The organism is Shinella agrisoli (genome assembly GCF_046557955.1).
Taxonomy (GTDB): domain Bacteria; phylum Pseudomonadota; class Alphaproteobacteria; order Rhizobiales; family Rhizobiaceae; genus Shinella.
In genome coordinates this window covers 112,085-156,973 of sequence record NZ_JBJIEP010000016.1, presented here as the reverse complement: position 1 = coordinate 156,973, position 44,889 = coordinate 112,085, and the positions used below count along the sequence as shown (strand labels likewise).

Below are 44,889 nucleotides of genomic sequence, written 5' to 3'. Positions count from 1 at the left end.
GCTCTCCATGAATCAGACAAATCCCCTCAGAGGAATCCTCGCCTCTCTTCATGCGGCAATCCGTCCACACCGCCTAGAGTTTCGAGATCTGCTCGACGGAGAACTGTATTTGATCGATCAGCAACCGATCTGCAGCAAACGACGCCTCCGGGATGAAAGACAACCCCTTCCCACGTGAACGAATACCCTACTTATTCGGCCGTCGTGCATACAGCGCGCCGCCTCGTCGATCAGTTCATTTCCGATCTGGACTGCAAGAAAGCGATGATTTCTGGCGACGTGGGCGCCAAGGCCCTCGATACCGCGCAGCAGTTCGGCAAGATCATGAACCATCCTGCCAGGCTGAACATGGCGACTGCTTCACCTACGCCTGTGCGCGGGCCTATCGGACCCGGATTGCCTTTAAGGGCGACGACTTCACCTACACTGACCTCGGCTGGCAGGCATATTAAGGCTCGGCATAGATGCAGGCCGGTGGAGAAGGTCGGGCGCAGCACCTCGAACTGGCCATCGCCGGCCCGCAGCAGGAACCTGATGACGTTGCTTGGTCGGCCAGCCAGCGATCACGCGGCTTGCAGCTCGATGGCCGCGCTGCCAAAACCACCTCGAACCTACCTTCGGCCAGGCGCGGCGACGAGGCGCAGTAGAGCGCCATTGGCCGGCTTCCGTCGCTGACTTCGGAGAGTGAGCCTGGCCGCCAGATCGAGCCGGACGTGATCGGAGACCTTTCGTATGATCGCGGAGAACTTCCCCGCCGGCATATGGCTCTTGTTGCCTTCGTCGATTCCCAGACTGCCAACGCCCTTGCAGGTCCGTGGGAAGGGGACGACGCTGAGTGAAGAGCGGTCTTCGCTTCCGCGGCCGCGGTACGACGGTCGGCACGCTGCACCGTGCGGTTTTGCAGGCGAACGGCGAAAAAGGAAAGACCGTTGCGCAAAGGAGCGCAAATCGAAAATATTTATTCTATGTAATTTATGGATTATTGGCTTTAATCCTCCATCGAATTGAAGAGCCCCGCCTTCGGCCGGTGCGCAATCCCGGAGGACGATCCATGACATTCAACCCGACACGCCGGCAGGTGCTCATCGGCGGCGCTTCGATCGCCATGGCCGCCGCGCTCGGCGGCGTTCACCCCGCCTTTGCCAATGCTGATCGCACCAGGATCGTCGTCCGCGTCGAAAAGGATCTTTCCAACCTGGATCCGGCCAATCGTTCCGGCCCGGTCGACCTCAACGTCATCTGGTCGGTGCAACAGGGCCTGATTTCCTTCAAGCCCGGCTCGACCGAATGGGAGCTCGATGCCGCCGAACAGCTGGAGCAGGTGAGCGACACGGAAATCCGCTTCAAGCTGCGCAGCGGCCTCGCCTTCACCGGCGGCTACGGCGAGTTGACGGCTGAGGACGTCAAGTTCTCCTTCGAGCGCTTCATCAATCCGGCTACCGAAGGCAAGGCCGTCACCTACGCGAAGGACTGGGCGGCGCTGGATCGCGTTGAGGTGACCGGCCCGCTCGAAGGCCGCATCATCCTGAAGAACCCGGCGCCGGCGCTCTACTCCATTGCGCTTGCCGACGGGTCGGGCCGCATCGTCTCGAAGAAGGCTTTCGAAGCGCTCGGCAAGGACGTCGCCACGAAGCTGATCGGCAGCGGCCCCTATGTGCTGAAGGAATGGACGCCGCGCGAGCAGTTCGTTCTGGAGATAAATCCCGATTACAAGGGCCCGATCAAGCCGCACTTCCGTGAGATCGTCGGCAAGCCGATCGGCGAGCAGAAGACCGCCGAGATCGCCTTCCAGTCCGGCGAGATCGATTTCACCGCCATCGATCCGGAGAACGGCAACTCACTGGCTGCACTGCCGGATGCAAGCGTAACGGAAATCCCCGCGATCGATTACGTCTGGTTCGGGCCGAACGTCGAAAAGGCTCCCTTCGACGACATCCGCGTGCGCCAGGCGCTCCGCTATGCCGTCGACATCGACGCGGTCCTGCAGGGCGCCTATTCCGGCATCTATCCGCGTGCCAATTCGCTGCTGGCGCCGGGCCTGCTCGGCTACTGGAAGGACGCGCCGGTTTATGCCCGCGATCTGGAGAAGGCACAGGCCCTGCTTGCGGAGGCCGGCCATTCCGGCGGCTTCAAGACCAGGCTTACCATCGAGGCCAATGCCCGCAACGAGGCGATCGCGCAGATCATCCAGGCCAACCTCGCTGAAATCGGCATCGAGGTCGAGATCGAGGCCTTGGAATCGGCCGCCTATTGGGCGCTCGGCGACAACGACGCCAGCAAGGACCTCGAGTTGTCGCTGATCAAGTACAACGGCAAGTTCGACCCGAGCTTCCAGACCCAGTGGTTCATCTCCGCCCAGGTCGGCCATTGGAACTGGCAGCGCTGGAAGAACGCCGATTTCGACGCCTTGCACGAAAAGGGCAGCGTCACCGTGGATCCGGCCGAACGCGAGAAAATCTATATCGAGGCGCAGAGGCTTCTCGATGAATCCGCCGCCTTCATCTGGATCACGCACAATCTGAACGCCTTCGCCTCGCGCAAATGGCTGAAGCCCGGTGTCCTGCCGAACGGCAACAACTGGCTCTATGCGGCGTTCACGGAAGCAACGGCCTGATCCGTGGCCGTGCAAGCGACAGCGGACAAGGATGCCCGGCCATGAGGAGCGCATCCCTTCAGATCCACCTCGCCTTCAAGCTGGCGACGGCGTTGCTCGCGGTCGCCGGTTCCGTCGTGCTTCTGATGGCGCTGACGCGCCTCATTCCCGGCGACCCCGCCACTGTGATCCTCGGCTCGCGCGCGACGCCGGAGGCCGTCGCCGCTCTCAACGCGCGCATTGGCCTCGACCAGCCGCTGATCGGGCAGGTGCTCGCTTTCTTCGGCAGGTTGGCTTCCGGCGATCTCGGCGAGGACGTCTTCAACGGTCGGCCGGTCCTGACGCTCGTCATCGGCGCCCTGCCGAACACGGTGGCCCTTGCGATTTCCGCCATGCTCTGCGCCATCGCCGTCGGGGTGCCGCTAGCGCTGCTTTCCGCCCACCGGCCTGGCGGGAAGGCCGACCGGGTAATCGCCTTCCTCAGCGTCGGTTTCATCTCGACGCCGAGCTTTGTCGTCTCGGTTTTCCTGCTGATGGTGTTCTCCGTGACCTTGCGCTGGTTTCCGGTGCTCGGCGCGGGCGAAAGCGGCGATCTTGCCGACCAGCTCTGGCATCTCGTGCTTCCGACCATGGCGCTCGCCACGGGCTGGATCGGCTATATAGCCCGCCTGCTGCGCTCCTCGCTGCTGGAAGTGCTGAGCGAAAACCATATTCGCACGCTGCGGGCCTATGGCGTCGGCGAGACGAAGATCCTGATGAAATACGCGCTGAAGCCGGCGATCCTGCCGACGGTTGCGGTGCTCGGCATGGGCTTCGGTGAGCTTCTGGGCGGCGCCGTCTTCGCCGAAGTGATCTTCAACCGTCCGGGCCTCGGCTCGCTTATCTATGACGCCATCCGCACGCGCAACTATCCGGTCGTCCAGGGCGCCGTCTTCGTCATCGTGCTGCTTTACGTGCTGACGAACCTCGCCGCCGACCTTTCCCAGAGCCTGATCGACCCGCGCGAGCGTGCCCGCCTCGCCTCCGGACGGGGGCGATAGCATGACATCGCTTGCCGATCTTTCCCGCCGGCCCGGCGGTCTGTTCGCGCTCGTCACGGTGACGCTCCTGTGCGTGGTTGCCGTCGCGGCACCGCTGATTTCTCCCTATGGGCCGAACGCCATCGCACCCGGCAACCGGCTGATGGATCCCTCATTGCAGCACCTGCTCGGCACCGACCACCTCGGCCGCGACATCCTGAGCCGGCTGATCCACGGCACCCGCGTCGCGCTCGGCGTCTCGCTCTCGGTGATCGCCGTTTCCCTGACCGCCGGCGTCGCTCTCGGCGTGGCGGCCGCCCTCTCGCCGCGCGCCATCGATCTCTTCATCGTCGGCGTCTTCGACATTGTTACCTCCTTTCCGAGCGTCATCCTGGCGCTGGCGCTGGTCGCCGTGTTCGGTCCCGGTCTGGGCAATGTCGTGCTGCTCGTGTCCGTCGTCTTCGTGCCCCATTTCGGCCGCATCGCCCGCGCCCAGACGATCGCCATCCGCAACAGCCCCTTCATCGAAGCCGAAAAGGTGCTCGGCGCTCAAACCTGGCGGGTGATCCTGCACCATGTCACGCCCAACATCATCGGGCCGATCTTCGTTCTCGCCTGCATGGACATTCCCGTGGTCATTACCATCGAGGCGGGCCTGAGCTTTCTCGGTCTCGGCGTGCGTCCGCCGCTCGCCAGCTGGGGCAACCTGCTCAACGACGGCTATATCTACCTCGACCAGTCGGTCTGGCTCGCCACCTTCTCCGGCCTCGCGCTGATCCTCGCCACGCTCGGGTTTGCGCTCCTGGGCGAGGCCCTGCGCGATATGCTCGATCCGAGGCTGAGGAGGGCGACATGACCGACGCTCTCCTCGTCATCGAAAAGCTGAGCGTGTCCTATCGCGGTGGCGGACGTGCAGCGCACGTTCTCGACGGCATCGATATCACGATCGGTCGCGGGCAGTCGGTCGGCCTTGTCGGCGAGAGCGGCAGCGGCAAATCGACCGTGGCCTTCGCCATGCTCGGCCTTCTTGCCGGCAACGCGGAGGTTTCGGCCCGCCGCGCGGTCTTCGACGGGCGTGAGACGAACTTCGCCACTGGCGAAGCGACGGCGTTGCGCGGCACCGATATCGCGATGATCTTCCAGGATCCGATGACGGCGCTCAACCCGATGTTCACGATCGGCAGCCAGCTCGTCGACATCCAGCGACGGCGGTTTCCGAAGGAAAGCCGGCGCAAGCTCTGGGCCCGCGCCGAAGCGGTGCTTGCCGACGTCGGCGTGCCGGATGCCGCAGGGCGCATGCACTGTTATCGCCACGAGTTCTCCGGCGGCATGCGCCAGCGGGTGGTGATCGCGATGGCCCTTCTTGTCGAGCCGAAGCTCCTTATCGCCGACGAGCCGACGACGGCGCTCGATGCGACGATCGAGGCGCAGGTGGTCGAGGTGCTGCGCCGGCTGCGGCAGCGGACCGCCGCTTCGATGCTGGTCGTCAGCCACAGCATGGGACTGATCGCCGAACTCTGCGACAGCGTCGTCGTGATGTATGCGGGAACGGTCGTGGAAAGCGGCCCCGTGCGCGCGGTACTGCATCGCCCGCGCCATCCCTATACCCGCGCGCTTCTCGCCTGCGAGATAGACCCCTACGCCGCCTTCGATCCTGCACAGGATCTCGCGACGATCCCGGGCAGTGTCCCCGATCTCGTGCGTCGTCCGGCCGGCTGCATCTTCGCTGCCCGCTGTCCTGCCCGCCAGGACCACTGCACCTGCAAACCGCCGCACCGGCAGGCAAGCAGCGGCCAGGCTTACGCCTGCTGGCTGGAGGCTGCATGATGGCGACGCCGGCCTTGTCCCTGAAGGATGCAGTCGTCCGCTACGATCGGCTGTCCGCCGTCGACGGCGTCTCGCTGGAGTTGCGTCGCGGAGAAACGCTCGGCCTCGTTGGCGAAAGCGGTTGCGGAAAATCGTCTCTCGCGCGGGCGATCGTCGGCCTTCAGCCGCTGTCGGCTGGCACGCTGTCGATCGAGGGCGAGATGCTACAGGACGTCGCCGCCCCGCGTCGCGTCGCGCTGCAGCGCAAGATCCAACTGCTGTTCCAGGACCCCGCCGCCTCACTCTCGCCGCGGATGACGGTGCGCTCGCTTCTGGCCGAGCCTTTGAAGATCCGCAAGGCGTATACATCCGGAAGCTGGGCGCGCATCCTCGCGCTGGCCGAAGGCATCGGCCTCGGCGCGCAGCTTCTCCAACGCTATCCGCATCAGCTGAGCGGCGGGCAGGCGCGGCGCGTGGCGCTCGTGCGAGCGCTCGCGGCAGGGCCTTCCATCGTCCTCGCCGACGAGCCGACGGCCGGCCTTGACATTTCCGTGCAGGGCGAGCTGCTCAACCTGCTGCGTGCGCTCAGGGACAGTCTCGGCCTCGGCTATTTGCTCATCTCCCACAATCTCAATGTGGTCGGCCGTGTCACGGACCGGGTCATGGTGATGTATCTCGGCCAGATCGTCGAAAGCGGCCCGACGGCCACGCTGTTCCGCACGCCCGCGCATCCCTATACGCAGGCGCTCCTCTCGGCCAACCTCACGCTCGATCCGCGCCGCCGGCGCGAGCGCATCGTGCTTTCCGGCGAATTGCCGAGCCCGGGCGATCCGCCGGCCGGATGCCGCTTCCACAAGCGTTGCCCGCTCGCGCAGCCGAGATGCGCGAATGAAGCACCTGTGCTTCAGGAAGGAGCCGGCGGCCGCAGCGTCGCATGCCACTTTCCGCTTGCGGCGGCGGAGCCGGCCGTCGTGCTTCAGGCGATCGCGGGGTAGCCATGGCGCGCGGCATCCCGATCAAGCTCCGCCAGCATCTCGTAGTCGGCATCGTCGAGAAGGCTGACGCCGCGCAGCGAGAGCGTATCGCAGATATCAGCGAGCGCGGGGTCCGCTATGGCATCCGCCAGGACTCGGCGCAGGATCACCAGGTCTTCGGCCGGCGTCGCGGCGGCGGTGATGAAGGGCAGCCCCGGGCCCTTCGCCGTCTCGGCGAGGATGCGCACACCGGCAACCCGGTCCGGATCGAAGCGCAGAGTGTTGCCGAAAGTCACGCAATCGATCGCCGCGACATCGGCCGCCCCGCTCGAGACCGCGTCGATGCTCGCCCGATGCCCACCGGTTTCCACCACGGACGAAAAGAACCGGCCATCGACAGCATGCGGCGAGACGAAGGCACGAAACAGGTTGTAGCCGGAATTGCTGCCCGGCTCGTTGATCGCAGCGCGCGCGCCTCTCAACTCCTCGATCGACGTCACCGGCGACCGCGCATTGACGATGATGAAGCTGCATTTGAGCGGCCCGTCGCAGCCCGACAATCCGTAGATCGGCGTCGCCACCAGCTGCACCTTGCCGCGCAGATGCCGGACGTAGGGATATCCGCAGGTCTGGCCGAACAGGAGATCCGGCCGAAGCCATGCCTCGTCATAGGGGACGTCGTCGTCGAGCGCCGCCGGCGCCTCGAGGCCCATCGCGCGCATGCGAGCGCCAAGCGCCTCCCAGAACAGTCGCGTCGCCTGCCTGATTTGCGGCGGGCTGACATACATGGCGAGGCTGGCGAGAGACATGCGGCGGGTTCCGAAAAAGCAATCGGAAAAATCTACGCAATACGTGGATTCAACCGCAATCGGAAATTTTTGCCGAAAGGATGCCGGCCATGAGCCCCACCTCGAAAACAGCCTCGCCTCCAACGGATATCCGGTGCGACGTGCTCGTCATCGGCGGCGGCCCGGCCGGATGCTGGGCGGCCCTTGAAGCCGCGGCTGCGAAGGCCAGGGTCTTACTGGTCGACAAAGGCTATTGCGGCAGCTCTGGCGCCACCGCCTCGGCCGGCACCCAGATCTGGTACGTCCCGCCGGATCCGGCCGAGCGGGAAGCGGCCATGGCGAGCCGCGAGGCGATGGGCGGCTATCTTTCCGATCGCGCCTGGATGGCGCCCGTGCTCGACAGGACCTTCGAGAGCGTCAATCGTCTGGCGGATTGGGGTTATCCTTTCCCCCGCGACGAGAAGGGCGAACAGCAGCGCATTTCCGTCCAGGGCCCGGAATATATGCGGCTGATGCGGCGTCGGGTGAAGAATGCCGGCGTCACGATCCTTGACCACCATCCCGCAACCCGATTGCTGATGGACGGCAAGACCGTGGCCGGCGCAACGGGTCTGTGCCGCCAGGAGGGCGGACATTGGACGGTCCTTGCCGGCGCAGTGGTGCTGGCAGCCGGCGGTTGCGCCTTCATGAGCAAGGCGCTCGGCTGCGATGTGCTGACCGGCGACGGCTACCTGATGGGCGCGGAGGCCGGGGCGGAACTCTCGGGCATGGAGTTTTCCTCGGCCTACGCGATCTCGCCGGCCTTCGCCTCGATCACCAAGACGGCGCTCTATCGCTTCGCACAATTCTACCGCAAGGACGGCAGCCTGATCGAGGGCGCCGGCTCGGCCCGCGGGCGCTCGGTCATCGCCCGCATGCTGCTTTCCGAGCCCGTCTATGCCCGGCTCGATCTCGCCGACACCGACGAGCTCAAAGCGATCCTGCGGCGCGCGCAGCCGAATTTCTTCGTGCCCTTCGACCGGCGCGGCATCGACCCCTTCACCGAGCTCTTCGAAGTGAAGCTCAGGCTCGAAGGCACCGTGCGCGGAACCGGCGGGCTGCGGCTGACCGGCCTTGACTGCGCGACGACTGTCCCCGGCCTCTACGCCGCCGGCGACAATGCCACCCGCGAGCCGATCTGCGGCGGATTTACCGGCGGCGGCAGCCACAATGCCGCCTGGGCGATCGCCACCGGCACCTTCGCCGGCGCCGCCGCCGCGGCCTTCGCGCGCGACAGGGCAGACGCGCCGGATGCCCGGCATTCCCGCCCCCTCTCTCCGCGGCATGAAGATGCCGCCACCGTCGATCCGCAAGCCGTCATCAAGGCCGTTCAGGCCGAAGTCTTTCCCCTCGATGTCAACTACTTCCGCACCCATGCCGCCCTTTCGGCGTCGCTGGAACGGCTCGATCGCCTCTGGGAGAACGTTGCAGCCGCCACGGCTGCGGACGAGAGCCTGACCCTGCCGCTGCGCCAGGCGCAGGCGATGGTGGCCACGGCGCGCTTCATGTATCGCGCCGCGCTTGCGCGCACGGAAACACGCGGCATGCATCGGCGCGACGATTTCCCCAGGCAGGATCCCGCCCAGCATCACCGGCTGGTCGTCAGCGGCCTTAACGCAATCGCCATCCGGCCGGAACCGGTAGATCCCGCCGCTTACAGGGAGGCTGCGGAATAATGATCGAAGTCCTGGATACCGACACCTGTACGGACTGCAATCTCTGCGTCCAGGTCTGCCCGACCAATGTCTTCGAAGCCGTGCCGGATGGACCTCCCCTCATCCTTCGCCAGGATGCCTGCCAGACATGCTTCATGTGCGAAGCCTACTGCCCGGTGGACGCCCTCTACGTCGATCCGGACGCCGACGCCGTGCACGGACTGACGGTCGGGGACGTGCGGGAAAGAGACCTCTTCGGGAGCTACCGCAAGGCGATTGGCTGGCACAAGGAAACCCGCCACCGCCGACATATCGACGATCATTTCCGCTTGCCGCAATAGCCTCCCAAATCCGCGAGTGCCTCGCGTGGCGAATATGCTCGCCGTTGGCGCAATGCCGCTCAGCTGACGAGGATGACATGGCAACGGGTACGGTCAAGTTTTTCAATCAGAACAAGGGCTTCGGGTTCATCACGCCCGACGATGGCGGGTAGGGTGTGTTTGTCCATGTCTCGGCGGTGCTGTCGGGCGGCCGCTGCGGGCCGGCTCGAAGGTCAGCTACCACATCGGCCAAGACCGCAAGACCGGGAAGTCGAAAGCGGAAAGCGTTCGCGCGATCTGATCGGCGCGGGTCAAGGACGGCGGCTAGTCGATGCCGCCGCCGAGCAGTTCAAGGGTGCGCCGATCCGGTTCGCCGGCGAAAAAGTGCTGAAGGGCGAGCTGGAACTTTTCCTCCGCCTCGCCTGCCGCCTCGTTGAACAAGGTCATGGACGAGCGGAATTTCAGATCATCGGGCGAACCGAAGATCTCGTGGGCCGAACGGCCGGATACCCCGAGCACCGCATCGACCGCGCGCGCCAATCGGTCCGCAAGCACGGGGTGCCGGAGATAGGCCCGAGCCTCGTCGATAGAGCCGATACCGTAGAAGTTCGCGGTCGAAGATCTGCCGAGCGCACGCAGTTGCGGAAAGACGAACCACATCCAATGGGTTTCCTTGCGCCCCGCTCTCAGTTCGGCAAGGACCGTGTCGAACACGGGATCCTGCGCCGCGACGAAGCGGGAAAGATCATACGGATCGTCCTCTGCCATTAATCGCCGCTTTCGATGTCGATATCAGATCGGCGCGGCCGCCAGCAGGACCGCGACAGGCACCGTTATCGCCGACGCGCTGATCGCCAACGCCGTCGCAAGCCTGACGATGCGGGCGCGCCGCGCGCGCCGAGGATCCCATTCATACGCCATACCAAGTCCCTCCGACGGAAAAGAAAGCATGGGCAAAGCGCGAAGTCCATCCTCACCCGCAGGCTGAGCGCACATAGCGAACGCTCGCCATTGCAAAGCGGCCCGCCGCTCCCATCTTTTCGCGTGGGTGTCAGCGGAGAAATGCAATGCAACGAGTTTTCGAAGATATCGCGTCGGACGATGGGATCGAAATCATCATCCCAGAGCAAAGGACGGCCGGCTCCCAATGCTTGGCCGTCTGCCTCTGCTGCGAGCGGACCGATCAGCCTATGGACGATGATGGCTGCGGCATTTGCGATGCGTGCCTGGGCTTGCCCGCTCGTGCGAGCGACAATCCGGATGGTCTTGAACTTCCAAGCGCCCTGCCCCATCTGTCGGTCACTGCCCGTAATCGATGACTGCCTGCAGCGATGGTGCTCTGTCGCGCGTTCGTAGTCGTCCGGGTCAGAAGGGCGCTCCCCGAAAGGGTCGAGCGCCCTTCGTCTTTTCGGCAAGGCGTCGCGCCTTGCCGGACGATGATTGACTTCCTGTCGTCGCGCTCCACTTCAGCACCGTCCGTCTCAAGCGGGCGGACCGGGGAGGTCCGGCAGCTCCCGCTGCGGCGGATTTCCCATCAAACAAACATGCATGCAGGAAACGAAATGCCTCTCAGCAGGAAGAATGGCGCACCGGCGCCAAGGGAGCTCGGACTGTTCTGGCCAATGCAGACATCCGAGGGAAAGACCATCGACGTCTATATCTATGCCAGCACGCTGCAATCGTTCGATGCCGATCCGGTTGGACCGGTCGGATTGCTCAAGCGGCATAGAGCTTTGCTCGAGGCCATCGCCAGCGAAAAATACGACCGGGACGGCGCTGGAGATGCCGGCCCTTTGCGCATAACCGAGGAGGATCTCCACCTCGCGAGTGGTAACCTGTCAAACGACACTGAGATCGGTTGAGAAACCCGGAGGGTCGCCGACGGTCCCATCCTCTCGGAGCTCTTCGCCGCCGGGGCGGTCTCGATCTGCCTGATCACCGTAATGGCTTCGAGCAGAATAGCCTTCATCTCGTCGTCGTAGAGATGCAACGCCTGCCGCCTGCCTTGATGAGATCCGTAGCCTCGGCGGATTGCTGGAGGCGCCCAGGCGTGATTGGCCGCCTTCGTCAATTCGGCAACTAGGTCTGCAATACGCTTCACACGTCGCCCCAGGGTCGATCACGGCAATTGCCGTTTGAGTCACGCATTCAGAGCTAACGTTCACGGTCAGCAAACGAAGATTGCGGCATGTATACGCTACCGTGTGACCAGCCAGCTCGCGTTTTTCCCTTAGGCTAGATACAAAATGAGCGGCCTTGGTGAACGCTGCATCTCATTATTTTGAGGCTCACTCAGCGCCGGTAGCACAGACGCTCCTACTCGATCTCGGCGGACTGTAGGGGTCGAGCGTGTCATCAAAACGCGTCCAGCCATCCTCGGCATAGGTGGCCCGGCGCTCGGCTGGGTCAATCCGTTCGACTGGCGCAGGATCGCGGCCTCCGCATAAAGGCTTTCGTCGACCCTCGCGGTTGCGAGCGTGCCGCCACGACGGACACCTTCGGCACAGACACGGGCATGTACCCGGGAACACCCGATCCCGTCATCGCGCCGATATCCTGCGCGCGTGATTTCGCTCGCCGCCGGCTTTGCACATCTCATTCGACGAATTCGACGGTGACGCCCGGCCTGACCATGCCGGCCAGTTCCTCGACATCCCAGTTCGTCAGCCGGACGCATCCATGCGAGCCGACCTTGCCGATCAGCAAGGGCTCGGGGGTGCCGTGGATGCCGTAGGTCGGCTCGGTCAGGTCGATCCACACGGTGCCCGCCGGACCGTTCGGGCCGCTTGGCAATTCGAGGATCTTCCTGTTCCTGCCCTGCTGGAAATTGATCTTCGGATTGTAGGTATAGGTCGGCATCCGCGAGACGCCCTTCACCTTGTGCGTCCCGGTCGGAGAGGGCGAATCCTCGCTGCCGATCGTGGCCGGATAGACCGTCAGCAGCGATCCGTCCTCCGCGAAGGCGAAGACCTGCGCCGAGTTCCGCCGGATCTCGATCCTGGCGACCGACCCGGTCTTGCGACCGGCGGGGATCGCCACGGCGATCGTCTCGCCCGGCTTGAAACTGGCCGTCGGGTTGAGCGCCTTCAGAAGACCGATGTCCATATGGAAGCGTTCGGCCAGCTTCTCGGCGATACTCGTATAGCCGAGATGGTCCAGCTTGGCTTGTTCGGCATAGTCTTTCGGAATGCTCCGCACGAGGTCCTTGCCGTCATCCTGCGTGATGGCATAGGCCTGGATGGCTGGAGCGTCGTCGGCCAGCCGCCCAAGCACGTGCGGATCCGGCTCGCCGTCAACCGGAAGGCCCTGGAGAGCCTCGAACCCCGCGATCGCCTTGTTGAGGTTCTCGCCGAAATACCCGTCGATCACGCCGGGAGAGGCGCCGGCACGGTCGAGCAGAACCTGGAGATGCACGATGGCCGGATGGGGATCTGCCGGCTTTTCCGCGGGAGCCTCCATCGGCACGGAGGCGATCGACGCGCCATTGACGGCCTGCGCGTCGATCGCGGCCGCCATCGCCGGACAGCACATCGCGACGATTGCGGAAAAGGCGAGGGTTCGAGACGTGTTGAGCATGGCTGAACCATCTGCAAATGCCGTCCTGTGAAAGAACGGCGCTGGTTCGACGAGACATGCAGGCGACGGACCGTCCGTCGCGAGCAATCTTCTCGTGGCTTGGTCGGGGGTGCAAGAAGGCCACCGTGTCTGGTGGCCTGTCTCGTTCAGATCGTGCGGCGCGTCGTCGTTTCGGCGAGCAGCAGAGCCTTCTTCGTGCCGAACGTGCCGCCGAACCAGCCGGCGACGGCGCCGAGCAGGAGAGTGAAGAAACCGAGGATCGCGCCGGTCGACACGGCCGCAGTCGCCGCCTGGGCAGCATCGATCGCCTGCTGCTTGGCCGCAGCGACATTGTCGCGATAGGTCTTCTCGTATTGCTCCACCTGAGCGCGGGCCTGTTCGACCGGGATGTTCTGGGCCCTGGCGATGGCGTCGGCGGCGCGGTTGCGGGCGTCGGCCGCGGACGCCTCGTCGCCCGTAACGGCGGCCTGGACGGCCGAGACTGCTGCATCACGAAGCGCTGCCGGATCGTTGCCGCCGGATGCATTGCGGATCTGCTGTTCGATTCCGGCCATCGGATTGGTCGAGGTGGCGAGCGCGGGGGCGACCGCCGTCGCGGCCGTTGCCGCCGTCTGCCCGACGCCGCCGACGATGCTGGAAAGCCCGCTGAAAGCGCCGCCGACCAGGGCGCCGACCGAGGTCGTCAGCAGGTAGAGGATGACGAGGGTCGTCACGGCCCAGGTCGTCACGCCCTGATAGCCGCCGGTCGAATGGCTCGGGCGGCCGGAAAGGCGGCTGGCGGCATAGCCGCCGACGAAGGCGGCGATGATGCCCGCCACGACGAACCAGAGTCCGCCGGCGATGGAGAAGGTGCTCGCTTCGGGATTGTCGGAGCTCACCGGATCGATGACCGCGGCGCCGATGCCCACGCCCAGAAGGTTGAGCAGGAACTGCACGGCGAGCGCCAGCACGACACCGGCGAAAATCGCGCCCCAGGACACCTTGTGCAGCGATGCCGTGAGGGAGGGATCGACATAGGCCGCTTCACGCGACACGTTGACAGAGACAGGTTCAGTCATGGTGGCATCCTTTTCATCACAGAAGCGTGAGTGCCACACTAACGCCGCAATCGGCGATGGGTTCCGGCGCTACCGTACGAAAGGCCGGCGAGGGGACGCCGGCCTTCGATATCGCTTGATCAGCCCTCGCGGCTGCTAGATCCGGTCTTTCGGAGGTGTACCGGAACGGTCGTCTTCCACCTCCACTTCGGTGCGCCGGACGCTGTCGTTGATCGTTTCCTCGCGCTGCTCGGCCGTCTTGCGGAGGGCGATTTCTTCGACGACGCGGGCATCCTTCGAAACGACGGCCTCTTCATGATGCTCCTCGGCTTCGATCGTGCGGTCGACAAAGGCATCTTCCGTACCGGTCACGGGACGATCGACGGAGCGGCGTTCGATGCTGACGTTCTCGTCGCGCAGCGACACCTGCTCGTTCACCGGGGTCTCCACCACGTAGGAGCGAACCCGCACGCGGCCGTGATTGAGGTCGCGCTTGCCCACCCGCAATTCTTCCTGGACCACAGGGATAACCTCTTCGCGGCCGCTGTCGGCAGTGGATGTGCCGGAGCCGGCGCTGCGGCCCGCGGCGGTGCCATACGAACCGGCGATCTCTTGCTGGTTCCAGCCCTCCGAGCGCCAGCTCTCGGCACGCTGCTCGAGATCGATGCTTCCTTCGTCGTCGAGGATATCGAGGACCTTGTCATAGTCGGCAGCGCTGACATCGCTGACGGTCACCAGATAGCCACCGCGGCGGAGACCTTCCGAATAGACCGCCCGGTCGTCGTCGGGAAAAAGAAGTCTTCCAGCTTTTCCCAGAAACTCCTGTGGTCGGAGGCAGCATCCGCCGGGGCGCCGGACTCCTCGCCGGCCACGAGGCGGATGCCGCTGCGGGAAATGCCGGCTTCGGCCAGGCGATCGACCGCCCTATCCGCGTCGCCGCGGTTTTCGAAGAACGCCGTAACCGTGTTCGACGACGAACTGCCATAGGTCGATGTGGTTTCACTGTACGTCATGAAGTGTCTCCTCTTCGTGAATTGATGACTGGCCTATTCTTCGGTTCGCTCGATCGTCGCGCGTTGCTTGCGAAGCTCGACCGGTATGGAAACGTCCTCGATCGTGGCGATGCGGCGGATACGGATCTCTTCGGCGAGCACCAGGCGCTTCTCGACGACGAGGATCTCTTCCATCACGGGCACGATGGTCACATCGCCTTCCGTCCGGATTCCCGGCGCTTCCGCTACCTCGCGGCCCACGGCAACCCTCGTCACCTCGACATCTTCCCCGCCGAGGCGGGCTTCAGCCAATTCGGTGACGGACGTCGTCGTGGTGCTGACACGCAGGCGGCCGTCGCTGACGGGTCGTTTGTCGACGACAAGCCGCTCTTCGATGAGCGAGAGTTTTTCAGGGGGTTCAGTCATCCGCGTTCCAGATCGTTGCGACATGCAATGAACGGGCGGAGTCAGAGGTTGTTCCTGAGAATGAAACATGTTCGGCATGTCAACGGGCAGACCCGGCGGATGCCTGTGCTCTCAAACGTCGAAGTTCGGCCGGACCTCTTGTTGCCTTCTGAACGCCGAACTATCGATCTCCCCTCACAGGCTGTATATTTTTCTGCGATTCCTTTGACAGGAGACTTTATGCCGTCCGAGCCACGTTCACCCCGCCTTGCCGTTCTCATCGATGCTGACAATGCCTCCGCGAAGATTGCGGATGGCCTGTTCGAGGAAATCGCCAAGATCGGCGAGGCCAGCGTCCGCCGCATCTACGGCGACTTTTCCAGCGTCCGTTCGAAGGCCTGGGCCGAGATCCTGTCCAAGCACGCCATCATTCCACAGCAGCAGTTCGCCTACACGACGGGCAAGAACGCTTCCGACATCACCTTGGTGATCGATGCGATGGATCTGCTGCACAGCGGTCGTTTCGACGGGTTCTGCCTCGTGTCGTCCGACAGCGATTTCACACGGCTTGCCGCGCGCATTCGTGAACAGGGCGTCGACGTGTTCGGATTCGGCGAGCAGAAGACGCCGGAAAGCTTCCGCCAGGCCTGCCGGCGGTTCGTCTACACGGAGAACCTGCTGCCCTCGGCGCCGGCGAACGAAGTCGAAGCTACCCCGAGCGCAAAGCCCCTTCAGCAGCCATCCGCCGCCGTGCCGATCATCCGGAAGGTCATTGCGCAGATGGAGAGCGAGGATGGCTGGGTGCCCCTCGGTGCGGTCGGCACGCATCTCGCCAACCTCGCGTCCGATTTCGATCCGCGCACCTACGGATTCCGGAAGCTCAGCGATCTTGTCCGAAAGACGAATGCCTTCGAGATCGATCATCCGCAAGGCGGCGCGCTGCGAATCCGCATCAAGCCGCAGACCAGGAAAAAGCCCGCGGCGAAGTCCTCGTAGAAGGAACCTGATTGCTGCTGTTCAGAATTTGATCACGTCGTAATTCGACCTAGTCCGCAACGACTCGGTGCATTCAATGATTTTCTCGCTGAATGGTCAATTGATTAGCAGATTCGAAAAAATATCGATCCTTTCCTTTGGCTTTTGCTTCATAGAGCAACTTATCCGCCGCAGATACCAAGCTGTCTAAGTCTGCAGTTACGCTGCGCCACACCCCCCGGCACTGGCCCGAACTTCCACGCAGCCTTGATCCAATACAACCGGCGCGCGCATCGTCGCTACCACACGATCGGCGACCGCTTTCCCGGCCCATTCTGTTCCTGCAATGACGAGGACGAATTTGTCTCCGCCGGTACGACAGACAAGATCCGCCTCCCTGACGCAGGACAGAAGTCTTCTCGCCGTTTCTAAGAGCACCTCATCTCCGGCAGCATGGCCATGGCTGTCATTGATCTGTTTGAACCCATCGAGGTCGACGGCGAGGACCGAGTATCCCTCGGCTGCGGTTAGCTTCGAGAAGCTCGCTCTCAGTCCCCGCCGATTAAGCAATCCTGTCAGTGCGTCTCGTTGAGACGCCCGCTCAAGATCGGCGAAGCGATTGTGCTCGTCGGTGAAATCGATTGCCATTCCGACGATTCTGAACGGCGTGCTGTTCGCATCACGAAGCAGCCGACGGTCGCACCTCACCCACCGTTCTCCTTCGATAGTGTCCAGCCTATACTCGGCAATGGCTTGGTCGACTTCCCTCGCAAGGAGAGGAGCGGCAGGTGGGCTCTCACGCTGCCATACGCTCACCTATCGGCCGAACCTGAAGGTATCTTCGCGTTGAGGTTACCAGGTGGTGGCTTCTCTCCAAACCTTCTGAACGAAGTTATGCGAGCCCTGGGCCGCAACAATACGCCGCTTCTCTCCGTGAGCGGCCTTTTGTTTGTCTTCGGGTCGCGCCGCGCAACGTTACGATGACGGTGCGAAACGCCAAGACGAGCGCGACCGCAGACTTGGCGTCTTATTCCATGATGCCCTTTGCACCGACGATGACAACGTCGGGCGCCAAAGCGGAACGGCGATGTCTGGATGCAGAAACATCGAGGAACAAAGAAACGCGTCGAGAGTTACGGATACGCCACTCCAGTTGGTTCAGCTCTTTGCCCCGCTCTGGCGGGGCATTTTGTTGTTCGCAGGAAGATATAGCAACCGCCGTAAGCACCATCGGCTTGAAGTCAGAGAGCCAGCAGTCGCCCGCAAGCCGTATTCGACACAGCGATGTGGCACTCCTTGCCGACGACGCGCCGGCACCTCGCGGAACAATGTCGATGACCCTTCGTTAGCGATCCATCCCGGCAACAAAAGGCAGAACCGATGGATAACGCTCTCGCACGCTCGGGTTTTCCCACCTGTCCCCTCGCCATTATTATCAACGGCACGCCCTACACCCTTGATATCCATCCGTGGACGACGCTGCTCGACCTCTTGCGCAACGACCTTGAACTGACCGGCACGAAAAAGGGCTGCGACCATGGCCAGTGCGGTGCCTGTACCGTCCTGATCGATGGCGAGCGGGTGAATTCCTGTCTCAAGCTCGCCGTCACGCTCGACGGCGCCGAAATCACCACCATCGAAGGCTTGGGCACCCCCGGCGACATGCACGCGATGCAAAAGGCGTTCGTCGAGCACGATGCCTTCCAGTGCGGCTATTGCACGCCCGGTCAGATCTGTTCGGCCGTCGGCCTCATGAACGAAGGCCACGCGCATGACCGCAGCGATATCCGAGAACTGATGAGCGGCAATCTCTGTCGCTGCGGCGCCTATACGAATATCGCCGATGCCATCGAGGACGTGCTGGGGAGCGCCAAGCGCTACGAGGAGGCAGCGGAATGAAACCCTTCTCCTACACCCGTGCCCAATCCGTCGGCGATGCGGTCGCCGCACTGGTCGCCAATCCGCAGGCGCAGCTGCTGGCCGGCGGCACCAATCTTGTCGACCTGATCAAATATGACGTCACGCAGCCGGAGGCCGTCGTCGACATCAACCGTCTGCCCTTGAAGGACATCAGGAAACTGCCGGACGGCGGACTGCGGATAGGCGCGCTGGTCAGCAATTCAGCGGTCGCTTACGATCCGCGCGTAAAGGAGCGCTTCCCGCTTCTGTCCAGCGCGATCCTTGCCGGCGCCTCCCCGCAGCTGCGCAATGCCGCAACAACCGGCGGCAACATTCTGCAGCGGACCCGCTGCTATTACTTCTATGACCCCTCTTCGCCCTGCAACAAGCGCAAGCCCGGCAGCGGCTGTCCCGCCATCGGCGGCCTCAACCGCATCCATGCAATCCTCGGCGCGAGCGATAAATGCATCGCCGTGCATCCCTCCGACATGTGTGTGGCGCTCGCCGCGCTCGATGCGAAGGTGGAGATCGAAGGGCCGGAGGGCCCACGGGAAATCCCCTTCTCCGATTTCCACCGCCTGCCCGGCGACGAGCCGGAAAAGGACAACACGCTCGCACATGGCGAGATCATTACCGCCATCCGGCTCGATGCCAATCACTTTGCCGGCCATCATACCTACCTGAAGCTGCGCGACCGCCTTTCCTACGCCTTCGCCCTCGTCTCCGTCGCGGCCGCGATACAGGCCACCGAAGGGCAGATCGTCGAATTGCGCATCGCGTTGGGTGGGGTGGCCCACAAGCCATGGCGCGATCGGCTTGCCGAGGCGGAGTTCGCCGGTGCGCCGGCCGATGACGAAACATTCAGACGCGTCGCCGACCGCCTCCTGTCGCAAGCGAAGGGCCAGGGCCACAACGACTTCAAGATCCCTCTCGCCCACCGTGCCATCGTTCGGGCCTTGCAGCAGGCCGCCAGCGGCCGGCCGCAGAATCAGACTCTCAAGGCAATCCAATAGGAGGCGGAGATGCTCAGCCAATCGAAAATCGTCGGCGTACCGGTTTCGCGCATCGACGGCCCTTTGAAGGTGACCGGCCAAGCACGATACGCGGCGGAACATTTCGCGCCCGGCATGCTGTTCGGACATGTGGTGCTTTCCACCATCGCCACCGGCCGCATCTTGGACATCGATACGGCTGCGGCCGATCGCTTCCCTGGTCTCGTCAAGATATATACCCACGAGAACCGGCCCAAGACAGCATATCGGGACAGCAAATGGAAGGACGCCGTCTCCCTTCCCGGCCATCCCTTCCGCCCGCTCGAAAACGACCGTGTGCTTTTCGACGGCCAGCCCGTGGCGTTCGTCGTCGCCGAAACCCCGGAAGCGGCGCGCGACGCCGCCGGGCTGATCGGCGTGCGATATGCGGCCGAAGAGCCGCATACAGACCTTGCCGCCCATCGGCAGGAAAGCTACGTCCCACCGGTTCCGCGGATGAAGCAGTTCATGCCGCCGCCACCGAGGGGCGATGCCGAAGCCGCCTTTGCCAGCGCTCTGCACAAGATCTCCGCAGACTACATCCTCTCCGGCGAACACCACAATCCGATGGAGCTCTTCGCTGCCTCCGTGGTCTTCGAAACGGATGGCGCTCTTACCATCCACGACAAGACGCAGGGTTCGCAGAACAGCCGAGACTATGTCTGCGGCGTCTTCGGCCTCGACCCGGACAAGGTGATCGTGAAGAACGATTTCGTCGGCGGCGCCTTCGGGCAGGCGCTGCGGCCGAAACACCACCTCTTCCTTGCCGTCATGGCCAGCCTCGATCTCAGCCGGTCGATGAAGGTGGAGATGACGCGGCGGGAGATGTTCTATCTGACCTGGCGGCCCTCCTGCATCCAGACCGTCTCGCTGGCCGCCGACGCCGACGGCTACCTGCAGGCGGTCATGCACCATGCCGTGCACGCCACCTCCTGCTATGAGGACTACCAGGAAAATGTCGCGAACTGGTCAGGGCTCGCCTACAAGTGCGACAATGTGAAGATCACCTACGAGATTGCCAAGCTCGACCTTGCAACGCCAGGCGACATGCGGGCGCCCGGCGCCGCCACCGGCATCACAGCGCTCGAAACGGCAATGGACGAACTCGCCTACGCGGTCGGCATCGATCCGCTCGACCTCAGGGTCCGCAACTTCGTTCATCGCGATCAAAACCAGGACAAGGCCATCACCTCCAAGGCGCTGCATGCCTGCTATCGCGAAGGAGCGGCGCGCTTCGGCTGGTCCAAGCGCTCGCCTGCGCCGCGCTCCATGCGCGACGGTAACGATCTTCTCGGCTGGGGCATGGCAGGCGGTATCTGGGAGGCGATGATGTCGAAAGGCGAGGCGAAGGTCCGCTTGTCGGCCGATGGCAAGGTTTCGGTCAGCGCCGCGGCTTCCGATATCGGCACCGGCACCTATACGATCCTCGGCCAGCTCGCGGCGGAAGCCTTCGATTGCCCCATCGACGTCGTGACGGTTGAAATCGGCAAGTCCGATCTTCCCAAGACCGGCGTCGAAGGCGGATCCTGGACGGCCGCGACGACCGGCTCGGCCGTCCAGGCGGCGGCGAAGGCGGTCGTCAAGACGCTTCTCGGCCACGCCCAAGCCATGGAAAACTCGCCGCTCGCCGAGGCGAGCGAAGAACAGGTTGAGATCGCCGAAGGGCGCCTCGTTCTGGAGAGCAATCATCAGATCGGCATCGCCATGGCCGACATCATGGGCGCAGCCGGCATCGACTCGATCGAGGAACATGCAAAGGCCGGCCCCGATATGCTGACCATGATGCGATATGCCTCCTATAGCCATTCGGCGGTCTTCGTCGAGGTGAAGGTCGATGAGGAACTGGGCATCGTGCGCGTCACCCGCGTTGTCAGCGCCATCGCCGCCGGTCGTATCCTCAACCCCAAGACCGCCCGCAGCCAGATTCTCGGCGGCGTCGTGATGGGCATCGGCATGGCGCTTCACGAAGAAGGCATGATCGACCATCGCACCGGTCGCATCATGAACCACAACCTCGCCGAATATCATGTGCCCGCCCATGCCGACATCCAGGATATCGAGGTGATTTTCGTCGAGGAAGACGACGACAAGGCAAGCCCGATCGGCGTGAAGGGCCTCGGCGAGATCGGCGTCGTCGGCGTTGCGGCCGCGGTTTCGAACGCGATCTTCCACGCCACCGGCAAGCGCATCCGCAACCTGCCGATCACTGTCGACAAGATCCTGGAAAGCGAGATCGTCCAATGACCAGCCGCCTCGCCGTCACACCGCTCCGCTATCACCCTGATGTCGAGCATATCCAGCCGGACGAGCCTCAAACCGCGCGCGACCTTGCCGAGACGGTGCTGTCCATCGCGCAGAAGACCTATGCGGACAGCGGCCACGCGACCCGCTCGGTGCATGCCAAGAGCCACGGCCTGCTCGCTGCGCGCCTCGAAATCCTTCTCGACCTACCGCGGGAACTCGCCCAGGGCATCTTCGCCGATCCGCTGGGCTATGAAGCCGTCGTCCGGTTCTCGACCACGCCGGGAGACCTTTTCCATGACAGCGTTTCGACCCCGCGTGGCATGGCTGTGAAGGTTCTCAACGTCGAGGGTGCCCGGCTACCCGGTTCCGAAGGATCGACAAGCCAGGACTTCGTACTCGTGAACGGCAGGGCGTTCAACTCGTCGAACGGGAAGGCATTTCTCAGGAACCTCAAAATGCTGGCGCTCACGACCGATCGTCTGGAGGGTACAAAGGAAATGCTCTCCAAGGTCTTAAAGGGGCTGGAGTCCGTGGTGGAGGCGGCCGGCGGCGAGAGCGCGATGCTGAAGTCGCTTGGCGGCAACCCGCAAACCCACATCCTCGGTGAGAGCTTCTTCTCGCAATTGCCGCTGCGCCACGGCGACCACGTCGCCAAGATCGCCGTCGTGCCGGCCTCGGACAATCTCCGGGCGCTTGCCGGCACGCGGCTGGATACCAGCGAGGATCCCGATGTCATCCGCCACGAAGTCGAGCGCTTCTTCGCGGAGCAAACGGCCGTGTGGCACCTGCAGGTGCAGCTATGCACCGATCTGGCGGAAATGCCGGTCGAAGGCGTGGAGACTTGGGATGAGAAGAAGAGCCCTTTCGTCACGATCGCCCGGCTCGTCGCCGAGCCTCAGCCGGCCTGGACCGAAGCGCGCTCCCAAGCCGTCGACGACGGCATGCATTTCAGCCCCTGGAACGGCATCGAAGCTCACAAGCCGCTTGGCGCCATCATGCGCCTGCGCAAGCTGGCCTATGAGAAATCCGCAGCTTTTCGTTCGCAGCGCAACGCGACATCGGTCGTTGAACCGCTTTCCTGTCCGTTCGCGGAAAGCGGCGCTGGCCAAAAGAGCGCGTCACTTGCAAATGGTGAGCAATGATGCGGTTCGATCCGGTCTAGTACGCACCAACTCAGATCTGCCCAGCGGAAGCGAAGCGCGCCTGTAGCCAAAGTCGCGCAAAGCTGTTTGCCGGCGCCCGTCCCGTCCGTCAGCTGCCATTCCGTCCAAGATACCCGTCCTTCTAGCCGGGACAAGTGGCATGAGGCTGAGGCTTGTGTTAGCTGCAAGCACCGCTGAAACCACAACTTCGGCAAACCGTCATGACCAAATTCCTGGCGGGATCGTACCGTGAGAGGGAAAGCTTGTTGTCATCGCGGCCGGGATAACTGAGCTCGGAAAATAAGCCAGCCAAGATGGTGGCCGCATCCTTGTCGCGATCGCGACGGTTCGCCGAATATGAAGGCCGCTCTATACCGGCCCTTCTGGTGTGAGCGCGTCCATGGGAAACCCCATGAAAAAGCAAGGAGCGCCCGGCCGCAAAACGTCGATCCAACGATCAGCGGGACGGCCGATCGCGAAGCTCAGATACACCATATTGACCGGCTTGATCGGGTAGCCCGCGCCGTCTCCACGAATGACAGTGACATTGCCTCGGTCTTCCAGCGCTTCATTAGGAGTAAGAGCCTAAAGGAGCAATGATCGCAAATGACGCATTCCGGGCGTCCCTGTCAGAGCGGTAGCTGTCCGAACGGCACCACGCATGTGGTCAAGGGTGTGAGGCAAACAGCGTGTACCGTCCGTCAAAATAAAACGATCCATCAACAAGCCTGAACCAGATCTCTCTAGCCTGTTGAGATATCTGCATGCGGTCGCGTGCCGATCAGTCCATATTACGCAGCGAAGGAAAAATTCAGGTTCGTCAAATCAGCACTCGTGACACCATATAGAGTAATTGTAGAGTATTCGCTGATTGAGATGATCGTATCACCATTCGCATCCAAAATCTTAGAAGAAAGCTCCTCGTAACTTTGATATGTGCTTCCTGAAATCCTGCGCTTCCATATCGAGCCATCGGACAATTGGTTCACATCCTCGCAACGCACCGTGATCGTCGATGATCTCGTCGCCCATGACGATGAGGCATGGCGGGGCCTGATCGGCCATCTCTTCACACAGGATATCCTGCATCGCGCCGTTTTCCCGTCCCGGCCGATCGACGACCCGTTGCCACTGCTTCTGCGTAACCCGCGAACCTTGGCAATATCCGGACAACGGGACGAAAGCTGGATACGGCCTCTCGACCTCGCCGCCTTGCTCTCCGCCCGCCGGTTTGGCGGAACGCGGCAGATAGCGATTGCCGTCAAGGACGATCTTTTCCCCGACAACGAAGGAACCTGGTCTATCGGCCCAAAGGGGGCTGTAAAGACCAAAGAGCGACCGGAAGCAAGGACCGCCATCGCCGAACTGGCCGTACTCGTCTTCGGCGCGAGCCAGGCATCAGCCCTCCAGGCGTCCGGCCGTATCTGGTCAGCCTCCGCGAAGGTAAAGGAAGAGCTCGACTTCACATTTGCCAACAACCATCATCCTCACTCAGGAATTTCATTTTAAAACCGATATGGTAATCGGGTTAAATCGAAGCTCAATTAGCTTTTCTTCTAAGAAGCTTTACGAAATCTCCTGCACGTGCCCGAATTTATACAGCATTCCAATAGAATGTAGACATGTAGGTGATAGACAAACCGGCCATGGTGCGACACTAGGTTTGATCAAAAAGCTCTTGAACGGATTCGAACCGTCGCCCACAAGGTCGGTTAACTAATTGATTGAATTGGAAATATTTGAGGACTGCAACAGCAGTTACGTTCCCGGGGTAGTCTGCTGATCGGAGCGACATGGATCGCGTACGCTCCCAACGCCGTCGCCAGGACCGCCCCCTTTAGGACCGTCATTCATTGATGGTTCAGCCTGCCGAGTGCATCTTTGGGTGAGAGCCTATAGATTATGTCGATCGATAATGGATTTCTTGACAGTATGACGCCCGCCCGCTTCTCGGAATGCCTTCTCCTCATCCGCTGGACACCGATCAACATGGCTTCCGCGTTGCAATGTGAGCTTTCATGGATTGAAGCATTGGAAACAGGAAACGAGGAGGTCCCGGCGGGGCTTGCCGCATGGCTGGAGACCCTAGCGAAGATTCACGCTGAACTACCACCGCCAACGACTTATCGCGGGAAGAGATCGAAGTTTTGATGCTCCCCTGCTAATTTCCGACGTTGTGCGCACCGCTAATGCCCCTCACCGGATGACGGGTCGGGAATAGCGACGATTGTTGAAACAGGTATTCTTCAATGGTGCTGCAAGCCCGTGAACAAAGTGGGAATGCACGCAATAAAGGCGTCACTGGACGCGATAAACGAATCTTGTTGTCGTGTCGTCGAAGATGGAAATTATCCCGAGCGATAAAGTCTTCGTATGGCAAAGGTCTCATCTATGGAAAGATAGCCGCAACGACGCAAAAATTCGAATAACTGGGCGGAACGATCCCTAAGCCGACGGCATAGAACCAGATGCCGGCAATATCTCTGGGCCGCACATTGGCCGCCCAGCGGGAGGCGACGCCCTCGTCGCCGTGCAGGACGCGCCGCACGCTATAGGTTTGCATGGCCGGCCGGCATTCTTCCACCGGCCATATCTGCCGCCAGGAAAACGTCGTTGCTGCATCGGCCTACCCGCTGTCGCCGGTCATGACAAGAGTGCTGTGCGGCCGGATTTCCCGGCCGCCTACGGCCCTTGCAAGGGGATCGGGCAAATCCTTTCCCTATTATCCGAGGGCTGGTTCAAACCTGTGCCGGAATGGAATGAAGAGCGCGTATTCATGCACCGAGCGTTCTGAGATTGACCACGAGCCCCTCAGCATTCCTGACAAATGCTTCCACTTCGCCCAGCGAGCAAGTCATGGACCGAATAGCGCCCAATGTGAACAGGCCGTTCACCACGAGCTTTTGAACTACTGTGTGCACGACAGCGAACGCACGGGACCGTGTCCGCGCGTTCCAGCAGGTCGGCTGCCTGCATCGGCAGGTCCGCGCTTAGGAACAATTGTGGGCTTATCGCAGTTCGACCGCGATGTCGGCGAGCGCCGGCTCGGACTTGATAAGCCCGTTCTTCGCAAGGAATTTGCCGAAGCGCTCATAGCGTCCGCTATCAAGCGCGGCGGGGCGCTTGGCAAAACGCGGCAAGGTGTCGGCCCATGCCCGCCGGTTCAACTCGTCATCCAGATCGGGATAGGCGCGGATGAAGAGTTCCCAGCTTTCTTGCGGATGATTGGTAAGGTAGATCGCTCCCTTCTCGACGGCATCAAGGAAGCGGACGAGGCGTTCATCCGAGACCAGATCCGGGCGAGTGACGAAGATCAGTTCGTCATAGACGGGAACACCGTAATCCTCCGGGAAGAACGCCTTGCCCTCGTGCCCCCCCAACCGCATCTGTGTCAGCTCGAAATTGCGAAAGCCACCGATGGTGGCCTCGACCTTGCCACCGATCAGCGATGCCGTCAGCGCGAAGTTGACGTTCACGAGCTCTACGTCATCGGACTTCACGCCTGCGTTCGACAGCATCGTGGAAAGGATCACGCCCTCGAAGCCCGACACAGAAAACCCGACGCGCTTGCCGGCCAAATCCCTGAGGTTCTTGATCGGGCCATCGGCCAGAACGGTCAATGTGTTAAGCGGCGTTTCGACGAGCGTCCCGAACCGCACCAACGGCACACCAGCCTCATGGTCGAGATAGAGATTAGGTTGGTAGTGCACACCGATCTCCGCCTGCCCGGAGGCGACGGCACGCGGCACGATCGACGGATCGGCCGGCGGCAGCAGTTCGACCTCGAGCCCCGCCTTCTCGAATAGGCCGAGTTCCCGGGCGACGACGAGAGGCGCATGGTCTGGATTGACGAACCATTCGAGCAGCACGGTCAGTTTGTCCTGGGCAGCGACCGGGCCGGCCAGCACGAGGCTGGCGGCCAGGGCAAGGGCAGTCTTGCGGATCATGAGAGGCTCCATTTGCGATGTAGAAGTGAGGGGTTGATTGCTCCTGAACCCACGGAGCGAGGTGCGGTCCGAGCGCGTCAACGACATGGCGTAGAAAGAGCGTGAGGGCCGCCAGGATCGTCATGGCCGCGAACACCATGTCGGTCTGCATGCGCGCATTGGCCTGGATCATGACGAAGCCGAGCCCTGCCGAAGCTCCGACCCATTCACCGACCACTGCTCCCAGGGGAGCGAGCGGGGCGGCCACGCGCAGACCGGACACGAGCGCCGGCATGGCGAGCGGAACGCGCACATGCAGCAGGGCCTGCCAGTGGCTGGCGTCTGTCAGCGCCGCCGCGTCGAGCAGGTCTTGGTCGATACGACGCAGACCGTCGGCGAAGGACGATGTCACCGGGAAGAAGATGATGAGCATCGCCATGACCACTTTGGATGGCATTCCGAAGCCCAGCCAGATGACGAGCAGCGGCGCGATGACGAAGACCGGAAACGCCTGCAGCACGAGCACGATCGGCCAGACGAGACGCCCAAGCCGCGGCAGGGCGGCGATGCCCAGCGCGGTCAATGCACCGAGGATGGAGCCGAACGCGAACCCCGCCAGGATCTCTGCGAGCGTAACCAGCGTGTTTTCGAACAGATAGGCAGGCTGCCGCCGCATGGCCGCCAGCACGTCCAGCGGTGCCGGGAGAATATAGCGCGGCGGCGACCAGATCCAGACGATCGCCTGCCACGTCGCAAGCAATGTCACCAGCGTCCGCAGGATGGACGAAAGCGTTCCCATCCACTCAGCTTCAGCCGGCCGGTCTGGTTTTGGTGATTGCTTGGTGCGGCATTGGCGATCTCCCGAGCGTCATCACGGAGATCCAGGCAAGCGAAGAATGGAGAAAGGGGGCGATGGCAGCCCCTTGTTCCGTTCCTACGCCGGCATGACCCGGATCAGGTTCAAGGGTCCGGCTCACCGCCATCTCAGCGCCGTTCGACGCTCCCCTCGGAATAGTGCGATCTATTCAGTGAAAGGGGGCGGCGTCAAGCTGGTATCCTGCGCTGCGTTGCATAATAAGTTCGCGCGAGATCCATGGAGCTGACGAGTGGCGCCTCAAACTTTGTGTCCTTTCGCAATGGGACGTCGTGCGAAATCGGTAGCCAATATCGAAATAGCAAGTTGCCGTTGACCTTTGACTGGCTTTTCCGCGGAAATTTTCCTGCAGCAATCGTCTCCTCCTTGCTAGGCGCGCAGCTTCTGAATTATCTATAATCATGAGTAAAGCCGACGATACAGTGGTAAGAAAGATCGAAGCCACGCTTACCGAGAGGATCGTTTCGGGCCGATTGCAGCCGGGATCGCGTCTGCGACAGGACCATATCGCCGAAGAGTTCGGGGCCAGTCACGTGCCAGTGCGGGAGGCTTTCCGACGGCTTGAGGCCAAGGGCCTGGCCTCCAGCGAACCTCACAAGGGTGTTCGCGTAACCTCTTTCGATGTGGCAGAGCTACGCGAGGTGGCGGAGATGCGTGCCTCGCTTGAGGCTCTCGCCCTGAAACACGCTGGCCCAAAGCTCACGCTGGCGCTCCTGGCAAAGGCCGAGGAAGCTACCGTTCATGCGGAGCAAGCACGGAACGTACGGGATTGGGAGAAGGCTAACCGCGCGTTTCATCGAATGATTCTCGAACCATGCGGCATGCCGCGCCTGCTTGCGACGATAGACGACCTCCATCTCGCGAGCGCCCGCTTTCTTTTCGCCGCGTGGCGTTCGGATTGGGAGGCGCGCACGGACCATGATCACCGCGCGATCCTTACAGCGCTTCGCCGCGGACAAACTGACGTAGCGTGCGATATTCTCGCCCGTCATGTTGGCTGGATGGGGCGCCGCACCGGCCCGCGACCCAGCGTGGAAATCCAGGTGGCTGAAAAGCTTCTCGACTAATTATCTATAATCTCTGTTGCCTCATGCATCGAATCCAAATTGTTATAGATTATCTGTAGCAACTGGAGATGTCTCGATGCATCAGTCAGCCGCCATACGTCATCGCCCGTCCAATGTCCTGCGCTATTGGGGGCTCGTCATCGGCGCCGCTGCGCTGATCGCTGTCAGCGCCAAAGTGCAGCTGCCGTTCTGGCCGGTACCCATGACATTGCACACGCTGGCGGTGCTCACTCTTTCGGTGGCAATGGGGCCTCGCCTCGGTCTGGCTGCGATGGCGGCATATCTCGGCGCCGGGCTTACCGGCTTGCCTATCTTCTCCGGTTCTCCCGAGCGCGGCATTGGCCTGTCCCATGCGCTGGGTCCGACCGGCGGCTACCTTTTGGGGTTCCTCGCCGCCAGCTGGCTAACCGGGTGGCTGGCCAGCAACGGGAGCGCTCTTCGAATTGCAGGTGCCATGCTTGCGGGCCTTGCCGTCGTCTACGCCGCCGGGCTTGCCTGGCTCGTAGCCTTCGTGCCCGCACGGTCCCTGATCTCCACAGGGCTTGCTCCGTTCCTTCTCGGCGATCTGCTCAAGACCGGTCTCGGTGTGGCGCTGATCTGCGGCTGGCGCAGCCTGCGGAGCGGGGCTGCCCGATGATCCGCACCGACTGGAGCATTGAGGAAGCGCAGGCGGTTCACGACCTGCCCTTCCCCGACCTGATCCACCGCGCCCAAGAGGTTCACCGCCGCAACTTCGATCCGACCGTGATCGAGACCGCGAGCCTGGTCTCCATCAAGACAGGAGGCTGCCCTGAAGATTGCGGCTACTGCTCGCAAAGCGCCTACCATGACACAGGCGTCAAAGTGACGAAGCTGATGGACCTTGACGAGGTCCTGAAGGCAGCGCGGCGAGCGAAAGCTTCGGGAGCCCAACGGTTCTGCATGGGCGCCGCATGGCGAAACCCGAAGGATCGCGACATGGACAAGCTTTGCTCCATGGTAAAGCGCGTTCGGGAAATGGGCCTGGAGACCTGCATGACGCTCGGCATGCTGTCGCCGGGTCAGATCGAGAAATTGAGGGCTGCCGGCCTCGATTTCTACAACCACAACATCGATACGTCTCCCGACTATTATCGGGAGATCGCGACCACGCGGACGATGGACGATCGTCTCGAAACTGTTGATCGCGTGCGCAGGAGCGGGATCAAGGTGTGCTGCGGCGGCATCCTGGGCATGGGCGAAGAAGTCGTGGATCGAATCTCGATGCTTGTCACCCTCGCAACCCTGCCAACCCACCCCGACAGCGTCCCGATCAATCTCTGGAACGAGATCGGCAATACCCCCGTCCAGAAGCGGGCGAAACCTGTCGATCCCTTCGCTCTTGTTCGGACCGTCGCCCTTGCGAGGATACTGATGCCGCAGAGCGTCGTGCGCTTGTCCGCCGGCCGGACCGGCATGAGCGAGGAGCTTCAGGCGCTCTGCTTTTTGGCGGGAGCGAATTCCATCTTTGTGGGCGACGTCTTGTTGACGACAGGCAATCCAGCCGCATGGCAGGATCAGCAGATGATCGACAAATTGGGAATGCGGTTTGCACCCGCCTAGGTACGGTCTATGTCAATAGCCGCTGAATTCGGTCGCGCATCGTCACTTTGATGCCAGGCTATAACCCATAAATTCGAATGGCTGAGATGGCGTGGGAAACGGGCCGCAAAACTGCCGTTCACCTAGCCAACGAGCCTCGGCAAGACGCCTTCGCTTCGGATATCTACACTTCGTTGACCAGTTCCAGAGCGCGCAAAATTGTGCAGCGGTTTTGCGGTCACGATATGCGTAAAACAAAGACCTAAAGCGTAGGGAGCTGATCCGAAAGATCGTGATACGCACCCGGTCGATCACGAACCTCACTTCAATGATGAGCGCCCACGTTTTCAGGCCGGAGTTGGGCCATCCGGCAAACCTTCGACGATAATGAACTCGCCAACGCCGTGCCCGTCGCGGAGACGCTTGGCCTGACGATATTCGGTTGAGTAGTAGCATTCTAGCGCAGCTTCGTAGGAGGGAAACTCCCAGATCACATTGCGGGCGCGGCCGATGCCTTCCAGCGCCTCCGACTTGCCGCCGCGGGCAAGGCAGACGGCCTTATACTTGCGGAAAGCGGCGGCATTGGCCTCGACATACTTCCCGTATTCCTCGGCATTGCCGACGTCGACATGTGCGATCCAGTATCCTTTTGCCATCTTCGCCTCCCTGGTCGTCCGGTGGTCCGCGGGTTGCCGCGTCGTCTCAGGCGTCCGTCCCACGGGCCGCGAAATCCGGCAATTCGTGGCCCGCAAGCTGCTCAAGCGCGCGGATCAGCCCCGAATGATCCGCATGACGGCCGCCACTCGCCACACAGGCATTGAAGAGCTGCTGCACGGTGGCCGTATTCGGCAGGCTCATCCCGAGATGCCCGGCCGTTTGAAGTGCGAGCGCAACGTCCTTCTGGTTAAGCTCGATGCGGAATCCCGGCTCGAAGGTGCGTTCGATCATGCGCAACCCATGCACTTCGAGAATACGGGAATGGGCAAAGCCGCCGAGCAGCGCCTTGCGAACCCGTCCCGGATCGACGCCCGCCTTCGATGCCAGCAGCAGCGCCTCGCCGACAGCCTCTATGGTCAGGGCCACGATGATCTGGTTGGCGACCTTGGCTACCTGCCCCGCGCCGTTTTCGCCGACATGCGTGATGTTCTTCCCTAGAACCTCGAAAACCGGCCTGATGCGTTCGAACACATCGGCCGCGCCGCCCACCATGATGGAAAGCGTGGCGGCCCTGGCGCCGGTCTCGCCGCCCGAAACGGGCGCATCGAGATAATCGGCACCGAGCGCTTGGACCCGGACTGCAAAATCGCGAGTCGCCATCGGCGAGATCGAACTCATGTCGACGACGGTTTTCCCGGCGGACAGACCCTCGGCTATGCCATCCGCACCGAAAAGCACCTCTTGAACGTCGGGAGTGTCTGGCACCATGGTGATGACGACGTCGCAGCTCTCCGCAAGCGCGCGTCCGGAGGCGACGGGCTTCACGCCCGCCCCGGCAGCGTCCTCCGGTACGCCCCGCCGCCCGTAGGCGGAAAGTTCGTAACCGGCGGCAAGGAGATTGAGCGCCATCGGCTTGCCCATAATGCCGAGGCCGACAAATCCGATCTTCGTCATGGTTCCTCCCGCGAATACAAGGCCGGGCCGTTCGTCCCGGCACGCTCAGGCAGTGGCTTCAGGACTTGCGCTTCGGATCGGCCTTGCGGACCGTCGTCGACCGGCTTTTTGCCGCGTTCATCATGAAGGCGAGATCGTTGCCGCACAGTACGAAACGGAAGCCGAAGATCAGATATTCGGCGATCAGCGCCTCCGAATAGACGCCAGCAAGCCCCGGCCATTTACCGGCGTCTATGCACGCCTTCGCCACCGCCTTCAACGCCTCGACATAGCGGGGATGGTCGAAGGCGCCGGGCACGCCCAGCTCGGCGCACAGGTCGTTCGAGCCGACCATCAGCACGTCCACACCCTCGACCGCCGCAATCTCGCGCGCATTGGCGACCCCTTCCGGCGACTCGATCATGACGACGATCAGCGACGCTTCGTTGACGGCGGCGATCGTCTCTTCCATCGGCATCCCCCGGAAGGCGAAATGCGGCATCGCGCCCACCACGGAGCGGTGGCCGAGAGGCGGATATTTGAGGCGCCCGACGATCTCCCGCGCCTCATCCACCATGTCCACATGGGGCACGACGATGCCGACGGCACCATTGTCGAGCAGCCGCGTGGCGATCGAATATTCGCCCTTCGGCACACGCGGCAGCGGCGAGATGCCGGCATTCAGCGCGGCAACCGACATCTGCGACGCTGTGTCGATCGAAATGGCGCCATGTTCCAGATCGATGAAGAGCCAGTCGAAGCCGGCGGTCTTCATCATGTCGGCCACCTCCACGGTCCGCGACAGGCGGATACCAGCGCCGAGCGCCAGTTCACCCTGTTTGAGCTGGTCCAGTGCGGGATTGCGCAGCTTCTGCATCTTGTCCTCCAGGTCATCCGCCGGATGACGGAACGATCACGGACGCGCCACCGGCCCGGCGGGACTTCACGTCCCGCCACCGCATTCGGCAAGAAATCGCCGTCATCCACTCGGAATTGCGAAAGCGGGCCGGCTTCGGCTAGCTCCCCTGCCCGTTCGAGCCCTCAGACAGGGCATCCCTTGGCTCTCAGGATGGAATCGAAACGCTCGGGATCGATGTCGCCGACCTTGTTGCCCTGCGAGGTTCTCTCCTCCTTTTCCCGCTGCTTCTCGATGAGGGGCCAAACGGCATCGAGGTCCGCGGGGGGAACGGCCACTATTCCGTCGGCATCGCCGATGACGAGATCGCCGGGATTGACGACCAGGCCGGCGCAGCTGATCGTGACGTTGATCTCGCCCGGCCCGTCCTTGCTGGGCCCGCGGTGCGTATGCCCCCTTGCCCAGATCGGCATCGTTCCCTTGGCCCAGTCGGCGAGGTCGCGGATGGCGCCGTCGATGACGAAGCCGGCGACTTCCCGGAAGTGACCGGTGATCTGCATGTTGCCGCCGATCAGCGCCTGGGTGACGTCACCGCCGCCGTCGATGACGAGCACGTCGTTCTTCTTCGCGATCTGGAGCGCCTTGTGGATCATGAGGTTGTCGCCCGGCCGCACCCGTACAGTCAGCGCCCGTCCGACCATCATCAGCGAAGGATCGTTATGGTAGGTGTTGAGACCCATCGTGCCGATCGAACGGCCGAGCACGTCGCTCACCCAGGACGTCGGCACGCCGCGGAACTTGTCGAGCCAGGCATCCGACGGTCCCTTGCTGCGCGGATTGATGGCGAATCCCGGCGGCCAGGACGTCTTTTTGCTTTCTACCTTCTGATCCATCGAACTCCTCCTCGATCTTTGCAGGCAGGGTGGTGCCTTCATCCGCTTGCGAGCCTATGGGGCTTTGCCGCAGACGGCCAATGCCAAATCGACATCGATCGTTGCACACCCCGGCAGCGTGCGCCGGTCTATTTGTCGGTGTCGTAAATCTCCCTGAGATAGGACCAGAAACGCTCCACCGTCGGGCTTTGTCGCAGCCGCGGCCGGAAAATCCGTATGATGATGGGGATGTCCCATTTCTCCTCGCCTGCCCGCACGAGCTCGCCACTTTGCAGAAAGGGCTGCACAAGGCTGAGCGGCAGCCAGGCGAGGCCGCGCCCGTTGCGCGCCATGGCGAGCAACACGGTCGCGACATGCGACGTGAAAACCGTCGTCAGCCAGGTTGGCGGTGCATCCTGCGCCTGGGTGGCCGCCACGATGCGGCCCATTCCCGATGTCGGGCTGTAGGAGACATAGCTCGTCGGCGCCTCCATGGTTCCGGGCAATGCGTGCCGCGGCTCCCCGCCGCCTTTCATCTCCGGTACGCTTACCGGAACGAGAACGTCCTCGCCCAGGTCGATCCAGCGGAACTGTCTCGGCTCGAGCGCTGTGGCGGCGGCCGGATGGTGATGGCAGAGCAGGAAATGCGCCTCCCCCTGCAGGATCTTGCGCTCGCAGGCCGCCATGTTGTCGGCGACCAGGCTGACGGTCGCTTCAAGAGCGGCATGTTCCTCGATATGGCGCAGCCAGTCCGGAAAGAAGTTGATCGACAGGACATGCGTCGACGCGAAGCGCAGGGTCTCGGCCGCAGACTGGGCCGCGGACCGCGCCTGCTCGCGCCCGAGATAGACCAGGCGGATCACCTCCTCGGCGATCGGCTTGAACTGCTCCCCAGCACTCGTCAGTTCGATGCGATGCGTATAGCGATTGAAGAGCGGCGTGCCGACCCACTCCTCCAACGTCCGCACCCGGCGGCTGAAGGCGGGCTGGGTGATGTTCCGCCGTTCGGCAGCGCGGGAAAAGTGCCCGGTCTCCGAAAGTGCCATGAAGTCTTCTAGCCAGACGATTTCCATTACGCGTCACAATCCTCCTCACAATCCTCCCATGACATGCCTTCTCTTAGGGCAGACCTTACTCCGTCGCAATTCGAGCGCTCTCAGCGCGGGCGGGTGCGGCCATCAGCAATCACGCAGGTTTCCGGCGGATCACCCCCATCGAGAACGGCGACAACGGATCTTGCCGCCACCATGTTCGTACGGGCGAGCCCCTCCAGCGACGAGGCCGCCGAATGCGGCGTAGCGACGACGTTGGGCAACGCAATGAGCTCGGCCGTCACATCCGCAAGGCTCTTGTCGCTCTCACTGAGATAGACGTCGAGGCCGGCACCCGCGAGCCTGCCGTCCTTCAAGGCCTGAAGCAGCACGCAGTCGTCGACCAACCCACCCCGCGCGGTGTTGATCACGATCGCAGTCGGCTTCATGAGGGCAATCGCCTTCTCGTCGATCAGGTTTCGCGTGGCCGCGACGAGCGGCGCATGCAGCGAGATGTAGTCGCTCTCACGCAAGATCGTCTCGACATCGCAGAACGTCACGTTCTCATTGCGGGCATAGTCGGCATCCGGATGAGGGCTGTTTACGAGGATGCGGCAGTTGAATCCCTTCAATCGTTGGACGACGCTGCGGCCGATGCGGCCGAGGCCGATGAGGCCCACCGTCTTGCGATTGAGGTCGGAGCTCACGAGGATTGTCCAATCGCCAGCCTGCATCCTGTTCTGCATCTCGCGCAGCCTGCGCCCAACAGCCAGCATCAGCCCGATGGTGTGATCTGCAACCGATGCGTCGTTGCCTCCCGCGGCGATGGTGATAACGCGCCCGAGGTCGCGCACGGCAATAACGTCCACCCGTTCATAGCCGACACCACGTCGCGAGATGACGGCGAGGTTGGGAAGGTCCTGAAGGAGTTCACGCGTGATGTGGGCGTGGCCGACGATCCAGCCTCGCGCACCGGCGAGGAGGCTCTTCAATTCGTCAGGTGTCAGGTTCCCGTCCGCCTTGCCCTTCGGCAGGTCGATGATATCGACTTCGCAGTTGTTTTCATTGAGGTAGTCGATCGTTGCTTGATCGAAATACCTTTGTGTCACGACGACCCGTCTTTCCGCCGTAGCCATGGCAGCCTCCCTTTCCTGTTGCTGTTCCTCGTGATTTTAGCCGGGCATCTCTTCCAGACCCTGCATTACTCCTTTTCTTCCGTTCCTATCCTCCGGCCGAGCACCTGTGCCGCGGTCAGCACGAGAAGGATGCGCAGCAGGTGATGGACGAGGATGAAGGCGACGTCGATCTGAAGCGCGACAGCGACAAGCCCCATTTCCGTGAGACCGCCCGGTGAATAGGCAAGCACTACGGGCAGGAAGCCGACATCCAGATAATGATCGAACAGACCGGCGAAGATAAGGGTTATCGAGAGTAGGATGATGGTCACTACCGCGGAATGAAACGCTACCGGCAGGAAAAGCGAATGATGGGCGCCGCGGAAACGGCACCCGATCACGACGCCGAGCACGACCTGCGCCGCATTGACGGCAAGCACCGGTAGCGAAAAGGCGGAGAAGCCGAATAGGTGAATGGCCGCGCTCGCAATCATCGGCCCCAGGAGAAACTTTGCCGGCAGGCGAAGGGCTTGCGCGAATAGAATGCCAGCGACCGCCGCAAAGACCGCCCACAGGAATTCCGTATGCGACCAGGTTCCCCCTGGTGCTGCACCGCCGGAGGCGGCGACGACCGGCGCGTGGTTAAAGAGTGCAATAAGGATCGGCAGGGTTGAAACGACGAGGATGATGCGCGAGGAGTGGATGAGCGCGATCCGCCGGACATCCGCGCCGTTCTGCTCTCCAAAGATCACCATGTCGGAAAGGCCGCCGGGCATGCCGGAGTAAAAGGCCGTCAGGCGATCGTAACCCGCAACATGGCGCAGATAGAGCACGCAGGCCGTGCCGCCGAGGACAAGATAAAGGGCAAGTCCGAAGATCGTCGGCAGCCATTGCGTGACTGCCTTCGCGATATCCGGCGAAAAGCTGGCTCCCAAGGCGAGACCGACGACGCTGATGACCGGAGGGCGGACCCAGGCGGGAGCTGCGACCGGCACACCAGCCGTGGCCGCAGCCGTGCAGGCCAACATCGAGCCGAGCATCCAGGCGAGAGGAAAATGCATGTAGGCGAATATCGCACCGCCGCACGTGCCGAAGGCCAGAGCGAGCAGAAAGGCGCGTGCATTCCGCAGTTTCACGAGGCCGCCGATTGCCCTGCGGCCCGGCATCAGACCGCAGCCGCGACGGCTTTCCCGCATTCTACGGTACCGGCCTTGCCGCCGAGATCGCGCGTCCTCAGTCTTGCATCTGACAGCGTATGTTCGATGGCGCCGAGAATCGCCGAGGCCGCCGTGCGTTCACCGAGATGGTCGAGCATCATCGCTGCCGACCAGATCTGGCCGATCGGATTTGCGACCGACAGGCCTGCAATATCCGGGGCCGAACCGTGCACCGGCTCGAAGAGCGACGGAAAATCTCGTTCCGGGTTTATGTTACCCGAGGGCGCGATGCCAATCGTGCCCGTGCAGGCGGGCCCGAGATCGGAAAGGATGTCGCCGAAGAGGTTCGAGGCGACCACGACGTCGAACCAGTCCGGATGCTGTACGAAATGCGCTGTCAGGATATCGATGTGATACTTGTCCCAGTGCACATCTGGATAGTTCTTCGCCATTTCTTCAACGCGCTCGTCCCAATAAGGCATGGTGATAGAGATGCCGTTCGACTTCGTCGCGGAGGTTAGATGCCCTTTGCGCGTCGCCGCTAGCTCGAAGGCGAATTTGAGGATGCGGTCGACGCCCTTGCGGGTCATCACCGTTTCCTGCATCACCACTTCCCTATCTGTTCCCGGAAAGATTCGGCCGCCGATCGAGGAATATTCGCCTTCGGTGTTTTCCCGCACGACGTAGAAGTCGATATCGCCGGGGTTGCGACCAGCGAGTGGCGAGGTCACGCCAGGCATCAACCGGCAGGGGCGCAGGCTCACATACTGATCGAACTCGCGCCGAAACTGGATCAGCGAACCCCATAGCGAGATATGGTCCGGCACCTTGGCCGGCCATCCGACCGCACCGAAGAAGATCGCATCGTGGTGGCCGATGCGGTCCTTCCAGTCTTCCGGCATCATGCGTCCATACTTCTCGTAATAGTCGCAGGACGCGAAATCGAACGTATCGATCTTCAGGTCGAAGCTGTAGCGGGAAGCGGCGGCTTCGAGCACCCTCAACCCTTCCTGCACGACCTCCTTGCCGATGCCGTCGCCGGGAATGACCGCAATTCTGTAAGCGTTTGTATTTTCTCGTGCCACGGTTGGTCCTGCTGCTGAAGGGATAGATGCCGATGGGTATTGGAAAGATGGCGGGCCCCATCCGTCTAGTCCATTGCCGGTTCGGCATGCGGCTATGCACCCCGGCGAGCGGCCGCTGGCCGGCGCGGATCCAGCAGAGCGGGGTCCGCCTGCCCGCCCCGGCGGATCGCTTCAATCGCCGGGCGCATGCTCCGAGGCTGGTTGACGGCCGTCACCCCGACCAGACGGCCTTGCGGATTGGCGTGCAGCACCGTGAAAGTGCCCTCGCCCGGCTTGCCCACCACGGTCTCGGTGACGGCTTCTGCCGGAAAGCCGGCAACCTGGATGTTGAGGTCGTACTGATCCGTCCAGAAACGCGGAACGTCGTCATAGGGACGTGGCACACCAGCCATCGCCCGACCGGCGCACGCTCCGTGATATTGCGCGTGGTACCAGGATTCGAGCCGCATGCGGCCGGGATAGAGCGCGTGTTCGAAGGCAGCAACATCGCCGGCAGCAAAGATGGCCTCATCCGCCGTCCGGGCATGGAGATCGACCGCGATCCCGTTGTCGACTTCGAGGCCGGCGTCTTCCGCAAGAGCCGTGTTGCGGCTCATGCCGACACCGGCGACGACGAGATCGGCCTTGATTTCTTCGCCGCCGGTGAGAGTCGCCACGAACCCGTCCGCCCCTTTCTCGACCCCGCTCAGAGATTGCTCCAGATGGATCGTCACACCCGCGTCCCTGTGCCGCCGCAGCAGCACGTCGGCTTGCCGAGGTGCAAGGCAGCGCGCCATGATCGTGGGCCCGGCTTCCAGCACCGTCACCGAACATCCGAGCGCCGAAGCGCTCGCCGCGATCTCCAGCCCGATCACGCCGCCGCCGATGCACAGGAGGCGCAGTCCCGGTTTCAGTTGGGCCCGAATCTTCTCCGCGTCCGCCCATGTTCTGAGGCAGGCGACATACTCGCCGCCCCTAATCGCAAGTCGCCGCGCCGTGCCGCCGGTCGCCAGCAGCAACCGGTCGTAGGGCACGCTCCCTCCGCCGGCCAGATGCACCCGTCCGGCCCGATCGATCGCCTCAGCTCTTCGGGAAAGCACGAGATCGATCTCCTGCTCCCGATAACGGGCGGGCGGCGAGAAGAATTGCGGCTGCGGAAGCGCCGGGGCAACGAGGACCGCCTTGCTGAGCAGCGGCCGCTCGTAGGGCGCAAGCGCCTCCTCCCCGATCAGGACGATCCGCCCTCCGTACCGCTGGCGGCGCAGTTCAAAGGCGGCGCAATGTCCGGCCTGCCCGGCCCCGACAATGACGATCTGCTCCATGGCGATGCCTCCCTGTCTGTTCTCACAGGGGATGGCAGCGAGACGAGCGCACGTCAAACGACGGCGCGGCACGGGCAGGCAGGCATATCAGCCTGAAAGCAGAAATGGAAAATACCTATAAACCAGCCAGTTGACGCCTGCGATTGACGCAAGCCGCTTGAGCATAAGTCACGCCGTGCGAGGAAAAATCGACACCGACCTCAGCGCACCTGCCGCAAAAGCCACCTCTGGAACGCCACCGCGCGCCGCGCCATGGGCTTGCCGGCGGGAACGACCAGGTAGTAGCCGTCCGCTGCATCGGCGACGATGTCCGAAGCCCGCACGAGGCTACCGTCCTCCAAATGGCGCTCGATGAAGCCAAGCCGGCCTATCGCGATCCCCATCCCGTCCAGCGCCGCCTCATAGAGCGCATCGGAGGAACGGAGGCTGACGCTGACGCCGCCGGGCAGGCCGTTGCCGCCTGCCGCCCGGCTCCAAAACTGCCATTCGTCGGGCCGGGCGAGATTTTCGAGGATCGTGTGCACAGCCATCGCCTCAAACGTTTGCGGCGGCGGCCGACCGGCGAGATAGCGCGGACTGCAGACGGGCACGAGACGGATCGGGAAGAGAAGACGCGAGCGGTATCCCACCCAGCGCCCGTCGCCGCGCTGGATGCCGAGGTCACCGTCGACCGGCGAGCGGTCCTTGCTCGTCGCGTTGTCGATGACGATGTTCTGCCCCGGCATCCGGACGTGAAACTCCTTCAGGCGCGGCACGAGCCAGCGCCGCATGACGAAGGGGGAGCACCAAATCTTCAAGGGCCGGTCGCCGTCCTGCCTCTGGCTGGCGAGCGTGGCTTCCTCTATGGTGCGCAGCGCGGGGCCAACGGCCGCAAGATAGGCCTCGCCCGCTGGTGTCAGCACCGTCTCGGCCGTGCGCCTGTCGAAGAGCGCGAAGCCGAGATATTCCTCCAGCACCTTGATCTGCTTGCTCACCGCACCGGGCGTGACGTGCAGCTCGGCGGCGGCGAGCTTGAAGCTCGAAAGCCGTCCGGTCGCTTCGAACACGCGGATCGCATTGAGCGGCGGAAAGGACAGAGAAGCGCCTCCAGTTGAGTTTTTCTCAACACGGGATAGCACTTCTCTTTTGACTGCACAATCAACCTGGCCGACCCTTCCCCTCGACAAAGGGAGGAAACGACATGGCCGCCATGGACACCGCGCCGCTGATCGACTGCGACATCCATCCGACCGTGCCCGGAACGGAGGTCCTTTTGCCCTACATGGACGACTACTGGGCCGACCAGATCACCGGGCGGGGCATAGACGGCCTCGACCTTGCCAGCTACCCGCCGAAGAACCCGCTGACGGCGCGGCAGGACTGGCGGGCCTCCGGCGGCAAGCCGGGCGCGAGCCTCGAGCGCCTGAAGGCCGAAGGCCTCGACGGCTTCGGCTCGACGATCGGCATCTGCAACGTGCTCTACGGCGCCGAAGCGGCCTTCAATCCCTATTTCGCCGCCGCCCTCTGTCGGGCGACCAATGACTGGATCGCGCGGGAATGGCTGGACAGGGAGCCGGGCCTGCGGGCCTCGATCCTTGTTCCGCTGCACGATCCGCAGCTTGCCGTGGAGGAGATCGAGCGCTGCGCGGCGGACCGGCGCTTCGTCCAGGTCCTCCTGCTGACGAATACGGAGATGCCACTTGGACGGCGCCAGTTCTGGCCGCTCTACGAGACGGCGGAACGCCATGGGCTTACCATCGGCATCCACGCAGGCAGCACTTATCGCCATCCGCCGACCTATATCGGCTGGCCGTCCTACTACATCGAGCACTATGCCGCCTTCTCGACGAGCTTCCAGGGGCAGCTCCTGAACATGGTCTATGAAGGCGTCTTCCAGAAATACCCGAAGCTGCGCGTCGTGCTGCTGGAATCCGGCGTGACATGGCTGCCGCAATTCCTCTGGCGGGCGGACAATACCTGGCGGGCGCTGCGCATGGAGGTACCTTGGGTCGATCGGCCGCCCTCCACGATCATCCGCGAGCATGTGCGGCTCACCACGCAGCCGCTCGACGTGCCCGACCGCTTCGCCGACATGCCGGCCCTTCTCGACCAGATCGGCTCCGACGACATGCTGCTCTTTGCTACCGACTATCCGCATTGGCAGTTCGACGGAGATCGGTGCGTGCATCCCGAGATGCCGACCGATCTCGTCGCGCGCATGCGCACGGCCAATCCACTTGCGACCTATCCCCGCCTCGACGGAGCGCTGCAATGAACGTCCAGTCCCCTCTTGCGAAAACCATAGGCAGTGCCGCCCGGAAGCAGAAAGTGATCGACTGCGATATCCACCCGATGCTGAGAACGCCCGCGCATCTCAGGGAATACCTGCCGCAGCGCTGGCGCGAGCATTTCGACACGTTCGGCAACAATTTCCGCATTCCCTTCGCGCAGGGCGAACTCTATCCGAAGATCGCCCCCTATCTGTCCCGCCGGGATGCCGTGCCGCCGAACGGCGGGCCGCCCGGCTCCGACCTGCCCTTCCTGCGCGAGCAGCTTCTCGACCTGCACAATGTCGAGACCGGCGTGCTTCAGGTCATCTCGCCGAACGGATCGAACCAGCAGAACACGGAGTTCGGCGCGGCGGTCTGTGCCGCGCTCAACGACTGGCAGGTCGCGGAATGGACGAGCCAGGAACCGCGGCTGCGCGCCACGCTGCTCCTGCCGGTCGAGCATCCCGAGGCCGCGGTTGCGGAACTGGAGAAGAGAGCGGGCGAAAAGGACTTCGTCCAGATTTCCGTTCCGCAGCGCTGTATAGAACCGTTGGGACGCCGGCGTTACTGGCCGATCCTAGAAGCGGCGGAAGCCTCCGGCCTGCCGCTCGGCCTGCATACGGGCGGGCAGAACGGCGTGTCGCCGGCACCCGGCGCAGGCTGGCCGTCCTACTACGCCGAGCATCACCACCTGATATCGCTCGCCACGCAGTCGCTGGTGACGAGCCTGATCATGGAGGGCGTCTTCGAGCGCTGCCCGCGCCTGCGCGTCATCCTCATCGAGGGCGGCTTCACCTGGGTTCCGGCGCTCGGCTGGCGGCTCGACAAGCTCTGGGAAAAGCTGCGCGCGGAGGTGCCGCATGTCAAACGGCCGCCGTCCGAATATCTGCGCGAGCACTTCTGGTTCTCGACACAACCGATGGACGAATTCGACAACCCGGAACACCTGCGCCAGACGATCGAGTGGATCGGCTGGGACCGCCTCGTCTTCTCCAGCGACTATCCGCACTGGGATTTCGACGACAGCCGCTACGCCTTCCCGCTGAAGCTCACGGCGGAGCAGCAGGCGACAATCTTCTACGAAAACGCGAAGGCGGTTTATCGCCTATAGAGGAGCTGGACATGGCGAAATATGCCGTCGTGCCCGCCGGAGAGATCAAGCCGGGCGAGCGCAGGATCGTGAATGTCGGCGGCCGGCCCCTCGCTATCTTCAACATCAAGGGCGAATTCTTCGCGCTGCTCAACCGCTGCCCGCACCAGGGCGCATCGCTGTGCCACGGCTTGCTGACCGGGCTGATGACGAGCGAAGCGCCGGGCGAAATCACCTATTCGCGGCAGGGTGAGTTCCTGCGTTGCCCCTGGCACGGCTGGGAATTCGACATGCGCACCGGCCAGTCCTATTTCGATCCGCTCCACACGAAGGTCCGCAACTATCCGACCAGCGTCGAGGACGGCGAAACCGTCATCAAGGGCCCCTACAAGGCCGAGATATTCCCGGTCGCCGTCGAGGAGGACTATCTGTGCGTCGAGCTTTGAAACGGAGGACATCGTGGCTGAAACAAAGGATGTGGAGGAAGAGACCTGGGTTGCCGTCTGCGAGGAGGCCGAGCTTGCGGAACACGCCATGGCCGCCGTCACCGTCGGCGCGCACGAGATCGCGCTCTACCATCTGGAAGGTGGCGAGATCTGCGCCACGAGCAACATCTGCACGCACGGCCTTGCCTATCTCACCGAGGGCTGGCTGACAGAGGAGGGACTGATCGAGTGCCCGCTGCATGCGGGATGCTTCGACGTGCGCACCGGCGCCGGCCAGGGCGACCCGATCACCGAGGACCTTGCCGTCTATCCCGTCCGGCGCGAAGGTGGCTGCATCCTCGTGAAGGTGCCCGGCAAGCCTGCCTGATAGTGCGTCAGGCGCCGGCGGCTGCCGGCGCCAGCAGGCTTTCGAGAAGCGGGCTCGCCTTCAGCAGCTCCCGCGTATAGGGCTGCTCGGGCGCCTCGAACAGTTTCGTCGTGCTGCCCTTTTCCACGATGCGGCCCTTCTGCATGACGATCACCTCGTCGCAGAAGTCCCGGACGACGGGCAGGTCGTGCGCGATGAAGATGAAGGAGAGGCCGAGATCCGTGCGCAGCGTCTTCAGGAGATCGATCACCTGCGCCTGGATGGAGACATCGAGCGCCGAAACGGCCTCGTCGCACAGCATGATCTCCGGCTCGAGGGCGAGCGCACGGGCGATCGCGATGCGCTGGCGCTGGCCGCCGGAAAACTGGTGCGGATAGCGCCGGGCATATTCCGGCTTCAGGCCGACCTTGACGAGCAGGTCGGCGATCCGCTCCGGCCACGCCCGCCGCGGCAGGCTGCCCTTGTGGATGGCCCACGGCTCGGAAACGATCTCGGCGACCGACATGTAGGGATTGAGCGAGGCGGTCGGGTCCTGGAACACGACCTGGATGTTCCGGCGCAGCGCGAAGGTCTCCTCCTTCGACAGGGAGGAGGTCTCGCGGTCGCGGTAGAAGATCTTGCCGGCCGTCGGCGCCTCCAGCCCCAGGATGGTCTTGGCGAGCGTCGACTTGCCCGAACCCGATTCCCCGACGATGCCGAGCGTCTGACCGGCCCGCAGGGTGAGGCTGACATTCTGCAACGCCTGAAACCGCCCGTAGAATTTGTCGACGTTCCGCACCTCCAGCAGCGTTTCGGCGTGCCGGGTCGGCGGCGTGGCGAAGCCGTGCCGGCCGGGAATCGAATTGAGCAGCCGGCTGGTATAGGGATGCGCCGGTGAGCGGAACACCGTTTCCAGGTGACCGGCTTCGACGATCTCGCCGTTCTGCATGACGATCACCCGATCGGCAATCTCGGCGACGACCGCAAGATCGTGCGTGATGAGCAGCAGGCCCATTCCGTTTTCCCGCTGCAGGTCCTTGAGCAGGCGAAGAATCTGCGCCTGGATGGTGACGTCCAGCGCCGTGGTCGGCTCATCGGCGATGATGAGATCGGGCTTGAGCGCGATCGCCATCGCGATCATTACGCGTTGGCGCTGGCCGCCGGAGAACTGGTGCGGGTAGAAATCGACGCGCGCCTCGGCATCGGGAATGCCGACACGGGTCAGCAGCCTTATCGCCTCCGCGCGAGGATTATCGACCTGGATGCCGTGGATGCGGAACATCTCGGCAAGCTGCCAGCCGACGGTGTAGACCGGATTGAGAGCCGACAGCGGATCCTGGAAGATCATCGCTATGCGGCGGCCGTTGACCTGCCGCTGGTGCGCGGGGCCGGCCGTAAGCAGATCCTTGCCGTCGAACAGGATCGTGCCGGAGACGATGCGGCCCGGCGGAATGTCGATGAGTCCCATGATCGCGGAAGCGCTGACGCTCTTGCCCGATCCGCTCTCGCCGAGGAGCGCGAGCGTCTCGCCCCGGTCCAGCGTGAAGCCGACATCGCGGACCGCATGAACGACGCCGTCGCGGGTATGGAAATCGACGCTCAATCCCTCGACGCAAAGCATGTGCGCGGCCGCGTTCATCGGTCGTCTCCCATTTCGAGGCGCCAGCGCTGGCGCGGGTCGGTCGCGATCCTGAGCCAGTTCGACAGGAGGTTCAGCGAGACCGTGGTCAGCATGATCGCAAGGCCCGGCCAGAAGGCGATCCACCAAGCCGACGACAGGTAGTTGCGCCCCTCGGCGACCATGAGGCCCCAGCTCACCTGCGGCGGCT

45 protein-coding genes, 5 pseudogenes and 1 riboswitch (1 of these 51 running past the window's edge) are annotated in these 44,889 nt (G+C 63.0%); of the genes and pseudogenes, 24 read left to right on the top strand and 26 right to left on the bottom strand.

Annotated elements, in window-relative coordinates; all coding sequences use genetic code 11:
* Positions 1-207 precede the first annotated feature (207 nt).
* Positions 208-452, top strand: a pseudogene (locus ACIIOY_RS17800) (type II toxin-antitoxin system VapC family toxin); the annotation flags it as partial.
* Here ACIIOY_RS17800 and ACIIOY_RS17795 read toward each other — a convergent pair.
* Positions 449-785 (bottom strand): annotated as a pseudogene (locus ACIIOY_RS17795) (hypothetical protein); the annotation flags it as partial. The pseudogenes ACIIOY_RS17800 and ACIIOY_RS17795 overlap by 4 nt on opposite strands.
* Before the next feature lie 266 nt (positions 786-1,051).
* Here ACIIOY_RS17795 and ACIIOY_RS17790 point away from each other — a divergent pair.
* Genes ACIIOY_RS17790 through ACIIOY_RS17770 form a run of 5 tightly spaced genes read left to right on the top strand, consistent with a single transcriptional unit; the run spans position 1,052 to position 6,413 of the window.
* Positions 1,052-2,614, top strand: coding sequence for an ABC transporter substrate-binding protein (locus ACIIOY_RS17790; protein ID WP_411036016.1), 1,563 nt, complete (start codon positions 1,052-1,054; stop codon positions 2,612-2,614).
* Positions 2,615-2,655: 41 nt separating this feature from the next.
* Positions 2,656-3,633: an ABC transporter permease gene (locus ACIIOY_RS17785; RefSeq protein WP_411036015.1), complete on the top strand. Its 978-nt coding sequence runs from the start codon at positions 2,656-2,658 to the stop codon at positions 3,631-3,633.
* Between the two features lies 1 nt (position 3,634).
* On the top strand, positions 3,635-4,468 hold the full coding sequence (locus ACIIOY_RS17780) for an ABC transporter permease (RefSeq protein ID WP_411036014.1): 834 nt from the start codon (positions 3,635-3,637) through the stop codon (positions 4,466-4,468).
* Complete coding sequence (locus tag ACIIOY_RS17775; RefSeq protein ID WP_411036013.1) at positions 4,465-5,439, top strand: ABC transporter ATP-binding protein; 975 nt, start codon at positions 4,465-4,467, stop codon at positions 5,437-5,439. The genes ACIIOY_RS17780 and ACIIOY_RS17775 overlap by 4 nt, the downstream gene beginning before the upstream one ends.
* Positions 5,436-6,413: an oligopeptide/dipeptide ABC transporter ATP-binding protein gene (locus tag ACIIOY_RS17770; protein WP_411036012.1), complete on the top strand. Its 978-nt coding sequence runs from the start codon at positions 5,436-5,438 to the stop codon at positions 6,411-6,413. The genes ACIIOY_RS17775 and ACIIOY_RS17770 overlap by 4 nt, the downstream gene beginning before the upstream one ends.
* Here ACIIOY_RS17770 and ACIIOY_RS17765 read toward each other — a convergent pair.
* The gene (locus ACIIOY_RS17765) at positions 6,395-7,201 is read right to left on the bottom strand and encodes a phosphate/phosphite/phosphonate ABC transporter substrate-binding protein (RefSeq protein WP_411036011.1); all 807 of its coding nucleotides are present in this window, start codon (positions 7,199-7,201) and stop codon (positions 6,395-6,397) included. The two genes, ACIIOY_RS17770 and ACIIOY_RS17765, sit on opposite strands and share 19 nt — an antisense overlap.
* Positions 7,202-7,290: 89 nt before the next feature.
* Between ACIIOY_RS17765 and ACIIOY_RS17760 the strand changes: the two genes are divergently transcribed.
* From ACIIOY_RS17760 to ACIIOY_RS17750, 3 genes and pseudogenes are all read left to right on the top strand, one after another.
* Complete coding sequence (locus ACIIOY_RS17760) at positions 7,291-8,895, top strand: FAD-dependent oxidoreductase (protein ID WP_411036010.1); 1,605 nt, start codon at positions 7,291-7,293, stop codon at positions 8,893-8,895.
* Entirely contained in the window at positions 8,895-9,215 is a 321-nt protein-coding gene (locus ACIIOY_RS17755) for a 4Fe-4S dicluster domain-containing protein (RefSeq protein ID WP_411036009.1), read from the top strand. The genes ACIIOY_RS17760 and ACIIOY_RS17755 overlap by 1 nt, the downstream gene beginning before the upstream one ends.
* A gap of 77 nt (positions 9,216-9,292) precedes the next feature.
* Positions 9,293-9,495: pseudogene (locus tag ACIIOY_RS17750) on the top strand (cold-shock protein).
* Positions 9,496-9,518: 23 nt separating this feature from the next.
* Here the strand turns inward: ACIIOY_RS17750 and ACIIOY_RS17745 are convergent.
* Complete coding sequence (locus ACIIOY_RS17745) at positions 9,519-9,962, bottom strand: DUF1810 domain-containing protein (protein WP_411036008.1); 444 nt, start codon at positions 9,960-9,962, stop codon at positions 9,519-9,521.
* A 24-nt stretch (positions 9,963-9,986) separates the two neighbouring features.
* Entirely contained in the window at positions 9,987-10,115 is a 129-nt protein-coding gene (locus tag ACIIOY_RS17740; protein ID WP_411036007.1) for a hypothetical protein, read from the bottom strand.
* A gap of 641 nt (positions 10,116-10,756) precedes the next feature.
* Between ACIIOY_RS17740 and ACIIOY_RS17735 the strand changes: the two genes are divergently transcribed.
* Positions 10,757-11,056, top strand: coding sequence for a hypothetical protein (locus ACIIOY_RS17735; protein ID WP_411036006.1), 300 nt, complete (start codon positions 10,757-10,759; stop codon positions 11,054-11,056).
* Between the two features lie 426 nt (positions 11,057-11,482).
* On the opposite strand, the pseudogene ACIIOY_RS17730 reads toward ACIIOY_RS17735, so the two are convergent.
* From ACIIOY_RS17730 to ACIIOY_RS17705, 6 genes and pseudogenes are all read right to left on the bottom strand, one after another.
* A pseudogene (locus ACIIOY_RS17730) lies at positions 11,483-11,747 on the bottom strand (hypothetical protein); the annotation flags it as partial.
* A 42-nt stretch (positions 11,748-11,789) separates the two neighbouring features.
* A complete protein-coding gene (locus ACIIOY_RS17725) occupies positions 11,790-12,725 on the bottom strand; it encodes a L,D-transpeptidase family protein (RefSeq protein ID WP_411036022.1) in 936 nt (311 codons plus the stop codon).
* 191 nt (positions 12,726-12,916) lie between these two features.
* The gene (locus tag ACIIOY_RS17720) at positions 12,917-13,828 is read right to left on the bottom strand and encodes a PhnA-like protein (RefSeq protein WP_411036005.1); all 912 of its coding nucleotides are present in this window, start codon (positions 13,826-13,828) and stop codon (positions 12,917-12,919) included.
* 135 nt (positions 13,829-13,963) lie between these two features.
* Positions 13,964-14,542: a YsnF/AvaK domain-containing protein gene (locus ACIIOY_RS17715; RefSeq protein WP_411036004.1), complete on the bottom strand. Its 579-nt coding sequence runs from the start codon at positions 14,540-14,542 to the stop codon at positions 13,964-13,966.
* Entirely contained in the window at positions 14,539-14,820 is a 282-nt protein-coding gene (locus ACIIOY_RS17710) for a hypothetical protein (RefSeq protein ID WP_411036003.1), read from the bottom strand. The genes ACIIOY_RS17715 and ACIIOY_RS17710 overlap by 4 nt, the downstream gene beginning before the upstream one ends.
* A 33-nt stretch (positions 14,821-14,853) precedes the next feature.
* The gene (locus ACIIOY_RS17705) at positions 14,854-15,225 is read right to left on the bottom strand and encodes a DUF2382 domain-containing protein (RefSeq protein WP_411036002.1); all 372 of its coding nucleotides are present in this window, start codon (positions 15,223-15,225) and stop codon (positions 14,854-14,856) included.
* Positions 15,226-15,444: 219 nt separating this feature from the next.
* Here ACIIOY_RS17705 and ACIIOY_RS17700 point away from each other — a divergent pair, with 219 nt between their 5' ends.
* Positions 15,445-16,200 carry an NYN domain-containing protein gene (locus tag ACIIOY_RS17700; protein WP_411036021.1) on the top strand — a complete coding sequence of 252 codons (756 nt, stop codon included), beginning with the start codon at positions 15,445-15,447 and terminating at the stop codon, positions 16,198-16,200.
* Between the two features lie 198 nt (positions 16,201-16,398).
* Here the strand turns inward: ACIIOY_RS17700 and ACIIOY_RS17695 are convergent, their stop codons facing one another.
* Complete coding sequence (locus ACIIOY_RS17695; RefSeq protein ID WP_411036001.1) at positions 16,399-16,827, bottom strand: GGDEF domain-containing protein; 429 nt, start codon at positions 16,825-16,827, stop codon at positions 16,399-16,401.
* A gap of 732 nt (positions 16,828-17,559) precedes the next feature.
* On the opposite strand from ACIIOY_RS17695, the gene ACIIOY_RS17690 reads away from it, so the two are divergent.
* The 6 genes from ACIIOY_RS17690 to ACIIOY_RS17665 all read left to right on the top strand — a co-directional run bounded on the left by ACIIOY_RS17690 (position 17,560) and on the right by ACIIOY_RS17665 (position 24,646).
* Entirely contained in the window at positions 17,560-18,078 is a 519-nt protein-coding gene (locus ACIIOY_RS17690) for a (2Fe-2S)-binding protein (protein WP_411036000.1), read from the top strand.
* Positions 18,075-19,091 carry an FAD binding domain-containing protein gene (locus tag ACIIOY_RS17685; RefSeq protein WP_411035999.1) on the top strand — a complete coding sequence of 339 codons (1,017 nt, stop codon included), beginning with the start codon at positions 18,075-18,077 and terminating at the stop codon, positions 19,089-19,091. The genes ACIIOY_RS17690 and ACIIOY_RS17685 overlap by 4 nt, the downstream gene beginning before the upstream one ends.
* A 9-nt stretch (positions 19,092-19,100) precedes the next feature.
* Positions 19,101-21,353, top strand: a complete 2,253-nt coding sequence (locus tag ACIIOY_RS17680) for a xanthine dehydrogenase family protein molybdopterin-binding subunit (protein ID WP_411035998.1) — start codon at positions 19,101-19,103, stop codon at positions 21,351-21,353.
* Positions 21,350-22,495, top strand: coding sequence for a catalase family protein (locus tag ACIIOY_RS17675; RefSeq protein ID WP_411035997.1), 1,146 nt, complete (start codon positions 21,350-21,352; stop codon positions 22,493-22,495). Before ACIIOY_RS17680 ends, ACIIOY_RS17675 begins: the two co-directional genes overlap by 4 nt.
* 936 nt (positions 22,496-23,431) lie before the next feature.
* Complete coding sequence (locus tag ACIIOY_RS17670) at positions 23,432-24,004, top strand: sterol carrier protein domain-containing protein (RefSeq protein ID WP_411035996.1); 573 nt, start codon at positions 23,432-23,434, stop codon at positions 24,002-24,004.
* Positions 24,005-24,427: 423 nt separating this feature from the next.
* Positions 24,428-24,646, top strand: coding sequence for a hypothetical protein (locus tag ACIIOY_RS17665; protein WP_411036020.1), 219 nt, complete (start codon positions 24,428-24,430; stop codon positions 24,644-24,646).
* Positions 24,647-24,884: 238 nt separating this feature from the next.
* Here the strand turns inward: ACIIOY_RS17665 and ACIIOY_RS26815 are convergent, their stop codons facing one another.
* From ACIIOY_RS26815 to ACIIOY_RS17655, 3 genes and pseudogenes are all read right to left on the bottom strand, one after another.
* Positions 24,885-25,088, bottom strand: a complete 204-nt coding sequence (locus ACIIOY_RS26815) for a hypothetical protein (protein WP_502226622.1) — start codon at positions 25,086-25,088, stop codon at positions 24,885-24,887.
* 415 nt (positions 25,089-25,503) lie between these two features.
* Positions 25,504-26,439, bottom strand: coding sequence for an ABC transporter substrate-binding protein (locus tag ACIIOY_RS17660; protein ID WP_411036019.1), 936 nt, complete (start codon positions 26,437-26,439; stop codon positions 25,504-25,506).
* Between the two features lie 43 nt (positions 26,440-26,482).
* Positions 26,483-27,220, bottom strand: a pseudogene (locus ACIIOY_RS17655) (ABC transporter permease); the annotation flags it as partial.
* Between the two features lie 115 nt (positions 27,221-27,335).
* A riboswitch (TPP riboswitch) is annotated at positions 27,336-27,438 on the bottom strand.
* A 258-nt stretch (positions 27,439-27,696) separates the two neighbouring features.
* Between ACIIOY_RS17655 and ACIIOY_RS17650 the strand changes: the two are divergent.
* From ACIIOY_RS17650 to bioB, 3 genes are all read left to right on the top strand, one after another.
* Entirely contained in the window at positions 27,697-28,362 is a 666-nt protein-coding gene (locus ACIIOY_RS17650; protein ID WP_411035995.1) for a GntR family transcriptional regulator, read from the top strand.
* Between the two features lie 76 nt (positions 28,363-28,438).
* Positions 28,439-28,999, top strand: a complete 561-nt coding sequence (locus tag ACIIOY_RS17645; protein ID WP_411035994.1) for a biotin transporter BioY — start codon at positions 28,439-28,441, stop codon at positions 28,997-28,999.
* Positions 28,996-29,943: a biotin synthase BioB gene (gene bioB / locus ACIIOY_RS17640; RefSeq protein ID WP_411035993.1), complete on the top strand. Its 948-nt coding sequence runs from the start codon at positions 28,996-28,998 to the stop codon at positions 29,941-29,943. The genes ACIIOY_RS17645 and bioB overlap by 4 nt, the downstream gene beginning before the upstream one ends.
* A 326-nt stretch (positions 29,944-30,269) precedes the next feature.
* Here bioB and ACIIOY_RS17635 read toward each other — a convergent pair whose 3' ends face one another.
* The 10 genes from ACIIOY_RS17635 to ACIIOY_RS17590 all read right to left on the bottom strand — a co-directional run bounded on the left by ACIIOY_RS17635 (position 30,270) and on the right by ACIIOY_RS17590 (position 40,047).
* On the bottom strand, positions 30,270-30,578 hold the full coding sequence (locus ACIIOY_RS17635; protein ID WP_411035992.1) for a DUF1330 domain-containing protein: 309 nt from the start codon (positions 30,576-30,578) through the stop codon (positions 30,270-30,272).
* A gap of 46 nt (positions 30,579-30,624) precedes the next feature.
* Complete coding sequence (locus ACIIOY_RS17630) at positions 30,625-31,533, bottom strand: 2-hydroxy-3-oxopropionate reductase (protein ID WP_411035991.1); 909 nt, start codon at positions 31,531-31,533, stop codon at positions 30,625-30,627.
* A gap of 58 nt (positions 31,534-31,591) precedes the next feature.
* Positions 31,592-32,389, bottom strand: a complete 798-nt coding sequence (locus ACIIOY_RS17625) for an HpcH/HpaI aldolase family protein (protein ID WP_411035990.1) — start codon at positions 32,387-32,389, stop codon at positions 31,592-31,594.
* A gap of 164 nt (positions 32,390-32,553) precedes the next feature.
* Positions 32,554-33,261, bottom strand: coding sequence for an RraA family protein (locus tag ACIIOY_RS17620; RefSeq protein WP_411035989.1), 708 nt, complete (start codon positions 33,259-33,261; stop codon positions 32,554-32,556).
* A 128-nt stretch (positions 33,262-33,389) separates the two neighbouring features.
* Positions 33,390-34,313, bottom strand: coding sequence for a LysR family transcriptional regulator (locus ACIIOY_RS17615; protein WP_411035988.1), 924 nt, complete (start codon positions 34,311-34,313; stop codon positions 33,390-33,392).
* Between the two features lie 83 nt (positions 34,314-34,396).
* The gene (locus tag ACIIOY_RS17610) at positions 34,397-35,407 is read right to left on the bottom strand and encodes a phosphoglycerate dehydrogenase (protein ID WP_411035987.1); all 1,011 of its coding nucleotides are present in this window, start codon (positions 35,405-35,407) and stop codon (positions 34,397-34,399) included.
* A 65-nt stretch (positions 35,408-35,472) separates the two neighbouring features.
* On the bottom strand, positions 35,473-36,582 hold the full coding sequence (locus ACIIOY_RS17605) for an AbrB family transcriptional regulator (RefSeq protein WP_411035986.1): 1,110 nt from the start codon (positions 36,580-36,582) through the stop codon (positions 35,473-35,475).
* On the bottom strand, positions 36,552-37,628 hold the full coding sequence (locus tag ACIIOY_RS17600) for a tartrate dehydrogenase (RefSeq protein ID WP_411035985.1): 1,077 nt from the start codon (positions 37,626-37,628) through the stop codon (positions 36,552-36,554). The genes ACIIOY_RS17605 and ACIIOY_RS17600 overlap by 31 nt, the downstream gene beginning before the upstream one ends.
* A gap of 92 nt (positions 37,629-37,720) precedes the next feature.
* Positions 37,721-38,929 (bottom strand): NAD(P)/FAD-dependent oxidoreductase, encoded by a 1,209-nt coding sequence (locus ACIIOY_RS17595; protein WP_411035984.1) that lies wholly within the window; start codon positions 38,927-38,929, stop codon positions 37,721-37,723.
* A 200-nt stretch (positions 38,930-39,129) separates the two neighbouring features.
* Positions 39,130-40,047, bottom strand: coding sequence for a LysR substrate-binding domain-containing protein (locus tag ACIIOY_RS17590; protein WP_411035983.1), 918 nt, complete (start codon positions 40,045-40,047; stop codon positions 39,130-39,132).
* Between the two features lie 62 nt (positions 40,048-40,109).
* Here ACIIOY_RS17590 and ACIIOY_RS17585 point away from each other — a divergent pair, with 62 nt between their 5' ends.
* The 4 genes from ACIIOY_RS17585 to ACIIOY_RS17570 are packed head-to-tail and all read left to right on the top strand — an operon-like array spanning position 40,110 to position 43,081.
* Positions 40,110-41,183, top strand: coding sequence for an amidohydrolase family protein (locus ACIIOY_RS17585; RefSeq protein ID WP_411035982.1), 1,074 nt, complete (start codon positions 40,110-40,112; stop codon positions 41,181-41,183).
* A complete protein-coding gene (locus ACIIOY_RS17580; RefSeq protein WP_411035981.1) occupies positions 41,180-42,289 on the top strand; it encodes an amidohydrolase family protein in 1,110 nt (369 codons plus the stop codon). The genes ACIIOY_RS17585 and ACIIOY_RS17580 overlap by 4 nt, the downstream gene beginning before the upstream one ends.
* A gap of 11 nt (positions 42,290-42,300) precedes the next feature.
* Positions 42,301-42,714 (top strand): Rieske (2Fe-2S) protein, encoded by a 414-nt coding sequence (locus tag ACIIOY_RS17575; protein ID WP_411035980.1) that lies wholly within the window; start codon positions 42,301-42,303, stop codon positions 42,712-42,714.
* 13 nt (positions 42,715-42,727) lie between these two features.
* Positions 42,728-43,081, top strand: a complete 354-nt coding sequence (locus ACIIOY_RS17570; RefSeq protein WP_411035979.1) for a non-heme iron oxygenase ferredoxin subunit — start codon at positions 42,728-42,730, stop codon at positions 43,079-43,081.
* 7 nt (positions 43,082-43,088) lie between these two features.
* On the opposite strand, the gene ACIIOY_RS17565 is transcribed toward ACIIOY_RS17570, so the two are convergent.
* Both ACIIOY_RS17565 and ACIIOY_RS17560 read right to left on the bottom strand, forming a co-directional pair.
* Positions 43,089-44,699, bottom strand: coding sequence for an ABC transporter ATP-binding protein (locus ACIIOY_RS17565; protein ID WP_411035978.1), 1,611 nt, complete (start codon positions 44,697-44,699; stop codon positions 43,089-43,091).
* On the bottom strand, positions 44,696-44,889 hold the 3' end of the coding sequence (locus ACIIOY_RS17560) for an ABC transporter permease (protein WP_411035977.1). It continues 736 nt past the right edge of the window; only the last 194 of its 930 coding nucleotides appear in the window; its start codon lies off the right edge, out of view; it ends in the stop codon at positions 44,696-44,698. Before ACIIOY_RS17560 ends, ACIIOY_RS17565 begins: the two co-directional genes overlap by 4 nt.

Excerpts from the sequence above, each read along its gene's own strand:
- ACIIOY_RS17705 (WP_411036002.1), bottom strand. The coding sequence starts at position 15,225 with ATGACTGAACCCCCTGAAAAACTCTCGCTCATCGAAGAGCGGCTTGTC.
- ACIIOY_RS17780 (WP_411036014.1), top strand. The coding sequence starts at position 3,635 with ATGACATCGCTTGCCGATCTTTCCCGCCGGCCCGGCGGTCTGTTCGCG.
- ACIIOY_RS17650 (WP_411035995.1), top strand. The coding sequence starts at position 27,697 with ATGAGTAAAGCCGACGATACAGTGGTAAGAAAGATCGAAGCCACGCTT.
- ACIIOY_RS17565 (WP_411035978.1), bottom strand. The coding sequence starts at position 44,699 with ATGAACGCGGCCGCGCACATGCTTTGCGTCGAGGGATTGAGCGTCGAT.
- ACIIOY_RS17735 (WP_411036006.1), top strand. The coding sequence starts at position 10,757 with ATGCCTCTCAGCAGGAAGAATGGCGCACCGGCGCCAAGGGAGCTCGGA.
- ACIIOY_RS17710 (WP_411036003.1), bottom strand. The coding sequence starts at position 14,820 with ATGACGTACAGTGAAACCACATCGACCTATGGCAGTTCGTCGTCGAAC.
- ACIIOY_RS17760 (WP_411036010.1), top strand. The coding sequence starts at position 7,291 with ATGAGCCCCACCTCGAAAACAGCCTCGCCTCCAACGGATATCCGGTGC.
- ACIIOY_RS17575 (WP_411035980.1), top strand. The coding sequence starts at position 42,301 with ATGGCGAAATATGCCGTCGTGCCCGCCGGAGAGATCAAGCCGGGCGAG.
- ACIIOY_RS17745 (WP_411036008.1), bottom strand. The coding sequence starts at position 9,962 with ATGGCAGAGGACGATCCGTATGATCTTTCCCGCTTCGTCGCGGCGCAG.
- ACIIOY_RS17610 (WP_411035987.1), bottom strand. The coding sequence starts at position 35,407 with ATGGCTACGGCGGAAAGACGGGTCGTCGTGACACAAAGGTATTTCGAT.
- ACIIOY_RS17685 (WP_411035999.1), top strand. The coding sequence starts at position 18,075 with ATGAAACCCTTCTCCTACACCCGTGCCCAATCCGTCGGCGATGCGGTC.
- ACIIOY_RS17585 (WP_411035982.1), top strand. The coding sequence starts at position 40,110 with ATGGCCGCCATGGACACCGCGCCGCTGATCGACTGCGACATCCATCCG.
- ACIIOY_RS17615 (WP_411035988.1), bottom strand. The coding sequence starts at position 34,313 with ATGGAAATCGTCTGGCTAGAAGACTTCATGGCACTTTCGGAGACCGGG.
- ACIIOY_RS17740 (WP_411036007.1), bottom strand. The coding sequence starts at position 10,115 with ATGGCGTATGAATGGGATCCTCGGCGCGCGCGGCGCGCCCGCATCGTC.
- ACIIOY_RS17755 (WP_411036009.1), top strand. The coding sequence starts at position 8,895 with ATGATCGAAGTCCTGGATACCGACACCTGTACGGACTGCAATCTCTGC.
- ACIIOY_RS17770 (WP_411036012.1), top strand. The coding sequence starts at position 5,436 with ATGATGGCGACGCCGGCCTTGTCCCTGAAGGATGCAGTCGTCCGCTAC.
- ACIIOY_RS17695 (WP_411036001.1), bottom strand. The coding sequence starts at position 16,827 with ATGGCAATCGATTTCACCGACGAGCACAATCGCTTCGCCGATCTTGAG.
- ACIIOY_RS17775 (WP_411036013.1), top strand. The coding sequence starts at position 4,465 with ATGACCGACGCTCTCCTCGTCATCGAAAAGCTGAGCGTGTCCTATCGC.
- ACIIOY_RS17790 (WP_411036016.1), top strand. The coding sequence starts at position 1,052 with ATGACATTCAACCCGACACGCCGGCAGGTGCTCATCGGCGGCGCTTCG.
- ACIIOY_RS17690 (WP_411036000.1), top strand. The coding sequence starts at position 17,560 with ATGGATAACGCTCTCGCACGCTCGGGTTTTCCCACCTGTCCCCTCGCC.
- ACIIOY_RS17630 (WP_411035991.1), bottom strand. The coding sequence starts at position 31,533 with ATGACGAAGATCGGATTTGTCGGCCTCGGCATTATGGGCAAGCCGATG.
- ACIIOY_RS17785 (WP_411036015.1), top strand. The coding sequence starts at position 2,656 with ATGAGGAGCGCATCCCTTCAGATCCACCTCGCCTTCAAGCTGGCGACG.
- ACIIOY_RS17700 (WP_411036021.1), top strand. The coding sequence starts at position 15,445 with ATGCCGTCCGAGCCACGTTCACCCCGCCTTGCCGTTCTCATCGATGCT.
- ACIIOY_RS17605 (WP_411035986.1), bottom strand. The coding sequence starts at position 36,582 with ATGCGGGAAAGCCGTCGCGGCTGCGGTCTGATGCCGGGCCGCAGGGCA.
- ACIIOY_RS17765 (WP_411036011.1), bottom strand. The coding sequence starts at position 7,201 with ATGTCTCTCGCCAGCCTCGCCATGTATGTCAGCCCGCCGCAAATCAGG.
- ACIIOY_RS17620 (WP_411035989.1), bottom strand. The coding sequence starts at position 33,261 with ATGGATCAGAAGGTAGAAAGCAAAAAGACGTCCTGGCCGCCGGGATTC.
- ACIIOY_RS17720 (WP_411036005.1), bottom strand. The coding sequence starts at position 13,828 with ATGACTGAACCTGTCTCTGTCAACGTGTCGCGTGAAGCGGCCTATGTC.
- ACIIOY_RS17665 (WP_411036020.1), top strand. The coding sequence starts at position 24,428 with ATGACGCCCGCCCGCTTCTCGGAATGCCTTCTCCTCATCCGCTGGACA.
- ACIIOY_RS17595 (WP_411035984.1), bottom strand. The coding sequence starts at position 38,929 with ATGGAGCAGATCGTCATTGTCGGGGCCGGGCAGGCCGGACATTGCGCC.
- ACIIOY_RS17580 (WP_411035981.1), top strand. The coding sequence starts at position 41,180 with ATGAACGTCCAGTCCCCTCTTGCGAAAACCATAGGCAGTGCCGCCCGG.
- ACIIOY_RS17625 (WP_411035990.1), bottom strand. The coding sequence starts at position 32,389 with ATGCAGAAGCTGCGCAATCCCGCACTGGACCAGCTCAAACAGGGTGAA.
- ACIIOY_RS17635 (WP_411035992.1), bottom strand. The coding sequence starts at position 30,578 with ATGGCAAAAGGATACTGGATCGCACATGTCGACGTCGGCAATGCCGAG.
- ACIIOY_RS17675 (WP_411035997.1), top strand. The coding sequence starts at position 21,350 with ATGACCAGCCGCCTCGCCGTCACACCGCTCCGCTATCACCCTGATGTC.
- ACIIOY_RS17725 (WP_411036022.1), bottom strand. The coding sequence starts at position 12,725 with ATGTGCTGTCCGGCGATGGCGGCCGCGATCGACGCGCAGGCCGTCAAT.
- ACIIOY_RS17645 (WP_411035994.1), top strand. The coding sequence starts at position 28,439 with ATGCATCAGTCAGCCGCCATACGTCATCGCCCGTCCAATGTCCTGCGC.
- bioB (WP_411035993.1), top strand. The coding sequence starts at position 28,996 with ATGATCCGCACCGACTGGAGCATTGAGGAAGCGCAGGCGGTTCACGAC.
- ACIIOY_RS17680 (WP_411035998.1), top strand. The coding sequence starts at position 19,101 with ATGCTCAGCCAATCGAAAATCGTCGGCGTACCGGTTTCGCGCATCGAC.